Source organism: Domibacillus enclensis (genome assembly GCF_900156125.1).
Lineage (GTDB): Bacteria > Bacillota > Bacilli > Bacillales > Domibacillaceae > Domibacillus > Domibacillus enclensis.
On the sequence record NZ_FTLX01000001.1, the window covers coordinates 228,652 to 286,322 of the forward strand.

Sequence of the window (57,671 nt, forward strand, 5' to 3'; positions counted from 1 at the left end):
GGCTTTTTCAAGCGAAAAAAATCAATGTCACGTATGCAGAAAGCGGGCAGGCGTTTGATGCACTCACTCAGCTTGACCGGTTTGATGCCGCTTTTTTAGATGTTCGTCTGCCGGACCGAAATGGCCTTGAGCTGTTAAAAAAGCTGAAGAAGGAAGCACCCTTCTGCAAAACCGTTGTGATGACGGGCTACAGCACGGTGAAAATGGCGATAGAAGCTATTCAGCTTGGGGCAGAGGATTTTCTTGAAAAGCCATTTGAAGATATTATGGCGATTGAAGCGCTAGTGGACCAGCTGACGACGAATGACCAGCTTGACGCATACAGGGAGGAAGCACAAAGATCCGGGGTCTTTCTCGGAACAAGCTCGGCTGTGCACGAATTATACCGTCTCGCTTTTAAACTCGCTGATAAAAATATAACGATTTTAATAGAAGGCGAAACAGGCACAGGAAAAGAAGTGCTCGCACGTTTTCTCCATCAAGCTGGCAACCGATCCAAAGGGCCGTTTATCGGGCTAAACTGCGGGGCTATTTCCGAATCATTGCTCGAAAGTGAATTGTTCGGTCATGCAAAAGGCTCCTTTACAGGCGCGGCAGAAAACCGTGCAGGCTTTTTTGAAGTCGCAACGGACGGCACATTATTTCTGGATGAAATCGCAGAAGCCTCTCACGCAACACAGGTGAAGCTGCTGCGTGTACTTGAAACAGGTGAGTATTTTAAAATTGGCGACCCTGCACCCCGGCAAACAGGCGCACGGATTATTGCGGCAAGCCACGCGAGCTTAGAAAAAGCGGTTTCAGAAGGAACGTTTCGGTCCGATCTGCTGTACCGTCTTGATGTTGTTAAGCTAGTGATCCCGCCGCTTCGTGAACGCCAGCAGGACATCACCCATTTTATTGATCTGTACAGCCGGAAAAATGGAATGTCGTTACCCTTTTCACCTGATGCGATGAATGTACTGAAAACGTATCACTGGCCGGGCAATATACGTGAGCTTGTCAACACGCTGCAGCGATTGTTCGTTTTGTACGCAGATGAACCCGTCATTACACCTCACATGCTGCCGGAGAAAATGAACCGGACCGCCGCACCGCTGAAAAAGGCTTCACCTCAGACCCGTACGTTTGAATCGGACTGGCGCCTTTTTTCTTCCTACATACTGGATTCATATACGAACGATGAAGCCATTCACTTGGATGAGCTGGTGCAAACAATGAAGCGAATGGAAAAGCGGACTGCCGAAGCGTTTATTCACAAGACGCTAAAGGAAACAGCCGGCAACCGGGAACAAGCTGCTCAAAAGCTTGGCATATCCAAGCGCAAAATTCGTTACTATTTAAATGAAACGTAAAAAAGCTTCCATCTGAAGGAAGCTTTTTTTACGAAGACAATTCAAGTTCCTGCCGTTCTTTCTCTGTAAAGACACGCGACCTGGTTAAAAATCGCTTTCCTTCTGGTCCTTCTAAAGAGAACATGCCGCCTCGCCCATCGACTACGTCGATGATCAGCTGCGTGTGCTTCCAGTATTCGTATTGGGCATCGCTAATGTAAAAGTTCGCGCCCCCGATTTCACCGAGCAGCTTGTCTGAATCCCCTGTAAAAAACTCCCCATCCGGGTAGCACATTGGTGCACTGCCGTCACAGCAGCCGCCCGACTGATGAAACATAAGCGGACCGTGCTTTTCCTTCAGGCTTTCGATTAAATCGAGTGCGGCTTGAGTTGCAGTCACTCGCTCCACCATCCCTCTCTCCTCCTTATGAAACGAGCGCTGCCACAATGTGCGGCAGCGCCTTCCGATTGGTTAAAAGAATCCTAGTGCATCCTCTGAATAGCTGACGAGCAGGTTTTTCGTCTGCTGGTAGTGGTTCAGCATCATGAGATGATTTTCGCGGCCGATGCCGGACATTTTGTAGCCGCCGAACGCTGCATGTGCCGGATACTGATGATAGCAGTTTGTCCACACACGCCCCGCTTGAATATTACGCCCGAACCGGTATGCGCGGTTTTGATGGCGTGACCAGACGCCGGCACCCAATCCGTAAAGTGTATCATTGGCGATTTCCAGCGCTTCCGCTTCATCCTTAAACGTTGTAACCGATACAACCGGACCGAAAATCTCTTCCTGGAAAATCCGCATTTTGTTATGGCCCTTGAAAACGGTCGGCTTTATGTAATAGCCATTCTCAAAGCCCTCGACTGTATTTTTCTCTCCACCAGCCAGGCATTCTGCGCCTTCCTGCTTTCCGATATCAAGATAAGACAGAATTTTTTCCATTTGTTCGTTGGACGCCTGGGCACCCATCATGGAATCGGTATCCAGCGGGTTGCCGGTTTTAATGGCGTTCACTCGCTCAATAACACGCTCCATAAATTTATCGTAAATGTTTTCATGAATGAGTGCGCGTGATGGGCATGTACAAACTTCCCCTTGATTCAGCGCAAACATGACAAATCCTTCAACCGCTTTGTTTAAAAACGCATCGTCTTCTTCCATAATATCGTCAAAGAAAATATTCGGCGATTTGCCTCCGAGCTCCAGTGTTACTGGAATCAAGTTCTGCGAAGCGTATTGCATAATCAAACGGCCGGTCGTTGTTTCGCCGGTAAAGGCGATTTTGGCGATACGCTTATTGGACGCAAGCGGCTTTCCTGCTTCAAGACCGAAGCCATTGACGATGTTGACGACACCAGGCGGCAGCAGATCTTCAATCAGTTCCATTAAAACCAAAATCGAGGCTGGTGTCTGCTCTGCCGGCTTTAGCACCACACAGTTTCCAGCCGCAAGTGCCGGGGCAAGCTTCCATACACCCATTAAGATCGGGAAATTCCACGGAATGATCTGGCCGACAACACCGAGCGGCTCGTGGAAATGGTAAGCGACCGTGTCATCATCAATTTGTGAAAGCGAACCTTCCTGCGCCCGGATCGCACCGGCAAAATAACGGAAATGGTCAATGGCAAGCGGCAAGTCGGCATTGAGTGTTTCCCGAACCGCTTTTCCGTTGTCCCACGTTTCTGCAACAGCCAGCAATTCCAGGTTTTCTTCCAGCCGGTCTGCAATTTTATTTAAAATATTGGCGCGTTCCGCAACCGATGTTTTTCCCCACGCGTCTTTGGCTGCGTGGGCCGCATCAAGCGCCAGCTCAATATCTTCCGCCTGTGAACGGGCAACCTCACAAAATACCTCGCCTGTCACCGGTGTAACATTTTCAAAATATTGGCCGCCTAATGGTGCGGTCCATTTTCCATTAATATAATTATCGTATTTTTTCTTGAATGTAACCTTTGACCCCTCTTGCCCTGGATTTGCGTAAATCATAGACCCTTTCCCCCTTTAGATGTTGGAAATCAGCTAATTTAAAACGCTTACATTTCCAAAATAACGTCTTCCGAACTGAATGTCAACTCATTTGTCTTACAGTGTCAGCACAATCCGTCCATTAATTTTTCCTTTTTCCATTTTATCGAATACTTCATTGATGCTGTCTAATGGTGCTGTTTCAACCTGTGCTTTTACTTTGCCGCGCGCCGCAAAATCAAGAGCTTCCTTCATATCGAGGCGTGTACCGACAATTGATCCTTTCACGGATACACCGTTGAGCACTGTATTAAAAATCGGAATCGGCAGCTCATCATTCGGAAGCCCAACGACCACCAGCGTGCCACCCCGCTTCACAGAACGATACGCCTGCTCAAAAGCTTTTTTCGTCACCGCTACACTGATTGCTGCCTGCACGCCTCCTATCTTTTCATGGATCGCTTCGGCAGGGTCTTCATTCATTCCATTGACCGTTTCATCTGCGCCAAGACTTTTCGCCAGCTCCAGTTTTTCATCGGCAATGTCAACAGCAACGACATTAAAGCCCATTGCTTTCGCATACTGAAGAGCAATATGCCCAAGACCGCCGATGCCGTAAATGGCAACCCAGTCTCCCGGCTTTGCCCCTGAGACTTTCAGCGCTTTATACGTTGTCACACCAGCGCATAAAATAGGTGCCACTTCCACCGGATCCAGTCCGTCCGGAATTTTCGCCACATAATCAGCCGGTGCCACGCAGTATTCAGCATAACCTCCGTCAACTGAATACCCGCCATTTTCCTGATGCGGACAAAGCGTTTCCTGACCCTGCAGGCAGTATTCGCATTCGCCGCAAGCAGAAAATAACCACGGAACCCCCACCCGGTCCCCTTGCTTAAGTGACGTAACGCCTTCACCGATTTCCTCGATAATGCCCACCCCTTCATGCCCTGGAATGAGCGGCAGCTTCGGTTTTACAGGCCAGTCACCGTGTGCAGCATGCAAATCCGTATGACAAACACCACATGCTTCTATTTTCACCAGCACTTCCCCACGCCCGGCCGTTGGCTTCGGTACATCCTTTACTTCCAATTGCTGATTAAATTCATTCACAACTGCTGCTTTCATTTTGTCATTCCCCCTTGGATTTAGTCGTTCATTTAGTATAATGCAACTACTGTGCCAACATTGAAAACGGATACATCCAGGACCTTCGTAGATACACGAGCCGATTTCCCGGTTTATTCAGCCGAAAAATCGGCTCAATCAAACAAAAAAACGGCTTTCTTCTAACGAGAAAGCCGCCGGTTGATTCGATATTCACCGAAGTGAAACAGCATGATGCAAAAAAAGAGCCAGGCTGCGCCGATGGAAAAGCCGGCCAGCACGTCACTCGGGTAATGGACGCCGAGGTAAATTCGGGTGAGACCGACTAAGAGAATCATCGTGCCTGCGCAAATAGCGGCGATCGTTTTTTTCCACTTTCCTTTTAATAGACGAAAAAGCATAAAGGAAAGTGCTCCGTAAAAAATAAAAGACCCCATCGAGTGGCCGCTTGGAAAGCTGTAGCCGCCTTGTTCAATCAGCGGCAGGATGTCCGGGCGCTGGCGCTTAAACAGTTCTTTTAAAAACCCGTTAAATGCACCTCCAAGTCCGTTCACTAGAACGAAAAAAACCGCCCATCCGTAGCGCTTCCGGATGACCAGATACGCGCCAATGAGAATAGTCGCCGCTGTTAAAAACGTGACAGAGGCAAGATCTGTTATAAACACCATCCGAGCGGTGCGTCCCTCATTTACCCATGACTGCACCTCCTGAATGATCGCTGCGTCAAACGCGGCTACTTCGTTTTCCTGCAGGGCATCTACTACTTCAAAAAATCCCCATGTAAAAAAAATAAGAAATGTGATAAGCAAGCCATAATACGTGTAAGCACGCCAGTTTTTTCTGTTCAATCACATTCTTCCTTTCGTTTCTTTCCTTTTATGTACCCTGCTTGAGCAAAAAAAATCCAGGAAGAACTCCTAGATTAAAACACGTGAGCGGCAAGGTAAGATTCCACTTCTTCACGCAGCTTATCGTAAGCAGCCTGCTCGTCGAACACGCGCTGGTCATGAACCGTAAACTTGCCTGGCTCGGACAAATCCAGCTTGATCGTGCCTTCGAACAGGTAGGTGCCGTTCCCGATCAAGTCGATGGAGTACCGGCCTGCTTCATGCTGATGAACTTCGCAGCGGACCTTACCGCCGTTATTGAACACGTCAACCGGTGTCTCAAAATCGTTTAAGCCGAGCTGGCAGGTCGTTAAGGTGGAGGCGGACATCGCCGTTCCACAGGCGTTTGTAAACCCGACTCCCCGTTCGAACGTTCGAACATAAAGAACGCCTTTTTCAATAGGATGAACAAAGCTGACATTCACGCCATCTGGTGTAATATTGTTTTCTCCGTTTAACAATTCCGCAATGCGCTTTTGTTCATTCGACGCGATCAGCTCACGGCTGCCAACTGCAATTAAATGCGGATTCGGAACAGCCACCGCCGAAAAAGGAATGAGCTCCGACAGTTCCGGCACGACTTCATTAAACAAACGATTTTTGCCGATTGTCATCGGCAGGTCGGCAAGATCAAACAAAACCGGAGAAATTTCCACACGGTACGCCGGCACCCCGTCATACATTTCGCCGTCCTTTTTCACAGAAAGATCGGCTTTATTCGTTTCGACGATAATCTCATTTTTCCCAAGCTTGTCTAATACGTAACGTCCGTGCAGGCGAAGACCATTTCCACACATCGACGCTTCGGACCCGTCACTGTTGAAAATGCGCATTTTGGCATCTGCATGACGGCTTTCCATTACGAAAACAATCCCGTCTGCCCCAATACCTGTTTCACGGTTGCATAAAGCTAAAGCGAGCTCACGGCGATTGTCCTCTGAAAACGTATAGCCGTGTGCCCACTCGTCAATTAAAATAAAATCATTGCCTGATCCATGGCCTTTAATAAATTGAATCTCCAAACCTCAATCCCTCTTTCACTGCAAATTTGTTTTTTTCAGTATAGCAGATTTACCTGCGGCACGGCGACTTTCAAATCGCTGCAAGAAAAAAACCACCCGCCGGTGCGGGTGGTCAGTGAATCATTGTATTCATAAGGAATAGCAGCGCGATAATGTACATGGAAACAGGTACTTCACGAAATCGTCCCCGGGTCATTTTCAACAGCGGATACAAAATAAAGCCGGCCGCGATGCCGTCTGCGATGCTTGATGTGAGTGGAATAATTACGATAATCGCAAGAGCAGGCACTGCCTCTGTCCAGTCAGCAAACGACAGCTGGCGAATATTCATCGTCATAAGCATGCCGATCATGATCAGGATTGGTGCAATAGCAGAGCCCGGCACCATATTTAAATAAGGCGCCGCGATAAAAGCGACCGGAAACAGGAGACCGGCCACAAGCGGAACGAGTCCTGTCCGTCCACCGGAAGCGATCGGCGCCGCACTTTCAACAGCCGATACATTTGCGCTGGAGCCGGCAAGGCCGCTTGCCATGACCGCCGCAGCGTTTGCTTGAATCGTACGCTTGAATTTATGCGGCTGCTCTGCCAGATTCAAATGGCCGTTTACAAGACCGATGTTTTCAAACAGCAGCACCATCGTCAAAGAAAACACCGCTGGAATAAACACGAGCGGAGATACCCCTTCAACAGACCATGCGCCGAAAACAGAGGCATAGCTTGATAAGCCAACTCCGGCTGATCCCCCCGGCAATGTGCCGAAGAGCCAGGCAATGCCCGTTCCGCCGGCAATCACCCAGATAAATGCACCCGGCACCTTTCGCCAAAATAAGAAAGCGGCAAACAGAAGTGTGACAAGCGCTGTCAGCGTAAAGCCCGCTTTTTGAACGCCGATCACGACAAGAAACAAACCGAGTCCAATCGTGATCGCTTCTTTTAACGAAGCCGGCACAATATCATTCAGCTTTCCGGCGAGCGGCGTTAACGTGACCACTAAAAACAACAGACCGGCAACTACGGTTACACCGAGCGCCTGCTGCCACGTCATGCCCATTTCGTTTACAAAGGTATACGTGAACATAGCATTAATGCCCATGCCCGGCACAATAATAATCGGTGCATTCGCCCAAAGTGCCATAATCAAACATCCGACAGCAGCCGAAACGATCGTGGCAGCAGCGGCTGCTTCAAACGGCATACCCGCTTCTGACAAGATGAGTCCGTTTACGGCAATGATGTAGATGACCGTTAAAAAGCCGGCCACCCCCGCAGACAATTCCTTCGCAAAGGTGGTTCCATGTTCGCGAAGCTTAAAAATTCCTCCATTCATATTAAAAACCTGCTTACTGTGAAGCGCCCTCTCCCTACCCGCTATATCGCCTTTTTAAAGGTCAGACGACTAGCCACGTGTCAGATTATATCACGAATCAAATGAACGGAGCAAGTTCGCCATTTCAATCGCCGAAACAGCGGATTCCCAGCCTTTGTTGCCTGCTTTTGTGCCGGCACGTTCAATCGCCTGCTCAATCGTATCTGTCGTCAGCAAGCCAAAAATGACCGGAACACCCGACTGCATACCGGCTTGCGCGATTCCTTTTGCTGCTTCGTTGCACACGTAGTCAAAGTGCGCTGTAGCGCCGCGGATAACCGCACCGAGCGTAATCACAGCGTCATAATTGCCGCTGTCCGCCATCTTTTTGGCCACGATTGGCAGCTCGAACGCACCCGGCACCCAGGCAATATCGATGTTATTCGCATCAATGCCGTGGCGGATAAAACCATCTTCCGCTCCGGATACGAGCTTACCTGTAATAAATTCATTAAAGCGCCCTGCAACGATGCCTACTTTTAATCCTGTTCCAATTAAATGTCCTTCAAATGTTTTTCCCATTATTCATTCTCCTCTTTTACATGTAGTAGGTGGCCAAGCTTTGAAATCTTCGTTTTTAAGTAGCTGCGGTTGTCGGCGTTTGCCGGCATTTCAATCGGAACACGTTCGACAATATCGAGTCCGTATCCGTTTAATCCGGCAATTTTCCGCGGGTTGTTTGTTAAAAGCCTCATTTTCGTAATGCCGAGATCGCGCAAAATCTGGGCGCCAATGCCGTAATCACGAAGATCATCCTTAAAGCCCAATTTTAAATTTGCTTCAACGGTGTCGTAGCCCTGCTCCTGCAGCTCGTACGCTTTTAGTTTATTAATAAGACCGATGCCGCGGCCTTCCTGGCGCATGTAAAGCAATACGCCACGGCCTTCTTCTTCAATCTGTCCGAGCGCCGCATGAAGCTGCGGGCCGCAGTCACATCGATGCGAGCCAAAAATGTCACCCGTCAGGCATTCTGAATGAACACGGACGAGAACCGGTTCATCACCGGAAATGTCTCCTTTGACAAGCGCCACATGGTCTTTCCCTGTTAAATCTTCCTCGTAGCCAACGGCCCGGAACTGGCCAAAGTCGGTCGGGAGCTGAATATCGGCCTCGCGCCGGATTAACGTTTCCTGCTTGCGGCGATACGCAACAAGCTGTTCGATCGTCACCATTTTTAACTTAAATTTTTTCGCCATCACATCAAGCTCAGGCAGCCGGGCCATTGTGCCGTCATCATTCATTACCTCACAAATGACGCCGGCCGGCTTATGTCCAGCGAGCTTTGCGAGGTCAACTGCCGCTTCTGTATGACCTGTTCTGCGCAATACGCCGCCTGTTTTCGCAATCAGCGGAAAGATGTGACCCGGCCGTTTAAAGTCGGCGGAGCCAGACGTATCATCAACCATTGCCCGGATCGTATCAGCACGCTCAAATGCACTGATTCCTGTGGTGGTGTTCTTATGATCCACACTGACAGTAAATGCGGTGCCATGGCTGTCTGTATTATGCTCCACCATCGAGTGAAACTGAAGGCGGTGTGCAATCTGCTCTTCAATCGGCACACAAATAAGACCTCGGCCTTCCTTCGCCATGAAATTGATCATCGCCCCGTCCGCAAGCTCGGCAATGCCGACCAGGTCCCCTTCGTTTTCGCGGTCTTCATCATCAACAACGATAATGACTTTCCCCTGCTTTAAATCATCGATGGCTTCTTCAATCGTTGAAAACATCTCGAGTCCTCCTTACAAATAGCCGTTTTCTTTTAATATATCCATTGTGACGCCACCGCTGCGCTTCGGCGCTTCTTTTTTCCCCAGCATATTGCCTACATATTTCGCGAGCATATCACATTCGATATTGACCGGGTCTCCGATGCCCTTTGACGCCAGAACCGTTTCATCGCGTGTATGCGGAATGAGAGAAACCGTCACGTCATCCTCTGTCACCCCGAAAAGCGTCAGCGAAGTACCATCAAGAGCGATCGAACCTTTGTATAAAAAATAACGGCCGAGCCCTTCCGGATAGGAAATAGTCACGTAAAGAGCATTTTCCTCCTGCTTCTTTGACACGATATGACCGACTCCGTCCACGTGTCCTGATACGAAATGGCCGCCAAACCGGCCGTTCGCCGCCATCGCCCGCTCCAGGTTCACACGGGTACCGGGTGACAGGGCTGCAAGCGCCGTTGTTTTAAATGTTTCCGGCATCACATCTGCTGTGAAATGGGTGTTTGTATAGGCTGTTGCCGTCAAGCACACGCCGTTAACAGATATACTGTCGCCCGCTTGCACATCCTCGAGCACCTTGTTCGCGCTGATAGTCAGCTGAAGGGATTTTCCGCCTCGCACGATTCGTTCCACTTTGCCGATTTCTTCTATTATTCCTGTGAACATTCCATCACCTTTTTTCCATGACAATTTTTACATCCGGTCCAATCGTATCGATGGAAACAAACGTAAGATCAAGCGCTTCGTCCATAGAAGAACCGCCAAGCCCGCCAAACGAGGACGGAGCTGATTTTCCGCCGATCAGCTTCGGCGCCATATACATGACAAGCCGGTTAAATGCCCCGATATCCAAAAAGGATGCATTCATCTCGGCTCCTGCTTCCACTAAAAGCGTCATAATGTTCATTTTCCCCAATTCGTCGAGAACGGCATCAATGGACATATAAGGAATTCTGATCACCGTTACGCCTTCTTCTTCGAGAGCGCGCTGTTTTTTTGTTTGCGCATCGGAAGCGCAAAAAATAATCGTTTTGGCTTCTTTGTTTTGAATAATGTTGTAATCAACCGGCACCCTTAAATGAGTATCCAGCACAATTCGAATCGGGTGTTTTCCTCCCTGGGGCAGTCGGGAGGTTAAGAGCGGGTTATCGAGCAGCACGGTGCCAATGCCGGTCAAGATCGCATCGTGCCGGCTTCTGAGCAAATGCACATCTTCTCTGGCAGCATCGCTTGTAATCCAGCGGCTGTGTCCGGTGTGGGCTGCCGTTTTGCCGTCAGCAGTCACAGCTGTTTTGATTGTCACATACGGACGGTTTTTTTGAATAAAATGGAAAAAGGGTGTTAACAGCTCCATTGCTTTTTTTTCACAAATTCCTGTTTTCACTTCGATGCCAGCCGCTCGGAGCTTTTCAATTCCCTTTCCTCCAACAAGCGGGTTCGGGTCGATTGCCGCCACAAACACGCGGCGCAGTCCTTTTTCAACAATTAAATCTGCACAGGGCGGTGTTTTGCCGAAATGGGCACACGGCTCAAGTGTGACATACATGTCTGCACCCTCCGCCTCGCTTCCCGCTTGACGCAGCGCATGAACCTCTGCATGTTCTTCGCCCGCTTTTAAGTGAGCACCCATGCCGAGAATACGGCCATTTTTTACAACAACAGCGCCCACCGGCGGATTAGGTGTTGTCTGGTACGCAGCACTTTCCGCAAGAGAAAGTGCCAGATTCATATAATAGTCTTCATTCATAGAAGGGAACCCCCTTTTTCAAAAAAGCAATTTCATACAAAAAAGCCTCGCATTGATTGTCAATACGGGGCTTTTAATCATCAAGAAATAAACGTTTTCGACGTGAAAAAATTTTCAGAAAACGCGGATTGTCCTTTCCTCCCATCCAGACTGTAACTGTCGGCTCCGGAATTGCACCAGATCCACCGCACGTATGCGGGTCACGGACTAAGAGCGAATCGCTCATCACCGCCGGTCGGGAGTTTCACCCTGCCCCGGAAAGGTTTATTCGAATGTTGCTCTTATTATGACGCTACTTCAAATCCGTTGTCAAGCAAGGGATTTTTATTTGAAACCATTCTGTGAACAGAGACACTCTGTCTGCCCATTTTGCATATACTAAACAAAACAAAAGCCCAACAAAATCACCATTTCAACTGTCTTAAAATAAGCGCTAAAAAAATGTCGAAAATATTTTTGTTTTGCGTTTAAAAACTATTTGCAAACGGGTAAAAATCTTATATTATGAAAATAACGACATGTGAATGCAAGTTGTAGTGGGAAGGCAAATGGTGCGCCACCGGTTTCTTCAATCGGTTCTAATGGGTTCGATTCCCATCCCGGAATTTTTTTATGGACAGGCTGCTGTTGTGACGGTCTCGTTTGATTGATAAAAAATTTCGAGGGTGAATCGGGACACTGATGAACCGCTATGCCCTCAAGTGATTAAAGGAGGGAATTACCATGTTGAAGAAGCGCGATGTTCATGAAAGTCATGCTTTGTTTGAGTTAATGACGCACCCGGAAGTCTTCCCTTTTGTGCGCCACAAAGCCCAGTCTTATGAGGAGTTTGTTTTCGTGACGAAGCAAAACATCGAATCCGAAGAGCGCGGCGAATTAATTTCACGGACGATCCTTGACGAATGGGGCAGCCCGATCGGCACAATCAACCTGTATGACATTGAAAACGGCGCCGGTTTTCTCGGCACATGGCTTGGCAAGCCTTACCACGGCAAAGGCTACAACGCACCGGCTAAGGAAGAATTTTTTAAAGAACTATTTTACGAAATGGGCATCGAGTCGATTTATATGTCGATTCGCAAGGTGAACATCCGCTCGCGTAAAGCTGCAGAAAAACTGCCTTATGCAGTCCCGGCCAATGAAACCCGCCCGGATGTATATGCCAAATTAAATCAAAATGAAGCTGTGTTTGATCTATATGAAGTGCCGAAAGACCTCTTCACGCTTTACTTAATGCGCAAAGACCAGGAAAACGAACAGGCAATGGAAGCGTAACACCCATTCCGGAGAATCCCTCGCGTGCATAACCTTACCTTCAAATGAAGAAGCGAACAATCCGTTCATCTTTATGACCAAAAACCCATTGAAAAGAGCTGCCTTCCGTATCGGAAGGCAGCTCTTTTCCATTTATTCTCCTGAAAAAGGAACATTCAATCCACTCAGAACAACCATCGGGCTTCCGCCGCCGGGATGGGTTGTCCCGCCCGCATAATACACATTGCTTAGATCGGGATGGCCATTTCTCGGCCTTAAAAAAGAATCCTTCAGATTGTGGGATGAAATGCCATAAAGTGCGCCTTTATACGCTGAAAACTGCCGGGCAATGTCCTGTGGCGCAATCACTTTTTCAAAGTCAGGAGCTCCGATATTAACCCCTTTTTGAAGAAGACGCTCATAAATTTGTTCTTTGTATCGCTCAGGATTCACTTCTGCTGCCGGTGCGTTCACAAGAACAAACAGATTGCTCCCACTCGTTACAGCTGGATCGGTGGCTGCGCTGTGGCTGATGTAAATCGTCGGGTCCTCCGGCATTCGATTTTCCTGAAAGATCTGGCGGAATTCTCCTTCATAGTCGCTCGTAAACATGACCTGGTGATGCGGCAGGTCCATTATCCGTTCCCTTTTCCCGATCATCATGACAAATGCCGAAATAGACGGGTGAAAGCGGTCGAGCTTTCGATTCTGATACGTTGGCCGGTCCCCTTCATCGATTAAGCTGCGGGTCGCTGTCACAAAGTCACCGTTAATGACAACAAAGTCCGCCTCGACCGTTTCCCCTGACTGCAGCTCCACGCCTACCGCTTTTTGATTCCGGACGATCAGCCGCTTCACACGCGTATTTAACTGCAGGGACCCGCCTTTTTTCTCAAAAACAGATTGAAACGCATGGGCAATTTTCACATTGCCGCCTTTTACATAATACACGCCGTCATTCATTTCTAAATGGCCGATTAATGAAAAGGTCGCCGGCGCCTTGAATGGCGATGAGCCGATGTAGGTTGCATACCGGTTAAACACCTGCAGCACCCGCTCGTCGCTGAAAAATCGGCGGTGAAAATGATCCATCGACTCAAGCGGGCGGACCTGTGCCATAGCCCCGGCCAAGGACGGCGACAAGTAATCCTTCCAGGAGCGGAACGTCCGGTGAAAAAAGTGGCTCTCAGCTAACGTGTACAGCCTGCGGACTTCTTCCGTATATCGATCATATGTATGAGGGCCGAACCGGTCAAGCTCGCGGATCATGCTTTTCTCATCCGCTGTTTGCCAGAGCTCGCTGCCGTCCGCAAATACATTGCGCGTGTGACGTGTCAGTTTTTGGAACGTAAAATATTCATCCGGGTTTTCGCCTGCTTGCTTGATCACCTGCTGAAACACGTGCGGCATGGTCATCGTATTCGGACCAAAATCAAAATGAAACCCCTCACTATCCACGCTCATCATTTTCCCGCCCGCATGCGGATTTTCGTCAAAAACCGTTACGTCCACTCCCTTTGACTGCATCGTGATCGCAGCCGAAAGACCGCCGAGCCCTGCACCTATGACAATTGCTTTTTTCACATGGCGTCCTCCTTTACTATTGCCGCTATTATACATTAGAATGGATGTATCTTGTACGATAAAGGAGTTTTTGTGCCAATGGAAACGAGAAGAAATATGTTTTTTTCCTACAAAAAAGATCCAGCTAAATTAAATGATATTAACCAGTTAATGACCATTGCGAAAGAGCAGGGCTTTACCATTGTCGACCGCTCGGCAGATGCCAATATTATTGTGGCAGTCGGCGGTGACGGTGCGTTTTTGCAGGCGGTCCGCAAATCAGGCTTTCGCGACGACTGTTTGTATGTCGGGGTGACGGATGAAGTGGAAGCAAGCTTGTATTGCGACTTCCATATTCACGATACGGCAGCCATGAGTGAAGCGATTCAAACGGCCGGCGTCGAGGTTCGCCGCTATCCGGTTATTGACGTTCATCTAGACGGTCATACTCATTTCCAGTGCTTGAATGAATTGTCTGTTCGTTCGTCAATTATTAAAACGTTCGTTATTGATGTTCATATTGATGACCTTCATTTTGAAACGTTCCGGGGCGATGGCATTGTCGTTTCCACGCCGACTGGCAGCACCGCTTACAACCGGTCGCTGAACGGTGCCGTCGTTGATCCGCGCATTCCCTGCATGCAGGTCAGCGAAATTGCTTCTTTGAACAACAACCAGTTTCGTACGCTCGGCTCCTCATTTATACTCGGCGACACCCGCAAGCTGACGTTGAGCATCGTTCAGGACGGCAATGACTACCCGATAATCGGGCTCGACAACGAAGCGTTAAGCGTACAAAACACGCGAAACATCGAAGTGGAAATGTCCGGGAAAATCATTAAAACCGTGAAGCTGAAAAACAATTCCTTCTGGCATAAAGTGCAGCGGACATTTTTGTAATATAATAAACGGACCCTTTTGACGGGTCCGTTTTTTTATTGAGCAGCCTTCTTTTTTCAGGCTCATTTTATGGCGCAATTATGGTGAATACGGCGCAATTAAGCAGGATTTGCGCCGTATTCCTGGGAAATGCGCCATAAACCCAGGAAATTGCGCGTTCGTGCTTATCTAAGTCGGTTAACGGCTTGCCAGCTGCTTGCCGCATTCCAGCCAGTTTCTTTCCTCCGCAGTCAAAACAATCTCTGCCCCGTCCCGGCAGGACATGAGCTCTTGTTCGTTCTGAGCCCCGATGATCGCGCTCGTTGGATATGCCTGGTTCAGCACGTACGCCAGTGCAACCTGTATTTGGCTCACGCCTTTTTCCTTGGCCAGCTGTTCAGCACGGGCATATCGCTGCCAATTCGCGTCGCTGTAAAAAACACGGACAAGGTCCTCGTTGCTCCGGTCTTCCGGTGTAAACCGGCCGGTGAAAAAGCCACGCGCCTGTGAGGACCAGGAGAGAACAGGCATTTGATTGGCTTCGTACCAGGCCGCATCCGTCTCGTCTACGGAGACGCACCCCGGCCAAAACGGTTCGTTCGGCTTTGCCAGGCTTAAATTCGGACTGCTGAAGGTAAAGCCGGTTAAGCCGGTTGCTGCTGCGTACTCATTCGCTTCTTGAATGCGGTCCGTTCCCCAGTTTGAAACGCCGATCGCTTTTATTCGTCCAGCTGCTATATGCTCATTTAATGCCTCAATGATCACCTTGACCGGTACATTCGTATCGTCACGATGCAGCGCATACAAGTCGATGTAATCGGTCCCAAGACGCTCCAGGCTCGTCAATAAATCCTCTTGAATATCGTACGGATTGACCCGCGGACCGTCGCCCTTCGGATGGGCTCCTTTCGTTAAGATCACAACTGATTCACGGTTATTCCGTTCCTTTAGCCACTGGCCAATCGCGACTTCGCTTTCTCCACCGCAATAGTTGTGCGCGGTGTCAATCGTATTGCCGCCAATGCTCATAAAGCGGTCGAGTACGTCGCACACCTTATCGTATACTGCCGGCTTAAAATAATCAGAGCCTTGAATAAGCGCAGAAACGGGCTTTGATAACCCTTTGATCGCAATGGTTTTCATTATGCTTCCTCCAATTCAATTCGTTGTTTGTTCCGTGCAGAAGCCAGGCACGCGTCGAGCACCCGCATGTTCAATTCGGCATCCTCACCGTTAAACGGGAGTGGATCTCCTGTTCGAATCGATCGTCCGATCACATCTGCCTGCAGTGCATATTGATTCAACAGCGGCACTTCCACTTCCTTCCGCCCGTTTTCCGTTGTCACAAAGAAATGGTCCTGTTCATTTTCATTTGTCACGAATGCGGATGGAACGTCGATCCGTCCTGTAGTTCCAATAATTCTCAGCTCATTTTCAAAAAATGCCCACATGCCGCATTGAAACGTAAGTGCTACGCCGTTCGAGAATTCCAGCACACCGGACGCCATCATGTCTACGTCGTCATGATCCGGTGAAAAAAGAGCTTGAACCGTCGCAGCAGCCGGCTCTTCTCCAAGCAGCAAGCGTGCAGCACTGATCGGGTACACCCCTACATCATATAAAGAACCGCCGCCCCAGTCCTTTCGATACCGTACATTGCCTGTATCCTTTGCATTATTAAACGTAAAGGTGCCATGCAGGCTTCTTACTTCGCCAATTTCTCCTGACTGGATTACCTGCTTCATCATTTCGTAGCGGGGGTGATAGCGGTACATAAACGCCTCCGCAAACACGACACCTGCTTGACGGCACGCTTCATTCATTTCGGCTGTTTCCTCCGCATTTAAGGCAGCCGGCTTTTCGCACAAAACATGCTTGCCCGCTTCTGCCGCACGGATCGTCCATTCCTTGTGTAAATGGTTTGGCAGCGGGATGTAAACGGCATCAATTTCCGGGTCAGCCAGCAGCTCCTCGTAGCTTCCATACGCTTTTTCAATATTCATCTCAGCAGCCGTTTTCGTTGCTTTTTCAATCCCTCTGCTTGCAATCGCTTTCACTTCTCCTGTTTCAGATTGCTGGATGCCAGGGATCACAGCTCTTTTCGCAATGCCTGCACAGCCCAGCACGCCCCATCGAATGATTGACATATTCTCTCTCCTTTTCAACTCTTAGTATGATATTGTAATTATATAAAAAAGAGTTTCACCAGTATATAGAAGCTTATTGTTCCTTTTCTATAACAAAATTGCGATAGGGGTTCTGTCATGCGCAAACAACACTTACTGCCAATGTTCCATCAATTCCGCTGCCTCATTCTGCCGGAGTCTGTCGGTTTGTACGAAAAAGAACGAGATCATTATGTAGACCGAAAAGCCGGTACGTGGAGTACATTCAGCATCCACATTGTTATAGACGGCCATGGATTTGTTGAGCTTCAAGGAGACAAGCACCGGTTAAGCCGAGGAGATGCGTTTTTGTACTTTCCGATGCAGGAACAAATGTATTACAGCAGCAAGGAAGAGCCGTGGAGTGTTTTGTGGGTGCATTTTTACGGAGAGGGCTTAAACACCCTTTTATCGAGCCGAGGCTTTCACCGCTTGTCACTCTGGCATATTCAGGATTTGTCACCGTTGCTTCATACACATGAACAGCTGCTTCAAGAAGCAGAAGCCCACCATTATTTGCAGCAGCAGCAGCTGTCTACACTGACGTATGCTTTTTTAACTGCCTTTATGATTCAGGCAGAGCCGTGGAGCACCGAAAAACCGACAGATCAGGATAACCGGATCCAATCGCTTCTGCCACTCATGCAGCAGCAGTCCTGCGAACCATTCGAACTTGACTATTGGGCCGAAAAAGCCGGCGTCAGCTCCTATTATTTTTGTCGTTTGTTTAAACAAGCCGTCCAGATGACCCCGATGGCGTTTATCACATTATGCCGCCTGCAGCAATGCAAGCAATGGCTGCTTGATCACGAGGAAATGAAGGTGCAGGACATTGCTGAAAAAGCGGGTTATTCGAGTACGAGCTATTTTAATAAACTGTTTCTAAAACAGGAAGGCATCACTCCTACCAGGTACCGCGAACTGCACGGTACGGCTTTGCGGAAGCGGTAATGAGCTGATCTTTTTCTTTTTTTCATTTTTCTGACTTTCTCACTTCTCATTTTGATCATAGTTTAGTATAATTATAAACTGAGAATGATTATTACCATATAAGTGGGCATAACCATTCGCACACGAACCATTTCGAAACGAGATCACTCATTATAGGAGGAGATTTTTAAAATGGAATCCAACAACAATCACGAACAAAAAAGCCATACTGCTGCCGGTGAAGGCCAGTGTCCTGTTACAGGCGCAGGCAGCGGGCATAAAGACAGCGCGATCACAACGTCCAAGCAGCCCGGCGGTACGACGAATAAAGACTGGTGGCCAAATATGCTGAACCTCGGCATCTTGCGCCAGCACGACCGGAAGTCCAATCCGTTTGGCGAAGACTTCAGCTATAAAGAAGAATTCTCGAAGCTTGATTACAATGCCTTAAAACAGGACCTTCATCATCTAATGACCGACAGCCAGGACTGGTGGCCGGCAGATTATGGACATTATGGTCCTTTCTTCATTCGAATGTCGTGGCACGCCGCCGGCACATACCGGACGATTGACGGCCGTGGTGGCGGTGCGTTCGGTTCCCAGCGTTTTGCTCCGCTGAACAGCTGGCCGGACAACGTCAACCTGGATAAAGCCCGCCGGCTGCTTTGGCCCATCAAGCAGAAATACGGAAACAAAATTTCATGGGCCGATTTGCTTGTTTTAACAGGTAACGTGGCGCTTGAATCAATGGGGCTGAAAACGTTCGGCTTCGGTGCAGGACGCGAGGACATCTGGCATCCGGAAGAAGACGTCTATTGGGGAAATGAAAAGGAATGGCTGGCGGACAACCGGTATTCAGGTGACCGTGAGCTTGAAAACCCTCTTGCAGCGGTTCAGATGGGGCTTATCTATGTGAATCCGGAAGGCCCGAACGGCAAGCCAGATCCACTGGGAAGTGCGAGAGACATTCGGGAAACATTTGCCCGTATGGGAATGAATGATGAAGAAACCGTCGCATTAATTGCCGGCGGCCACACATTCGGTAAAGCGCACGGAGCAGGAGATCCTTCTCTTGTCGGTGACGACCCGGAAGCAGCCGATATCGAAACGCAGGGGCTCGGCTGGCTGAGCAAGCACGGCAAAGGTCACGGCCGCGATACGATTTCAAGCGGTGTCGACGGTGCATGGACGGCGAACCCAACCAAATGGGATAACGGCTTTTTTGAGCAACTATTAGGCTACGAGTGGGAGCTGACAAAAAGCCCGGCTGGAGCTTATCAATGGCAGGCTGTTGATCTTCCAGAGGATCATATGGCGCCAGACGCTGAAGATGCTTCCATCAAAGTAAAAACGATGATGACAACGGCAGATATGGCTTTGCGTGCAGATCCGGCATACGAAAAAATTTCCCGCCGCTACTTCGAAAATCCGGACGAGTTTGCGGATGCCTTCGCGCGCGCGTGGTTTAAGCTTCTACACCGTGATATGGGGCCAAAAGTTCGCTATTTGGGACCTGAAGTGCCGCAGGGAGAGCTTGTGTGGCAAGACCCTGTTCCGGCAGTTGATTACACGTTATCTGATGACGAAGTGGCAGATTTGAAAGAAAAAATTCTAAGCTCCGGCCTCACAGTGAGTCAGCTGGTGAAAACCGCCTGGGCTTCTGCGAGCACATACCGTGGCTCAGATATGCGCGGCGGCGCCAATGGAGCACGCATCCGCCTGGCACCTCAAAAGAACTGGGAAGCAAACGAACCAGCGGAACTGGCGAACGTGCTTGATGTATATGAGCGCATTCAAGGTCAGCTCGAGAAGCACGTCAGCCTGGCGGATTTGATTGTCCTTGGCGGAAGTGCGGCAGTTGAAAAAGCAGCGAAAGACGCCGGCTTTGATGTGACTGTTCCGTTTACACCTGGTCGCGGCGACGCAACGGCAGAACAAACAGACGCTGAAAGCTTTAATGTATTGGAGCCGGTCTCAGACGGCTTCCGCAACTACCAAAAAGCGGAATACTCAACCAGCCCGGAAGAAATGCTCGTTGATAAAGCCCAGCTGCTTGGATTAACAGCGCCTGAGATGACCGTTTTAATCGGCGGCATGCGCGTCCTTGGAGCTAACCACAGCGGAACAAAACAAGGCGTTTTCACTGAACGTGTTGGCCAGTTGACAAATGATTTCTTCGTCAACCTGCTGGATATGGGCATCGAGTGGAAGCCAGCCGGCTTCAACCAATATGAAGGCCGCAGCCGGAAAACAGGTGAAGTGGTGCGGACAGCTTCTCGTTTCGACCTCGTTTTCGGTTCCAATTCCATTCTCCGTGCACTTTCAGAGGTGTATGCTCAGGATGACAACAAAGAAAAATTTGTGCGTGACTTCGCCGCTGCCTGGGTGAAGGTGATGAACGCCGATCGTTTTGATGTAAAACAATAAGCTGAATCCCTGGTTTAAGGGCTTGAACAGCGGAAAAAGCCGAACGCAGTCGTTCGGCTTTTCTTTTTTTGACCCGTATAAGCATTCATTATTTGTTGGCAATCGAAGATAAATTCTCGTATTCTGATTTTTTTCCGCTGGTCTGATTCTGGCGTGCTTCCTTCATTCCTTTTTGAATCGATTGATTGAGGAGACTTTGAATACCCATCACAAACGCCATTTCCACCTTCGGGCTCAGCTTTCCTCCTGATTCTACGAGATCATTTAATTCTTCCAGCTTGTCAATCATAATGTCCCGTATGAATTCCACATCTTCTTTCAATGAATTCCCCTGCCTTTCTCTTAAAAATGAGTTTCTAATCATCCATTTTATGCACTTCGCTGGCAATTATGCTGGTTTCTGTTGAACACTTTACTGCTGTCAGGCATTTAAGTTTGTTTCCGCTGGTTATACTGGTACGATAAAGAGGATATTTCACCAAGAAAGGATAATCTGAATGACCAATATAAAGATTCCCGTTTCCGTTTTGAATTTAGCCCCTATTCGCAAAGGGCAGACGCCGTCCGAAGCCATCGAGGCAATGATCGACCTGGCGCAGGCAACAGAAAAAATGGGCTACAGCCGCTACTGGATCGCCGAGCACCATAACACATCTACGCTCGTCAGCTCGGCGACATCGATCTTAATCAAGCATACATTGGAGCATACTGAACGGATCCGTGTCGGGTCTGGCGGAATTATGCTGCCGAACCATTCTCCGCTCGTTGTCGCCGAACAGTTCGGCACAATGGCGACCATCTACCCGGACCGTCTTGACCTCGGCCTTGGCCGCGCGCCGGGCACTGATATGAAAACGGCTGGCGCTCTCAGACGTTCGCAGCATGATACAGTGTACACATTCCCGGATGACGTGAACACGCTGCTGACGTATTTCGGACCGAAAGAGCAGCAAGGCGCGGTCAAAGCTTATCCAGGCGTTGACACGAATATTCCCATTTATATACTCGGCTCTTCAACAGACTCAGCGTATTTAGCAGCGGAGCTTGGCCTGCCTTACGTGTTCGCCTCGCATTTTGCACCGCGGCTGATGAGCGAAGCGATCACCATTTACCGGAATCACTTTAAGCCGTCACAATATTTAGATGCTCCTTACATGATCGTCTGCTTAAACGTCATCGCGGCAGAAACGGATGAGGAAGCGCAATTTGAATCGACAACGATGCAGCAATTTTTCTTGAATGTCGTGCGCGGCTCACAAACACCGCTCAGCCCGCCAGTTGAAAATATGGATGAACTATGGAGTGAGGGAGAAAAAATGATGTCGTCCTCTATGACAAGCGTGACACTGATGGGAAGCAAGCAAACCGTCAAGGAACAGCTGATCCGCTTCCAGGAAGCATACAATGTTGACGAAATCATGGCCGTATCATATATGTACGATCAGGAAAAACAAAAACGGTCGTATGACATTTTTAAGGAAATCGTAGATGGAAAATAACGATCAAAAAAGCAAGCCTGCTGTTGTAAACAGGTTTGCTTTTTTTGTTTTAATGAAAATCACGTTCCACAAAATGTCCGGTACGGCTTGAGCGTTTTCGGCGGCAAAGACGTGTATGCTTCCTGTTCCGGTGAATAAGCAAACGGGTCAGCAAGCACAGCCAGAAGTTGCTCCATCACTTGCATATCCCCCCGCTCCACTGCCGCCTCCAGCGCTTCCTCCACTCGGTGATTTCGCGGAATAACCGATGGATTTGTTTGTTTCATTAATGCAGTGGATGCTTCTACTGACTGGTTTTTGACCCTTCTTACCAGCCAGCGCTCATGCCACTTTTGAAAAGCAGACACGGAAAAAAGCGCCAGTTCTTTCAGCTCCCCGATCGTAAGAGCCCGGAATGTATTCGTGTAGTCCGCTTTATGCTCCTTCATCAACTCTAGCAACTCTTGAAGAAGCTCTTCGTCGCCTTTTTCTTCTCCGGCAAGACCCAGCTTCGCCCGCATGCCGCGCTGCCAGGTTTCTTCATAAAGCGGACCAAATTCGGATAACACAGCTTGCGCCAACGGCACTGATTTTTCTTGATCGTCATGTATGAGCGGCAGAAGCGTTTCCGCAAACCGGGCAAGGTTCCAGCTGGCCATGACGGGCTGGTTTTCATACCGGTAACGGCCCTGGGCATCAATTGAGCTGAATACCGCCCCCGGATCATACGTGTCCATAAAAGCACACGGGCCGTAATCAATTGTTTCACCGCTGATCGTCATATTATCTGTGTTCATGACACCGTGAATAAAACCGACCAGCTGCCATTTGGCGACCAAAGCAGCCTGGTTGCGCATAACTTCGCGCAGGAAGGACAAATAGGGTTTCTCCTCGGCTTTAAGATGAGGAAAGTGGCGATTAATCGCATAATCCGCCAGTGCTTGAACGGATTCCACACCACCCGCCCCGATTGCGTATTGAAACGTGCCCACGCGCAAGTGACTGGCCGCCGTTCTTGTTAACACCGCTCCTGGCAACGCCGTTTCCCGATATACGTCTTCTCCGGTTGCCACTACAGCGAGGCTGCGGGAGGTCGGAATCCCCAGTGCATGCATCGCTTCACTGATGATGTACTCACGAAGCATCGGTCCCAGCGCTGCCCGGCCGTCACCGCCACGGGAATACGGTGTCCGTCCAGAACCCTTTAGCCCGATGTCCACTCGTTTCCCGTCTGAGGTCACATGTTCTCCCAGCAAAACAGCACGGCCGTCGCCAAGCATCGCCAAATGGCCGAATTGATGGCCGGCATATGCCTGAGCAAGCGGAAAAGTGCCAGCAAGACGGGCACTGAACGAAAGTACGGCCGCTCCCTCCTCCCCTTTCAGTGCTTGTTTTTCCAATCCGAGCTCATCAGCCAGTTTTTCGTTTAAGGCAATAATCCGTGGAGAATCGACAGGATTCGGCTGCATTTCTGTGAAAAAAAGGTCCGGCAGGCGTGCGTAGCTGTTGTCAAAATGCCAGCCTGCTTCAGTAGATGGTTGGTTGTTTGTCATCGAATCCCCTTTTCTGTTAAATGATTAGCTTCTTCCGGTCATTATACTCCTTTTTCTATTGAATGTGTTGTATGTATGTCTCCCCTGATTTCCGTTAATGATAGGAACAGCTTTGAAAGGAGGAGAAGACATTGCTGCGATTACAAACCGAACTCGAAGGAAAAAGTGCTTGTTACGGTCATGTACGAGACACTTTTACATCGCTTGGCTATGACCTTGGTGGAAATTGGGACTATGACAAGGGCTGCTTTGACGCCATATTATGGAAGCAAGAAGGCGTCACGATTTATATACGGCTTCCCTTCCAGGTGATGAAAGGAGAGCTCGATCAGTACGATGCTATGATCCAATTTCAATCACCCTTTGTGATCAAGCACGTGATCAACATCGGGCTTGAAGCAGATGAGCATTCGCTGCTCACGGCATCTGGGCTTAATCAATTCCAGGACCCGGTCGATCCGGATGATAAAATTGAAAACAAAAATAAATGGGAGCTTGCTGGAGAAAAAGCGGTGCAAAAAGTGATTCAGTCTGTACACGGCGCTTTAATCGCAAGCTAAAAAAAGCCCCGCCAGCTTTGCACTGGCGGGGCTTTCCTTTTTTATCCTGCTTTATGAATCTTAATGACCTTGCCCTCTTTGCGCCATTCTTTAAACTCCGCAGCTGCCGTGAACAAAGCATCGGTTGAGGAATTTAGCGCCGTTTCACATGAGTCCTGCAGTACGCCGATAATAAAGCCGACGCCGACTACCTGCATCGCAATTTCATTCGGGATGCCGAACAAGCTCGCTGCAAGCGGAATGAGCAGCAATGAGCCGCCTGCCACCCCGGATGCACCGCAAGCGGCAACCGCTGACAGGACACTCAAAATGATCGCAGTCCATACATCCACTTCAATACCGAGCGTATGAACGGCCGCAAGCGTCAACACGGAGATCGTAACCGCCGCACCGGCCATGTTGATCGTTGCCCCTAAAGGAATGGACACCGAATAGCTGTCCTTATCCAGCCCCAGGTTTTCGCACAGCTTCATATTCACCGGAATATTAGCCGCTGAGCTCCGTGTGAAAAACGCCGTTAAGCCGCTTTCTCTTAAGCATTTAAACACGAGCGGGTAAGGATTTTGACGGATCATTACGTATACAATCAGCGGATTAACGACGAGCGCTACGAGCGCCATACAGCCAAGAAGAAGCGCCAGCAGCTGTCCGTATCCGAGCAGGGATTCAAGGCCGTTTGTTGTAATTGATTCAATGACCAGTCCCATGATGCCAAGCGGCGCCAGTTTGATCACCCAGGCGACCATTTTTGACACAGCGTCAGACAAGTTCGAAACAAGTGTTTTTGTCGTATCAGCCGCTCCCTTCAGCGCCAGGCCAAGCACAATCGCCCACGCTAAAATGCCGATATAATTCGCGTTCACAAGTGCATTAAATGGATTATCGACGACATTCAGCAGCAGCGTTTTTAATACTTCTGTTACACCGCTTGGCGGCGCAACGCCTTCCGCACTGTCTGTGAGCGATAAACTGACAGGAAAAACAAAGCTCATCACGACGGCTATTAAACCGGCTAAAAACGTCCCGAGCAAATAAAGCACCACGATCGTTTTCATATTCGTTTTCTGACCGCTTTTATGTGACACAATCGCCGACAGCACCAGTACAAATACAAGAACAGGCGCTACAGCCTTTAGGGCACCAACAAACAGCGTTCCTAAAATCGAAAGCGGTGCCGCTATATCCGGAATTGTAACAGCCAGCAGAACGCCGATTACAAGCCCGATCAGAATCTGCTTGACCAAACTCACCCGGTCAATTTTCAGCAGTATATTTTTCATGATACATCCCCCATTACCTCAAAATAAAAATGTCTTTGTCGTATTCCACCTGAAAAAGACACCTGTCCATCTAATAAATAGTATTTTAAATAGTTTCGAGGTATATTACAATACTGATTCGATTATTTAAATATGTTGTAATAATTAGAACATTCTAACTAAATAACCTCAAAAATAGATGACAATCATTTTTATCTTCGGATGCCGAGCAGACAATAGAAAATCTTTTGACGTTTAAATGTACGCGTGACATGCACACAAAAATAAAAAAGGCGGTTAGCTTTCACCGCCTCCTCCACTCTTTTCTTCCTCCTGTTTGCCCGCTTCTTCCGCCGCTTTTAAAAGGGTTTCCTCCATTTTGGCTTTATATAAAGGACTTGATAATGTTTCATCCACTACCTTTTGCAAATGTTTTCGGAACTCCTGGCTTTTCATCGCTTCCTGCAGCGTTTTTTGCATTTTTGGGTCCTTCAGCACATCTATGAGCAGCGCTTGATAATCCGGATCCTCCATTAAGCTTTTTAACAGCTTTTCGTGCTCTTTTTGCATACTTTTTGCATAGCTTTCCGCAAATTTCGGGTCTTCAAATGCCTTTTTCCAAAATTCCTTTCCCTTCTCAGATGTCAGCGCCGTTTGAATCGTTTCGGTGACAGCCTGTTCATCCATCACAATCGCCTGCTTGATTTCCGGGTCCTTTATCGCTTCCTCCAGCGCCTTTTTGCCGTCATCGGTTTTCAATATATCGGTGACCATCTTCTTCGTTTCCTCATAATCCGCCTGGGCAGACGGTGTATCTCCGGACGCGCAGCCGGAAATGAGCACACTCATACAGGACAACGACAGCAGTGTCAATAAGGTGTTTTTCTTCACAATCATTCAGCTCCTTTCCTCCTTTACTTTGTTCCTTTTAGTTTGAATGAGAAAGGAGATTTTATACGGAGAAAATGCTGGACTTTGGCTAAAAAGAAAAAACCCGTTTGATTGTGCGAAAAGGTTCAGAACAACCAAACGGGAGGATGATATTTTTACACATCAGCCAAGCGAGAAACGTCACGCACAATCATGACTTCTTCGTTTATCGGTAAAGTCATTTGCTGATTATGCACACTGAACTCTCCCCCCCAATGTGCTGTGACGTTTCCTTAAATCAGGAAATAGACGAAAAATAAATCAAACTCCTTTATATCAGCAGCCATTTATTTCGCTTTTCTTGTTAACCCGTCAATATGTCATATCTGTTTCAGTTATTTCTTTTTACCTTAGCTTCCTGCAACAGCCTCAAATTCACCTGTTTCCGCATTGGCAATAAAACCATAAATAGACAACGTTTTTGGAATTAATGGGTGACTTTTAATCAAATCGATATTTTCCGTTATCATTTTATTCACATCTTGTTTTCCAGATAGCCAGCTTGATAGATTACTGCCGGCCGCATCAATATATTCAATTGTTTCGATCGTTTCTTTTGCAATACCTGCTTTCCGGATTTTAGAAAGAATCTCCTCTCCATTAATTGCATGTTCTTTGCTATCCTTCTCTCCGATAATATAAATTTCTTCTATATCTTCGGAGTAAACGGCCAAAATAATGTCTCTAATTGTACAACCATAGGGCTGTGAAATGATCGTTCCAAAACTTGTTGTGATGATTAATTGTTCCGCTTTTTTATTTGTTATGACAGGTAATAACGGATGTGATTTTACACTTAACCCTGTTAGAACTAAAGCCTTTTTCTCGTTTGTTTTCTGCATAAAAACCCCTCCTATTGAATCAATTGAGCCATTTCATAATAAACAGGTATGCCGACAATAAGGTTGAATGGGAATGTCACTCCAAGAGCCAGCCCCAAGTAAACAGACGGATTCGCCTCCGGTACAGATGCTTTTAATGCTGCCGGAGCCGCAATATAGGAGGCACTTCCGGCTAAGACACCCATTAATGTCATACCGCCCAAAGACAGTCCTGCCAGGTGCCCCGTTACCACGCCTAAACTTCCAAATAAAACAGGCGTGATTAATCCAAAAAGAAGCAATTTGAAACCGTGCTTCCTTACTTCCGGCAACCGCTGGCCTGTCGTGATTCCCATACTCAGTAAGAACAAAATCAGCACGCTGCTATATAAATCCATAAACAGCGGTTTCACCATTGGCACAGCACGTTCTCCAAGAATCAAACCGATGAATAAACTGCCCAGCAGCAGCAAGATACTTTTTCCAAACAAGCTTTCTCTTAGCACTTCTTTATCAATGAGGCTTGCTGGCTTATAGACAAACCCTACGCTTCGCATCGAAAGAGCTGATTGATCTTTTTTATTCTCGATGATCTTTAATAATAGTAATGAAACTAAGATTGCGGGGCTTTCCATAATAACGACGAGAGCATTCATAAATCCCTCGTAGGATACACCGTTTTTTTCGATGAAGGAGATGGCCGCTCCATAGGTGACAATGCTGACAGACCCGTACGTGGCCGCTAAGCCAATCGAATTTTGAAGGTCCATTTTCATAAGACGCGTAATAAAAATGGTGATAAACGGAATGACAATTCCTAAAAAGAGTGCACCCATGATTGGCTGCATAACGGATTCAATTGAATAATGAGACAGCTCAATCCCGCCTTTTATCCCAATGGCGATTAAAAGGTAAATACTCAGCGCTTCGCTTAAGGCGCTTGGAAATTTTAAATCTGATTTCACTAAAGCGGCCACAATTCCTAACACAAAAAATAACACAACCGGCGACAACAAATTTTGTAAAATGATTTCTGACATAATCCTTCCTCCTGATATCCTTCATTTTCCACAAAAAAACCGGCAATTTCAGAATAACTGGCACTCACCCGCCATTCATTCTGAAAACTGCCGGTTTATCTTCAACTGACCGTATGGCTTTTGAAGATCTCCCTTTTTCATCTATTGTCTTTTTATTCAAAATCTTTTTCGATATCTCTATCTAATTTAAACACCATCACCCGTTCCCCGCTCTGCGTGCTTATATCTGTGTGAAAGCTTTTCACTTTTTCACCCGTTATGGTAAAGATGATTTCTTTTAAGCCATTCATTCCTGATTCAATCAAATTAGACCGCATCCTTTTGATGGACAGCATGCCCTCTTTTGTTTCACAAAGGACATATTCAGCAGGCGTTAGAATCCCGCGTAACGTGACAATAATCATATCACGCAATATATCTGCTTTTACGGACACGGAACCACGTCCAAGGAAATCTTTTTCCCATTGAGTTAACGCTTTGCTTATTTCTGCTTCAATAGATCCTTTAGATTTGTTCATGACCATTCCTCCTTAACAAAAAAATCGGTATATTCCCCAGCTAGTTTCCTAGTTAAGAAATATACCGATTTATCTTATTTCTTTTCTTCTTATGATGTATAGGTTACTTTTTCATACAGTCAATATAGAAATAATTAACAGCACGCTAAAGCGTTTATTCAATCAGAAGTGAGAATAAAAATCTCTCGGTTATTTAGATTAATACTACTGTAACTTTCAGCAAGGAGTATGTCAACATAAAAAATAAATCAAAAAAGATCTGGCACTGAATTTTTCATGCCGCTCTTTCATAGTGTGATCAAAAGTGTGTTCAGATCATCACTATGAAGGTTGTCATGATTGAGCAGGTGAAACGGAGCGGTTTATCTCCCTTATTTCCTCACTGCCTTTTTAGCCTGCCTTTTTTATTTGTTCTTGTTTTGTAACCCTGCTTTTCATCTAAATGCTTAATGGGCGAAAACTGTTCATGCTGATTCTTTATAGTCAAGTCAAATACATGAGAATAAATCATTGTCGTTTGAATGTCACGATGTCCCAGAATCTTCTGGAGTACCCTCATTGAGCCTCCACGTTCAAGAAACAATTTAGACGCTGTATGTCTGAATAAATGAGATTTGCGGAGGGCGGAGCAAGGGGTTGGCTTAAAAAAGACCAGCTCAGCATAGAAGCTGATCTGGCCTTTTGTCATAAAGTAAGCTGTGCTGCTATTTCGGCTGTTACGTATTTTGCACTTGTTTCGTTGTCCAAGATTCCACATTCCAAATGTCCGTCGCAATCTCCTGATAAAACTCAGGCTCATGGGAAATCAAGAGGATGCTTCCTTTGTACTCTTTAAGCGCCCGCTTTAATTCATTTTTTGCATCAACATCCAAATGGTTGGTCGGTTCATCAAAAACGAGAACATTGCTTTCCCGGTTCATCAGTTTACAAAGCCGCACTTTTGCTTTTTCGCCGCCGCTCAGTACGGATATTTTACTTTCAATGTGTTTTCTCGTTAGTCCGCACCTTGCTAATGCCGCCCGAACTTCGCCTTGTGTTAAACTCGGAAATTCATTCAGCACTTCTTCAATGCACGTGTTTTGGTTTTCTTTTTTTACTTCTTGCTCAAAATAACCGATATACTGGTAGTCTCCCCGCTCTACGCTTCCGGAAAGAGGGTTGATTTCACCGAGAATGCTTTTTAACAAAGTGGTTTTTCCGATTCCGTTTGCTCCAACCAAAGCAATTTTTTGGCCGCGTTCCATCGAAAGGTCCAGCGTCTTGGAAAGAGGATTATCGTAGCCGATCACTAATTTTTCCGTTTGGAAAATCAGCTTCCCGGATGTTCTGGCTTCTTTAAAACGGAAATCAGGCTTTGGCCGATCTCCTGATACTTCAATAATATCCATTTTATCCAGCTTTTTTTGCCGGGACATCGCCAGGCTGCTTGTTGAAGCACGTGCTTTGTTTCTAGCCACAAAATCTTTTAAATTAGCGATTTCCTGCTGCTGCTTTTTAGCGGCTGCTTCTACTTGCAGTTTTTTTGCTTCATATACTTTTAAAAAGTTATAGTAGTCTCCAACATAGCGGGTTAATTCTTTGTTTTCCAAATGATAAATAATGTTTACAACGCTATTTAAAAAAGGAATATCATGAGAGATCAGAAGAAATGCATTCTCATAGTTCAGCAAATAGCGTTTTAACCATTCAATATGCACTTCATCCAAATAGTTGGTTGGCTCATCGAGGAGTAAAATATCCGGTTTTTCAAGAAGAAGCTTAGCAAGAAGAACTTTCGTCCGCTGCCCTCCGCTTAAATCATACACATCCTTTTCAAGCCCTATCCCGTCTAAGCCGAGCCCTCTGGCTACTTCTTCTACTTTTGCATCAATCGTGTAAAAATCATTGGTTGTCAATGTATCTTGAAGGGCCCCGACTTCATCGAGCATTTTTTCCATTTTTTCCGGACTTACATCGGCCATTTGGCCGTAAATGGCATTAATGGCTGTTTCTATATCAAATAAGTATTGAAAAGCCGTTTTCAGCACATCACGAATCGTTTTTCCTTTTTCTAAAACGGCGTGCTGGTCAAGATAACCGACCCGCTGATTTTTGGACCATTCTACTTTTCCATCATCCGGCTGAATTTGTCCTGTAATAATATTCATAAACGTCGACTTGCCTTCGCCATTAGCGCCGACTAATCCAATATGTTCCCCTTTTAACAAACGAAAAGATACGTTTTGAAAAATAATGCGGTCACCAAAATCATGACTTAAATCTGTTGCTGTTAGGATACTCAATTATCGTTTCCTCATTCCGCTTCGAAATTTCCAATAAATTTTGATTATATCATACTGATCTGCTTTAAAGCAAGAATCTGCATCCAAGAAATTGGATTGTCAACACCACTATTATGTTACATTTGGGATGAAAACTGCTTTCTGTTAGACTTTTTGGCATATCCTCAGCCAACCAGGGAACAATAACTGTTACCCCTTTCACTTCCAGCAGCTATTATAGCTGTTTCTCTAATCCATAACACTGAATACAAAGATGATTATTGGAGAATATACTCTTTGTTAACCTAGTCAGGGAAGAATTTTCATGCCGAAATTTTTCATCTATGTGGCAGCGTTTATGACCACGTTTCTCCTCGTCGCTTGTATGAATAATCGTGATAATACTCAGCAAGATAATCTAGCTCAGAATGTTACTTACGATGAACAAGATCAATCAGACACAGCCACTCCCGATATTGGAGAAGAGGCGGCTAATCACATCACAGATTTAGAAGAAGTAAAGAGTGCAACAGTACTTATGACCGGCCAAACTGCTTACACAGCCATTAACCTAACTAATAAAACCAAATTTTATCTGGTATTTCTTAATGACAAACCCTGTCTAAAGCCAAGGTTTTTTTAATAATGCGGAATGAGCTTTTACCTGACTTTCCGCATGTCAAAAAACAGTAAATAATATTTTTCGTTTTTTTTCAATCAAAACTAAAAAAAACTGATATTTTGTCATTTTGTGGTTCTGCAGAGGGATTAATAAGTATGTTCAAATCGGCTTACTCGGAAATGTAATCGGACGGTAACCAGCTGCTTCGCTGCTTTTTTTAAAAAATTTATGGCTGGATGTGCTGCTTCATTTCCATAATTGGGCTGACAAGGATCGCTGTGCTGAAGCCTGCCCATTCTATGACGTGATGCATTTGTGGCAGGGGCGGTTCTGCGATACAGCGCTCGCTGCCGATTGCCATGGTCAATAGCCCTTCCATTGTCTTTATAATGGTTTTGACAGAAGGTGTTCTGGTTTTCTTTTTATCCGGGGTGATCCAGTCGCTGTCCTGTTGTTCAAGCGAGCGGCGAACTTGGTATTCCAAGTAAGACAGAAGCAGGAGAACCAGATAAAAAATGTACCCCAATGCCTTTACCCGGCGGCTGCTTTTCAAATAGACATTGTGAAACAGGATCGGATCTTTTAATAGCCGGAAACGGGTTTCCACACGACTTTGCTTCTTATATAAAAGTAGGCGGTCTTCTGCACACATGTCCAGTTCCGGGCTGGAGATCAGCACAAAGCAGGAAGCCATATGCAGCTCGCGTTCGGCGAAAGCGGGATGGACAGCCAGGCCGCTGAAGGAAAGTGTATAAATGGTTCTTTCTTCAGGGCTCTCTTCTTTTTTCGGGCGCCCGCGCCCGGGATGCTGCTTCGTAGTGGCCGACACAATCTTTCCGTGCACAGAGAAGCCTTTTTCTTGAATGGACCGGATGCTTTCCTGCATGGCCGTTTGCGCATCGGCTTCACAGCTGAAGGGCACTTTTTCTTTTTTCGCCAGTTCTTTTGCCAGTTTTTCTTGAATCTTGGCCCATTTCTTCCCCAGTGTTTGTTCTTTCTTAGCGGCCAGTTCCTTGGACCAGACGACAAGGAGTAGATAAGATGTACGTTGCTTTTCACAAGGAATACCGACTGTTTCGTACAGGTGATATTCTTTGCCAGATGGACTTTTAAATGGTCTCCATTCTTCTTTTTGAACGGCTTGTTCTTTGGCTGATTTGGTCAGGCTGAACGTATCAGGCAATCTGGAAAGAAACAGAATGCTTTCTTTCTCCATTGTAGCCAAGTTCTCCTTGGTCACCAGGCTGCTGTCGAGAATAAATGGTGCTGTCCGGCCTTTTTCTTCGAAAAAAGCCTTCATGGATTGGACGGCTTCGATGCTCCATTTCTGGTCGGATACGTTGCCGGAAAAGACATGGCCGAAGAGCGGAAGCCCGTTCTGCTGAACACCCAGCCCGATTTTGATTTGTTTCAGGTCCGGCCGGTGATCTTTACTGTGGCCATATGTAATGTCAAAAGCATCGTCATCCTGTCCATCGTACACGCCTTGAACGGATTTGGACGTGGTATCCGCGTGAATGGCCTGGATTGTGCAGCCCTGCTGGGTCAGAAGCTGATAGGAAATATCCATGCATAGCTGTTCTAAATCGACATCAGCCAGTTTATCCAAAGCGCGTCCATACGCATCATCGTTAAGCTTTGCGGGTGTGATGTTTGTGCCGCGAAACAATAGCTCCCAGTCCTGGACCTTCCAGTAGTCCTCCATGTGGGAGAGGGGCATATGTCCATGGGTAGCCATGATGGCGGCAGTCAGTGTTTCAATCAGAAAGCCGGGGGATACTTTGGTATTGTCCTCACGCCATGTCACCGCACGGTCAATCGCTTCTTGGATGTTCGCCATTCTTGCCATAGCGAAGCTAAAGGGCAGGACGCCGACGTGGATTGGTTTAATCGTATTTGGTTGCACGAGGAAACACCCTTTCTCAAATGATAGATTACTAGTTCATTCGCGGAAGGGAATGTACTTTCCTTCATTAATTTTCAATTGTTAAAATGTGACATGCGGAAAGTCAGTTATAATGTCCCCTTCATCCCATGACTGAACTTCATCAACAGTTACAATTTCACTGACCCACTTTCTCATTCATTTTTCCTCCCCCATTGAAATGTCAATTTTATTGGACGTGGAACCTTTTGTGCGCTGACTGCTTTCTCTCTTCACTGACATTGATGTATACAAGGCTTGTGGATGGGTTAGAGTGACCTAAAATTTGTTGAATATCCACTAAATCAGCTCCGTTATTTACCATCGTGCTTGCTAGTGTGTGTCTAAATACATGAGGAGTTAATTTTTTAGTTAACCCCGATAACTTTTCGATTTTGTCGACCTCACGCTGGATGCTGCAATTTTTCATTTGTCTAATTGGCTTATTTTGTGTCGCAAACAAGTAATCACAATCATCTGCCCGGCTTTTCAAATATTTGTTCAGATGAAAAAGAGACTTGTATGATAAAAATGTCACTCTTTCCTTATCACCTTTGCCAATGACAGTGATAGTCATGTTAGGTTTGTTTAAATCCTTTATTCTCATATTCGAGACTTCGCTTAATCTTGCTCCCGTCGAATACATGACTTCGATCAATGCTTTTTGGCGTAATGTTTTACATGATTCTCTTACCATTTCCAGCTCTTCGACACTTAGTGCTTTCGGTAAACGCTTTGGTAACTTTGGTGCTTTGATCTTTTTAGTCGGATCACGTAGCAGTATTTCTTCTTGCACCAAGAAACTGAAAAAGCTCTTTAAGACATAAAGTTTCTTTCCTAGTGTTGATGCCATTACTTCTTTTTCTTGTTTGATTTTCGATAAATAATTTCGAATGTCAGGAGTAGAGATTTGAACTGTTGATTTTTTCATTTGATCGGCAAATAAACTTAGTTCTGTTTGATAATCGTATAAAGTTAGGTCGCTATATCCTTCAAGTCTCTTGGAAGAGATGAAAATTTCAATATTGTCGTGCAAATCATCAGCTAAGTTATCATTAGACTTACGGTTTGTTTGATAATTACTGACTACTTCCTCTAACCTTACAGCCATCTTCTGCAAATCCACATCAGGACACAAAGTGCTAACCATTCCATTTAGTTCGCTAACTAATCTCGCTTTGTCATTTGTATAATTTAAACTCACCTTCTTTACCTCCTTATAGAATGGGTCAGCGATCTTTTCGCCATCCCATTAATTTATGTATTTATAAAGCTGATTGCATTTTAAACACTTTCAGCCACGTATCAATAATCAGGTTCATTATCATTCTCAGCCATTTTTACGTAATCAATATCAAAGCAGCTAAGTTGATCTAAAAGCTCCGGATAAGTGGTTTCAGGGTTATTAAGACCACAACCAACATTAACCTTAAAGATATGCTCGTCATGATCTGACTTGCCGGCCCAAACGATTTTAATTTCCTTTCCATTTGTTAAAGGGATGGCTTGGCAGTGTGTTGTGTCTCCAATTAACTCATCAATCCATCCTCGTAACAGGTCAGTTTTATCAATCCCTTCATCTTCGTAATCGGAGTTAATCCCCTCTAAATCTAACGCCCACTTTTTATAGCGCCAGTCACGCTGTAAATCCTCCTCATGTTGTTGAATCAGGTAATCGCTGAACTCCTTTTGCTGTCCTGTGGATGTGACATAATCATCAATCAGTTGATAAAGCCCCTCTATCTCAACATCTTTATCAAACATTTTCGCTTCAATGGAATCCTTATCCTCTACAACCGTCCACCCTTTAGCTCGACATTCTGCATAGTGGGCTTGGCGTTGCTCCTCAGTTGGATGTAGTACGATTTCGTTTTGGTTAGTAGTGCTATTCATTCTAATTCCTCCAATTATTTTGTATTTGTCCGGCGACTGACGAATTAACTTAAAAATGTGTGTGAAAATTAAATGTAACTCTTAATAATCACCTCCTTTCCGTTGACACAACAAGGTTTATGGTATAAAATAATCTCACAGGTTAATTATGAAATCGGACGGCTATCCGATGTTATTAGAATATTGAATTACTCAGCATATTGCGGATCGAGCATTTCTTGGTCTACTTGTGATAAGAGAAGTGCTTTTCCGTGTTTACCTAGTAGTAGTTGATACCTATCCATTAGCTTTTCACTCTTAAATTTTTCAATGAAACTTTCCAATGTTTCTTCTTCAGATAGAGTTGTGAGACAAATGAGTGAAAGATGGACTAGACTTTCATTTACATCTGTAATCAAATCAAAATTTATAATTTGAGCGCAAACTTGCTCAAGGTTCCGATTTTTCAGTGAAAAATATTCAGACTCAAGTTGGAATTCATGTTCTGGTATAAGGTACTCCTCTATTGTGCTATTCATAGGGACACCCGCAAATTTTAATTCAAATACGATTTCTTGATCTGTGATTACTAATGATGTCATTTTAATATTCTCCTCTTTTAGACTGATCTAGATATCGAGTCTTATTTTTCGTTTGTAAAAAAACAATATGTTGTGCAAACAAAGTTTTACAGTCAACTATTTTTTGCTAAGTCCTCAGATTTTTTCAAACTACTATATGCCTCTACTAACTCATCAGATATTACTAATGGATATAACCCAGCTTCATCATCGATCCAATCTGTCATCATTTTTCCTCTTTCTTATAATTATAGAATTGCCCCAACTTTTCACTCTCACAATTTCTTCATTACATTATCTAATAATTTTGTACGTTCTTCAGCGATCATTATTTCCGAGTCGCGTGAAGCAAATTCGATAAAGTTTGAATTTGAATGTGCTAAAGCCACTTTTCTTGCTGCCGTGTAGTTCATTGGGAATTTGATTTTTACCCCATTCAACTACCTTTTTCTTTTTTGCGTGACCAAATCCAAATTCCTCTAACACAGTTTGTTTGATATGATCATCTTCCATTAATACATCTAAATCCCAGTACTCAATCGATACACCCCTTTTCATTTGTATTTCTAATTCCTAAATCCATACTACCACCTAATATTAATTTACTCAACCATTTATTTTAATAAAATTAATAAAAATTATTATTTTGACTAAACTCACCCATTCGTTCTATAATATTATTAATAATATTAATCGAAAAGGGATGTTAACATGTACAATATTGGTGAAGTAATAAAAAAGTACAGAAAAGAAGCCAAACTTACAGCTACGGAGTTAGCAGAAAGAATCGGCGTAACTCAAGGAACGATCTCACAACTGGAAACCGGAAAAAGAAAACCATCAATTGATATGTTAGAGAGAATTGCTTCAGTTTTAGGTATTCCTGAAAAACTGCTTAAGGCATTCGTTGCTTTAGATAAAAGTGACATTAAAGAGTTAACGGTTAATATCAACTTAGGTGTAACCGAACTATCATGCAATTTTTCCACTAAAATTTCTGATAGTGTAAATCTTGAAAGTTTGACAAAAGAAGAACAATTCAAAATTCAAAATGAATATAACTTCCTCTCTCCGATTTTCATGAAAACTGTTTCAAGATATATAATTGATAATAAATTAGAGATTGAAAAACAATTCAAAGAAAATGTGATCAATACTTTAAAGATTAAAGATGTTGAAATTGATGAAAAGCACTAATTTATTTGATAACATCCATATGGTAAAGCAATGTCCCTTCCGGCATTGCTTTTTTTACTTTCTCTCTCCAACGAAGCCTCTTCTTCCATACCTCGTTCAGCTTCTTCATGTGTAAGTCGTGTAAGTTTACGGTCAAGGACACCATTAAAGAAACCGGCAAGATTCTTAATTTTCCGGCTCTTAGTTGCCATTACAGCAGTCTTTAAGGCATCATATCCAACGTTTTCAAGGGTTTGCTTATCAAATACCTCATGCTTAAACAGAAGCCTTGTCTGTCCCAAATAAACGCCATATAACTTACTGATTAACTTTTGATTGTCACCAATGGTCGAGTGAAGAAAATTTTTAAATTGACCGTAGAAATTTAACGACTCCGTATGATACGTATTATTTAATTGATTATTAGTTTTAGATGGCTTACTAGCTTTAAATGGGATGTCAAAACCATTTTCATCCAACCCTTGATTTATCGCCATTGAAACTTTATCAGTGTTCACTTGGGGGATGTCATTTTTAACATTTAGCCATTTATTAAACACCCATATATTTGATGACTGTGATCCATTCGATCGTTTAGTAGAATGAACAGCTAAAATGCCCAACCTGATTGATTTTCTCTTCATTCGATGAAAGGTGGACTCTGAGACGCTTTTAAATTGCTCTGAGATGGCTTTGAGCAACTTGTTGATTGAAATATTGCTTATTCCCTTAACTTTCACTGCAAAGCGTGTAAGAGCCTTAAAGCAGTATAATTCGCTGCGTGTGAAATCATTTTTATGAACAGCCAAAAAAGCTTCGATGTTATTATTGAACTCTTTGAGAGAGGAAAACTGTGATAGGTGTTTAAAATTGCTGATATGTCCTGATTGCATGATAATATACCTCCAATAGTATTATTTGAAGGCATACTCAAATAAACATACACATTGATATTTTTTGAAAATTGGTGTATGATTTACTTATCGACTAAGCATATATTGAGTATGCGACTGGGGTAAGGTGTTAGCGCACCTGCCCTTTTTTGTGTTCATTTCTTTTTTGTTAATGAGGTTCGAGTTTTTTTAACCTTTTTCTCATTTAAATGTTTGATTGGACTAAAGTTTTCATGTTGATCTTTAATCGTGTCATCCAGTACATGCGAATATATGAGAGTTGTTTGGATATCTGCATGCCCCAGTATCTTCTGAAGCACCCGTATTGACCCTCACGCTTTGATAAAGTGACAACTAGCACTGTGCCGAAAAATATGAGGATGAACACGCTTATCAATTCCTGCTCTTGCAGTAATCTCATGTAAATGCTTTCTGGCTGCATCTGCTCCTAGTGGATTTCCTGCATTAGTTAAGAAGATGAAATCCGATTCAAACTCTTCAGTTTCATCCATCAATTTCTCCAGTAAATTTAAAGTCTTCTTTGTGACTGGAACAATTCTATATACACTATTTTTTGTTTTATTAAAAGTGATAGAACCATGCTCAAAATCAATATCATGCCTCTTAAGCGCTAATACCTCCCCGATACGCCCGAATGAATCAAGAAGTACATGAATTAAGCAATATGCCCGAAAGTCTGCATACCAACTTTTATCAAGGGAATTCAGTATTTTAGTTATTTCCTGATCAGTTAATATGTCTACGTGTTTCTGTTGCTGTTTAATGTTCTTCAATGTTGAAAATGGATTCTTTTCAAGGTGCCCCTCATCAATCAAACACGAAAATGCAGCCTTTGCTAATCGTAAATAAGAGTTAGCCGACGTTACATTGACACCGATTTTCTTTTCTCTATTCCATCTAACATTTTTAAATTGTTGCTTTTCATGTAACTGCCACTCAATGAATCTTCGTGCATCTTCGATGGTTAAATTTTCCATGTATTTGTTTTTGGCAAAACAGCGTTCAAAATCATTAAACAGTTTATTGTAATTGGTGATTGTGTGTTTCGATAAGCCTTCCATTTTTTTGATACGAATAATTATGTCTCTGGCTTTCTCTACAGTTAACTTGTGTTGAATTTTTGTCTTTTTAGGCAACAAAAAATCCCCCTTTCTGTACTTGATTCAGTACAAAAAGAAGGATTAGGGGTCATTTGTGGTTATGGTCACGAATGAACGTATTCACCTGTTATCTAACATTGTAACCATCATCAATCATCCACAAACATAGCTAGAAAGCTTTATACGCCTGCTAAACGAGAAACGTCACGGGCGATCATCACTTCTTCGTTTGTCGGGATGACGATGACTTTTACCGGTGAGTGCGGGTAGCTGATGAACTGCTCTTCACCGCGCACGTTGTTCAATGCCGGGTCCCAGTAAACGCCCATGAATTCAAGGCCGTTCATAATACGGGCACGAGAAGCGATGTCGTTTTCGCCGATACCGGCTGTAAAGATGATCGCGTCTACGCCGGACATACGAGCGGCATAGGAGCCGATGTATTTGTGAATGCGGCTTGCGAATACTTCAAGGGCTGTAATCGCACGCTCGTTGCCTTCTTCGGCTGCTTTGGACAGGTCTCGAAGGTCACTTGACACACCGGATACACCCAGCATACCGCTTTTTTTGTTTAAAGTGTCGAGTACTTCGTCCGCTGTATGACCCGTTTTCTCCATAATAAATGGCATTAAAGCCGGGTCAATATTACCGGAACGTGTCCCCATGGCTACACCGGCAAGCGGCGTGAAGCCCATTGATGTATCGATCGATTTTCCGCCTTCGATAGCGGCAATGCTGGCGCCGTTTCCGAGGTGGCAGGAAATCAAGCGTAAATGCTCAATCGGACGTCCGAGAAGGGCTGCCGCACGCTCGGACACATATTTATGCGATGTGCCATGGAAGCCGTATTTACGGATGCCGTATTCTTTATAGTACTCGTACGGAAGGCTGTATAAAAATGATTTTTCCGGCATCGTCTGGTGGAAGGCTGTGTCAAATACCGCAACAGCCGGTACATTTGGCAGCACTGCCTGGAATGCTTTAATGCCTGTGACGTTCGCCGGGTTATGAAGCGGCGCCAGCTCTGACAACTCTTCAATTTGAGATAATGTTGCTTCGTCAATCATCGCGGAGTCATTGAATTTTTCTCCACCGTGCACGACGCGGTGGCCGATTCCATCAATTTCATCCAGTGAAGCGACGATTCCGTTCGAAACAAGCTTTGAAAGCAGCATTTGAACCGCAACGGCGTGGTCGGGAATGTCCGTTACTTCTGTGTCATTTGTGCCGTCCGGCTTTGTAATAGTAAATACGCCGTCTGTCAGGCCAATCCGCTCGACAAGACCTTTCGTCAGAACCGTTTCCTCCGGCATTTCAAACAGCTGAAATTTTAATGATGAACTCCCTGCGTTTATTGCAATTACTTTAGACATATTTTCCTCCTCGTGGTCGAACAATTTATCTCTATATATAGGAATAACGTGTTCCGGGCAAAATAGCAAGCATTCCTTCTCTCGTTAACCGTTTACACGAAATAATAATTATTTTCCGACAAATTGATTCCATGTCTCCTATCTGCTGCTTCATGTGGAAAAAATTCTTGCTTTGTTCTCTTTCATGACGCCTGTTCTTTCTGTTTTTATCTTATATTAAAATAATGTAGGTTTTTGTCGATAAAAGCAGTACACTATACCCATTAACATACCTTTACAGGTAAAGGAGTGGTTCTTTTGAAGCTGTTTAATCGTTCATCTCAACAAGTGGTTCCTCTCGTCCGCCCCGAAGACCGGACCCGGACAGAATTAACGGTGGCCCCCCATTCTGAATTGGCCAGACAAATTTCCATGATCGGGCTTACAGCCGGAGATTTAGCTATCGTTCATGCGATGAAACCCGTGATGGCGCCCAACCTCGATCAAATAGTCGATGTTTTTTATGCAAGCATTACTAAGCAGCCGGGACTGCTTCATATTATAGAATCACACAGCTCCGTTGAACGGCTGAAGAAAACGCTTCACCGCCATATCGGCGAACTGTTCGACGGCCGGGTTAACGATGAATTCATCGAAAAACGGTACCGGATCGCCCACGTGCACGTACGTGTCGGGCTTGAAACGAAATGGTACATGTCCGCTTTTCAAAATCTGCTTAATTCCATGACGGAATTAATTGTTGTGCAGCCGTGGTCAAACGAAGAAAAGGTTTCAGCCATTCAAGCGATCACCAAATTGTTAAACGTGGAACAGCAAATTGTGCTGGAGGCGTATGAAGAGCGCAACAATACGATTCGAGCCGAAGAAGCTGAACGAAAACAAGAGCTCAGCCAGCGGGTTTACGCGATTTCACAGGAACTTGCCGCTGTATCAGAAGAAACAAGTGCCTCTGTCAAGGAGCTGGTTCAGCAGTCTCACACTATCAGTCAGATTACGAGTGAAGGAAAACTGCAGGCCGACCAGTCTGAGCTGCATTCCATTGAAGGTCAAAAGCAGCTGAAGGAGCAAAGTGCTAAGCTGTCCGATATTCAGTCATCTGTTTTTCACATTCAGCAGTATTCCACAGAGCTGACCGAAATATCCCAGCGGATCGTCGAGGTTATCGCGATTGTCAGCAATATTGCCGGTCAAACGAATTTGCTTGCCTTAAATGCATCCATCGAAGCCGCCAGAGCAGGCGAGCACGGGAAAGGATTTGCGGTTGTCGCTGAAGAAATTCGCAAGCTTTCTGACCAGACAAAGCAGTCAACAGCGAATATTTCTGTTCACATTATGAAAACGAATGAGCTGATCAACCTGATGAGCGGAATGGTCGAAAACGTCAACAGCCTTGTTGATAACGGCATTGTAGAAATGGATAAAACCGGCGAGGGCTTTTCACAGCTGATTTCTTTGATCAGCAGAACAAAACAGCAAAACGTCTTGATTGATGAAAAAATGGAGCAGTTTATGACGGGCATTCAAGAAATTGATAAGGCTTCAAGTGAAGTTTCACACTCTGCTATAACGTTAAACGATGTAACTGAATCCATATAATGAGGTGAAAATCGTTCCTTGGAGCGGTTCTTTTTATGCTAAAATACGAAATAGATCATTCCGTTAGGAGGAGCCCCTTATGCCGATGGAAAAGCGGTATCTTTTATTTCTTGCAGGTTTTGGAGGCCTCTATTACGGCTGGCTGTTTGTTTTTCAAAACAATGATTGGCTGAAAACGCTCGGAGGGAATGTGCTGACGCTGCTCGGTTTGGCTGTAGCGCTGTACTGGATCGTAAAAACCGTTCTGTCCCCTTCTGTCAATCAGCCCATTTTCTGGAAGCTTATTTTAAGCGGATTGTCATTTTATTTTGCTGCGGAGTGGCTGTGGCTTTTATACGAAACGATCTGGCAGATGGACGTTCCGATTTTCGGGTTTTTAGATTTCTTTTTCCTGGCCCATGCGCTTTTTTACATTGCCGCTTTCCTTCATAAATTCAAACAGGAATACAAAACCGCCCGCACTGTCCGGATGGTGTTTGATATGCTGATCACGATGACCATTGCGGTCAGCTTCAGCTGGCATTTTATTATCGGGGCCATCCTGGCAGATGTCGATGCAGCACCTGTGGACCTGCTTGTTACCCTGAGCTACCCGGTAACGGATTTAGGCTTGCTTTTAGCTGGCTGTACGCTGTTTTTCGGTTTGAACCGGTCAAACGCCAAAAAAGAAATGCTGCTGATTCTGCTCGGGCTTTTGGCTCAAATTACTGCAAACTCCATTTATTTATCTCTTATTTTAAATAACGGGTATGAATCCGGAAATATAACCGATCCATTGTACGTGTTATCCGCTTTGCTCATTGCATTGGCAGGCCGCCTTTACGGGGACGCGCCGGCAGTATCTGCGCCAGCACAAAAAAGGATTCGGGTGTTTCGTCTGCTCATTCCGTATGCAGGCGTCACCATCCTGTTTATCTTTATGCTGTTTTACGCGAGCTTTAACGCGCTGACGGTCGGCGCAACCATTTCCATTATCCTGCTTATGATCCGCCAGGCGTGGACCATTTATGAAAATCAAACATTATACGACCAGCTTTTAGAACGCACAGCCGATTTATCCATCAACGAACAGCGGTACCGTTCGCTGTTCGATCATTACCCTGAGGCGGCGTACTCGGTGGATGTAACAGGCCGCTTTCAATCGATGAATCAGGCCGCTGCGGATTTGCTTGGCTTCGAGCATACGTCGGATGCGATCGGGATGGCAAGTACGACCTTCCTTTCAGCAAAAGATAAAAAACAAGTGGTGGTTCACACCCCTTCTCTGCTAAAGGGCGAGGCGTGCGAGTTCGAAATTAGCCTTGAAAGCAAAGGACAGCGGCGGATTATCCACATCACCAGCATTCCGATTATTGTGGATGGGCAGGTAATCGGGATTTACGGCATCGGCAAGGACATAACAGAACAAAAAAGCAAGCAAAAGCAAATCAAGCATATGGCTTATCATGACGCGCTGACGAATTTGCCGAACCGTCTGGCGTTTGAGAAAAAAATGATGAAACTGATCCAGGAAAATCACCAGCCCTTTGCGGTGCTTTATATGGATTTGGACGGATTTAAACAAATAAACGATACACTCGGCCACCAGGCAGGAGACGAACTGCTCATTTCGGTGGGCAATCGGCTTTCATCGTCGATCCGTTCTGGTGATATGGCATCCAGACAGGGCGGCGATGAGTTTGCTTTATTGATCAGTGGCTTCTCCTCACTCACGGAAGTGGAAGAAATCGCCAAAAGACTTCTTCATTCCATCAGGGAGCCGCACACTGTAGCAGGACAAGCCCTTTCCTTTACACCGAGCATCGGCATTTCCGTTTATCCAAAAGACGGCCAATCACCTGATCACCTATTGAAAAAAGCAGACACCGCCATGTATCATGTAAAGCAGAATGGAAAAGGAAGCTATCAATTTTATGAGGATAAAGGAGCACTAGACACATGAATATACTTTGGGATTTAGATGGAACGATTTTTGACACGTACCCGGCTATTGTAAACAGCTTTGCGGCTGTTCACGAAGCAGCGCACGGCAAGCCGGTTGACCGGGAAGAAGCTCTTCGCTGGCTGAAGAAAAATTCAAAGCTTGCTTTTGCCCACTACGGCATTTCAGACGACTTCCGTCCGATGTTCGCCGAGCTTGATCATAAAGAAGCAGAGGTCAGCTGCTTTCCGTTTGACGGCGTGAAGGACGTACTCGCTGCTGCCAATGTGAATGTCATTGTCACCCACCGCAAAAAAGCGTCCACGATTGAGCTACTGACGAAATTCGGACTGATCGACTATTTCGATGAAATCATCAGCCCGGAGGATGACGGATTTCCGCGCAAGCCGGATGCAGGCGCCTACAAATACCTGCACGAAAAGTACAACCTCGATTGGGCCGTTGGCGACCGCTCTCTTGACCTGATTCCCGCGCGCGAAGCCGGCATGAAAACGGTCGCTTTTCAAAACCCGGATATCGAAGCGGATGTGTACTTTGATTCCTATGATCATACCTTTTACCAAAAAGTAAGATAAGTCCTTTGTGAAAAATCGAGCCTGATGCTGGCTCGATTTTTTAAATTTATTGGAAGAATATAATTTTGTTATTAAAAAAAGCATTTATTATATATATTTTCCATGTACAATAGAAAGAACTACGACAAAAGGAGTAACGACCTCATGAAATGGACCATTCGCAAAAAATTAATTCTGTCTTTTTTAGCCATCCTGCTCATTCCATCCGGACTGATCGGCTACTTAACGTATCAAAGCGCTCAAACAGAGATGGAAAAGCAGCTGCTTTCTTCAGCAAACGAAAGCATCCATACACTTGACCGCTTAATTACAGATAAAATGAACGCCAAAATACATGACGCTGACATATATGCCAGTCTGGTAACAGCCAGCAGCGTGGAAGGCGAAGAAAGCCCCGACCTGAGAAGACGGCTTGACCAGTACGCAAAGCTTCATCCGGAAGTCATCAGCATTTACGTCGGCACACAGGACGGCGTAATGATTCAGGAACCGCGTCAGGAGCTTGCACCCGACTATGACCCGCGCGACCGTCCCTGGTATCAGGAAGCGATTGATTCCGGTGGTGAAACAATCATTACAGAGCCTTATATTTCGTCATCCGGTTCAAACGTTGTTACCGTCGCCCAACAAACAGCCGATCAAAATGGTGTCATTGGCATTAACGTAAAGATGGAAACATTCACAGATATGGCTTCGATGATTAAAATCGGTCAGGAAGGCTATGCGATTCTTCTTGACAGCGAGCGGAAGTTTATCGTGCATCCGACAGGTGAATTTGGACAGCCTGCTGAAGACCCTTTATATGATTCCATGTACAGTACAGATTCCGGTACATTTGATTATACGTTTGAACAGGACAGCAAAATCATGGCGTTCTCGACAAATGAGACAACCGGCTGGAAGATTGGCGGCACAATGTATACGCAGGAAATGACCGATGCCACTCAGCCGATTTTAATGAAAACGATCACGACCGTTCTCTTGTCGCTTCTCGCAGGAATCGCCTTAATGTGGCTAATCATCCGGTCGATTACCCGCCCGCTTCTTTCGTTAAAGAAAAGTGCGGACGTTTTGAGCAATGGCGATTTAACGCAGCCGATTGAATCGAATCGACGGGATGAAATTGGTGACCTCAGCCGCGCTTTCGGACAAATGGCACATAACTTGCGAGAGCTCATTGTACAGGTGGATCAAAACACCGAGCAAGTAGCCGCAGCTTCCGAAGAACTAACGGCCTCTTCTGATGAGACGACTGCAGCCACCGGCCACGTCGCGGATTCCATTCAAACAGTCGCCTCGGGTGCTGACCAGCAGACGAGCGCGCTTTCTTCTGTTCTGTATGATATGGAGCAGCTGCAGACAGGGGCCGGCACGATTGTAGAACGGATTGAGCACGTATCTAAAACAGCTGACGAAACGGTTTTATTCGCATCAGAAGGTGAAGAAGCCGTTCGGAAAACGGTCAATCAAATGAATGAGATCCAAGCGCACGTTCAGTCGTCAGACGCGATGATTCAATCGTTAAACAGCCGGTCCGCGGAAATCAACTCGATTATTGATGTGATCAGCGCCATTGCCAACCAGACAAATCTTCTTGCTCTGAATGCGGCCATTGAAGCAGCACGTGCCGGTGAGCATGGCAAAGGCTTTTCCGTCGTCGCCAGTGAAGTGCGGAAGCTCGCCGAGCAGTCTCAATCCTCAGCCAGTCAGATTGCCGGCTTAATTGAAGCCATTCAAAAAGACACGCAGCAGTCCGTCAGCTTGATGGGTCAGGCGTCACAAAGTGTCCAGGTGGGGATCTCCTTGTCGGATGACACCTCTGACAAGTTCAACGGCATCTTAAACGGCATGCAGCAAATTGCTCCGCAAATGCAGGACGTTTCTTCCATCGCCGAGCAAGTAAGTGCAAGCGTCGACAAGCTCTCTGCGGCGCTGGATTCCGTTTCAGCTATTGCAAAAGATAACGCAGCGTCTTCCGAACAGGTCGCAGCAGCAACAGAACAGCAGCTCGCTTCCCTTGAAGAAGTAAATATCGCAGCGAAATCACTTTCCCAGATGGCCGAAGAATTACAGCAGGTCGTCCGGAAATTTTCAGTTTAAATCAGTCTTTTATGGCTTCGGCGCAATTAAGCCGAATACGGCGCAATTCCGAGCGAATTGCGCCGTATCTTTTGGAATTGCGCCCTCATCCAATTTATTGCGCCGACCGCTACGAGTTGACACATTCTCCTACCTTTAATAGGGTAAAAGGGACCCTGAAAGGATGTGTCTTTGTTGAAAACAGTGCTTAGATTGTTATATGGTGTCGGTTTTTTATTTGCGGGCATCGCTCATTTCAAGCGTTCAAAAGGGTTTGAAGCGATTGTTCCCGCTGTTCTTCCCTTTAAAAAAGCGATTGTCGCCATCTCCGGCGTCATTGAGATCGTGTACGGTGTACTGCTCCTGTTAAACCGGGGCACGACGTTTGTGACAAAAACGCTCCCTGGCTTTTTAACAGCTGTTTTCCCGGCCAATGTATACATGGCGGTGAAAAACATTCCGCTCGGCGATAAAAAATTGCCGGTATGGGCTTTATGGGGACGCCTGCCTCTTCAGTGGCTGCTGATTAAAGGAGCTAAAAAAATAGATTCTTAACGGGTACGTCCGGCACTGAAAAGCTGCCGGGCTTTTTTTTGTCCATGAATTTGTCATATTTCCTTTCGTTTATTGTGATTTTTTTCACATTAATACCTTTCTTTTTCCTGTACTCTTTATCGTAACAGTAACAAAGGGAGGGACTTTTCATGAAGGAAAAATTAGTCTTAATCGGAAATGGCATGGCCGGCATACGCTGCCTGGAGGAAATCATCGCCATCGAGCCCGAACGGTTCGATATCACGGTATTTGGGGATGAACCTCATGTGAATTACAACCGGATTATGCTGTCCAAAGTGCTTCAAGGCAACACGCAGATGGACGAAATTGTATTGAATCGCCGCAGCTGGTATGAAACGAACGGCATCCACCTCCACACTGGTGATGCGGTCGCCGCTATTGATTCGACTGGCAAAACGGTCACAAGTGTGTCTGGAAAAACGGTTCCTTATGACCATCTGATCATCGCAACCGGCTCAAACCCGTTTATTCTGCCACTTCCCGGCGCTGATCAGCAAGGCGTCATCGGCTTCCGCAACATTCAAGACTGTGAAACGATGATGACGTATGCGAAGAAGAAAAAACGGGCGGTTGTCATTGGCGGCGGGCTCCTCGGGCTGGAAGCGGCTCGAGGACTGCTGAATTTGAACATGGACGTCTATGTTGTGCACGTTCTCGACTCGCTGATGGAGGCGCAGCTGGATGCACAAGCGTCGGCCATGTTAAAAGAAGAACTGGAAGCGCAGGGCATGACCTTTCTAATGAATAAGCAAACAATCCAGTTAAATGGTGATGGTCATGTAACCGGCCTGACATTCAAGGATGGATCAGAGCTCGCAGCGGACCTTGTGGTGATGGCTGTCGGTATTCGCCCGAACATCAAGCTGGCGCAGGAAATCGGCCTTCAAACAAATCGGGCGATCATCGTCAATGACTACATGGAAACGAGTTTGCCGGATATTTATGCTGTCGGCGAATGCGCGGAGCACCGGGGTGTCGCCTATGGTCTTGTGGCCCCCCTTTACGAACAAGGAAAAACACTCGCCAAGCGTCTTGTGTCGGGCAGCCGGAGTGAAGTAACTCCTTACACTGGCTCGGTCGTATTCACCCAGCTGAAGGTTTCCGGTGTGGATGTGTTTTCTGCCGGCGATTTCCATGAAACAGAAGAAACCAAATCCATCCGTGTGCACGATGAATTCGACCGGGTGTATAAAAAAGTCGTCATTGAAGAAAACCGGGTTCGCGGTGCCGTTCTATTCGGCGACACATCGGATGCCCCCCGCCTCCTTGATTTGATGAGAAAACGCACCGATATTTCCTCTTTGAGCAAGGTGGAAATTCTGCCGGCAGAAAACAGTACGCCAGGTGAGCATCCTGTCGTCACGATGGCGGCCGATGAAATTGTCTGCGGCTGCAACGGCGTGACAAAGGGCCGGATTGTTCAAGCAATTGTTGAGGAAAACGCGGTCACACTTGATGGCGTCAAAGAAACGACGAATGCCTGCCGTTCCTGCGGCGGCTGCAAACCGATGATTGAAGCGCTTCTTGAGCATACGCTCGGTGAAGACTTTCAAGTAAAAACCGCGGATACACTGTGCAACTGTACCGATTTGAGTCATGAGCAGGTTGCGACGGAGATAAGAGAAAAAGGCCTTCAAACCACGAAGGAAGTCATGAACGTGCTCGGCTGGAAAAACGAAGAAGGCTGCTCGAAATGCCGCCCGGCGCTAAACTATTACCTCGGCATGATTCATCCGCTTGAGCATGAAGATGAGCCAGCGTCTCGCTTCGTAAATGAGCGCCTTCATGCCAATATTAATAAAGATGGCACCTTCTCGGTTGTGCCTCGCATGTACGGCGGTGTGACAGATGTCCAGCAGCTGCGCAAAATTGCCGATGTGGCGGAAAAGTACAACGTGCCGCTCCTAAAAGTAACCGGAGGCCAGCGGATCGACTTGTTCGGTGTGAAAAAAGAAGATTTGCCGCATGTGTGGAAGGAGCTTGACATGCCATCGGGCTACGCGTACGGCAAAACGCTTCGAACGGTTAAAACGTGCGTAGGTGAACGGTTTTGCCGGTTTGGCACGCAAGATTCCGTCGGCTTCGGCATCCGGATGGAGAAAAAGCTCGAAGGCATGAGCTCTCCGCACAAAGTAAAACTCGGCGTGTCGGCTTGTCCGCGCAACTGTGCCGAGTCGCTAATTAAGGATGTCGGACTTGTTGGACTTGAAGGCGGCTGGGACATTTACGTGGGTGGCAATGGTGGTGTTGATCTCCGTCAAGGCGAACTGCTCGGCCGCGTTGGAAATGATGATGAAGCCGAACAGCTCATTCTCGCTTTTTTACAGCTGTACCGTGAAAACGCCCGCTATCTTGAACGGACATCGGCATGGATTGAACGGGTCGGGCTCGAATCTGTGAAGGAGCAGGTTTTTGCCCGTCAGCCGGAGCTTGCCGCACGTCTGGAAATCACGCTTTCCACTTTCCAGGAGCCGTGGAAGGCCATTGTGGAAAATGACGAAGTAAAAAATCAGCTGTTTCAGCCAGGAGGAGTGCAGTAAGATGAGTGAAAAAGCATTGGTAGGCTCTATTGACGAATTTCCCGTCCAGCTTGGAAAAGAAGTCACAGCCGGAGGCCGAACACTGGCGGTGTTCCGGCTGACAGATGGCACATTTCGGGCGGTGACGAATGCCTGCCCTCATAAACAGGGTCCGCTCGCTGCCGGCATGGTCAGCGGTCATCACGTTTTCTGTCCGCTTCACGACCGGAAAATCAACCTGGACACCGGCGCAGTCGAAGCACCGGATACCGGCTGCACGGACACGTTTGATGTAGTTATTCAAGAAAACCAGGTGTATGTGATTGTATAGGAATACAGAAAGCCGAGCGATAGGACATCGCTCGGCTTTTGTTTTTGTTCGGCGCAATTATGGCGAATACGGCGCAATTCGTTGCGAATTGCGCCGTATTTCATTTAATTGCGCCTTAATCCACGTAATTGCGCCAACCCAGCCAACTCAAGAGGCAGATTAGTTTCTCGCTTTTTGCACTTTCAGCTGCTTGCCTTTTACAGTCGTTGTTTTCATCGCGCGCAGCACGGCCGCACCTTTTCCATTTAAAATTTCCACGTACGTGACGTTGTCTTGAATGGTGATAATGCCGATATCGGCTGCTTCAATGCCCGGCAGGTTGGAGATTGTGCCGACAAAATCAACAGCGCGCAGCTTTTTCTTTTTGCCGCCGTTAAAGTACAGCTTCATAATGTCTTTGTTCAGCTGCTCGCCTTTATCTTTTTTCGGCTCCGGCCGGACAGACATTTTTGCGTCAAATAAAGCTTTTGCTGCTTTTACTTTTGATGGCGACGGCGCATTGATCTGCTGGAGTTCAAAGCCGACAAATTCCTCAATCTCGTTCACGAACTTTTTCTCAAACGGAGACATAAGCGCAATCGCTTTTCCGGATTGCCCGGCACGTCCTGTCCGTCCTGTGCGGTGAACGTAGCTTTCTTTTTCAAGCGGCACGTCAAAATGGATGACGAGCGGAATGTCTTCCACATCAATGCCGCGCGCCGCCACGTCCGTTGCGCACAAATAACGGAAATCGCCGCGCTTGAACTTATTCATCACGTCAAAGCGGTCTTCCTGCACCATACCGCCGTGAAGCATGCCTGATGAAATACCTGCTCCGTCCAGTGCGTCGAATAATGTTTCCACCCGTTCCTGTGTGCGGCAAAATAAAATGGCGCTTTCCGGACTTTCAACTGTTAACACCTGCCGGGTCACATCCATTTTCTGTTCCTCTGCCACTGCAATCACTTCATGTGTGATCGCAGGAGCCGCGGCTTCCTTCGTGACGTCTATTCGTTTCGGGTCGTTCATATACGTATCCGCCAGGTGGACGATATCCGCCGGGAATGTGGCGGAAAACAGCATCGTCACACGCTCGGAAGGCAAACGCTCGATAATGGCGGATACTTGCTCAATAAACCCCATGTTTAACATTTCGTCCGCTTCATCAATGACGAGATACTGGATTTTCTGTACATCGAGCGTTTCTTTTTCGATATGATCCAGAACACGCCCCGGCGTACCGACGACAATATGTGTTTTTTGCTTGAGTTCCAGCTTTTGGCGGGCAAATGGCGACTTCCCGTAAATGGCGGTCGCTTTCGTCCGTTTAAAGCGGCCAATGTTGGTGATATCTTCTTTGACTTGAGCAGCCAGTTCTCGTGTTGGAGTCAGGACAAGCGCTTGAGGCTTATTTTCCTCCCAGTCTGTCAGCTCCACAAGCGGGATCGCGAACGATGCCGTTTTACCGCTGCCTGTTTGCGACTTGACAATTAAATCCTTCCTTAACAGCGCATCTGGAATAACCGCCTGCTGAACGGCGGTTGGCTTTTTATACGATAGTTCGGTGAGTGCCCGTTGAATTTCTGCACTGATCGAAAATTGACTAAATAATTGATTCATAACTGAACGACCTTCTTTTTGTTATAGAGTGTTAACCGTTTCTCATTATACGGTAGTTTGTTCAAAAGCGCTGATATATTTCACATCTTTCACATAAAAAAAGCCGTTCCCTGTAAAAGGAACAGCTCCAATTAAACGCCCGGAAACCAGCCTGGCGTCTGAATAATCGCATTCCAGAGCGGGTCCGGCACAACCAGCTTGTCCTGCGCGCTTTGATCAATTTTCACCGCGATGGTTTCTTCGCGGCCGCTTTCTACTTTTTGCACCCAATCCGGCTCAATAATAAGCCCACGGCCGATCGCCAACAGATCAACACCTGTTTCAAGTGCTTTCATCGCGTCGTCTGCTGTGTAAATCGAGCCGACACCAATAACAGGCACATCCTCGCCTGCACGCTCTTTAATGATTTCAAGACGTGTGCGGGAGTCCTCTACTCCACGGCGCGGCTCTGACCAGAACTCGCCTAATGAAACGTGCAAATAGTCGAGGTTTTTTTGTTTGAGTGCATCAATTAGCGACAGTGTATCTGCCATCGTAATGCCTGGTGTTTCCGGCTCTTCCGGAGAAAACCGGTAGCCGACCGCAAATGGACGCTCCGCTTTTGACGCCGCTTTTTTCACGGCATCCACAACAGCCATCGGAAACGCCAGGCGCTCGCCCCACTGGTCGGTCCGGCGATTGGAATGCGGGGAGAAAAATTGCTGAATCAAATAGCCATTCGCTCCATGAATTTCCACGCCGTCATACCCTGCTTCAATCGCACGGCGAGTGGTTTCACCAAAAGCATGAATGATTTCCTCTACTTCATCAGCAGAAAGCGCGCGCGGCACCGGGCTTCCTTCCGCTTCGGCCGGCACGCTGCTGGCACTGACCACATCGCCATCGACTAAGTGCGGCGGCACCATCCGTCCACCATGAAAAATTTGCAAAATGGCTTTTGCTCCTTTTTCCTGAATCGCGGATGCCAGACGTGAAAGGCTTGGAATCATTTCATCCCGGTCTCCGGCAAACTCGCCGGGGAACCCTTTCCCATTCGGTGTAACGTACGTGCAAGCTGTAATAACGGCTGCCACGCCTTCTGAACGGCGGGCATAATAAGAAACCTCTGCATCTGTCACCGTTCCATCCTCATGGGAAGAAAAGTTCGTCATAGGCGCCATGATTAAACGGTTTTTGAGCTCAACGCCGCTTTTAAGCGACGATTTTTCAAATAACGCTGAATAGGTTGATTTCATTGTCAGACTCCTTGTCCGTCTCCATTGATTTTACGCAACAGAGATATCCTTATGAATATTGCTTCTTTAATTCTTCAAGCTGCGCAGACAATTGCGCAAACCACTCTTCATCCTTCGTCAGCAGTGCCATGTCAATCAGCTGCTCAAGCGCTGCTTCGGCCGGCTCCTGCTTCGGCACGGACTGCAACGACTTTGTCAGAACACGAATCATGCGCCCTGCAAGCTCCTCATTCACTGAATCCACGATGTACACTTTCGTAATGTCTTCCGGGTTCTCTATTTTTACGACATATCCGTAGATTCTCTGTTTATCCCACGTTTCGCCTTGGACCCATTCACCGACATGAAATTGTGCTTTCTTCCCCATTTTTCTCACTTCCTGTTTGGACTGGTTACTTGTTTGCTTTAATTTTTTGCAAAACATCAGCAACCGTAAATTGATTTAAAAACGCTGTGTAGGCGCCTTCTGCTTCTTTAAAAATGTAATCCATTACACCTTGTGTATTTGAAGCCACTGGACAAATATGTTCCGGATCACCCGTCTGCCAGTTTGGCTGCAGCGCGCCTTTTGAAATGGCGTCATATACATGGCCAAGGGCAATTTGGTCGGGCATCATACCGAGCATATATCCCCCGCGAGTGCCTTCTTTCGTTTTCACGTAACCTTCTTTGCGGAGCGCACTCATCACTTTGCGTATGCGGGCCGGATTGGTTGCCACATTATGGGCAATGGCTTCACTTGAAGCCCGGTGTCCCGGCAAATACGCCAAAAAAACAAGACCATGAACCGCGATGGTGAAATCACTATTCAATCGTGCGTTCCCCTTCCTGAAAACGTACTGTAATTTTATTTTGTACAGTTTAAAAAGTCAATGGAAGTGATTTTACATGACAATTGACGCATTGTCAATAACCCTTTCGTGTCAATTGTCACCCATAAAAACAGACTGCCGATTAAACCGGCAGTCTGCATTTAAGAAGATAATACGTTTTGTTTCACGGCACGCCGCTGCCACACAATCGTAATGACGAGCGTCAGCGCCAGAAGCACAAGCCCCAGCATGAATGGATAATAAATATTTACATCGTACAGCAGCCCGGCACAGGTTGGGCCAAGCACGTTGCCGATCGACATGTACATATTGTTCATGCCCATCGCAAACCCTTGTTCATTTCCAGCCATTTTTGACACAAGTGTGTTTAACACCGGACGCAAAATCGACGTTGCACAGAAAATAAGAAGTGAAATGCCGAAAAACAGCCAGTAATTTTTAGCGAACAGTGAAACGAAAAAGCCAAAAGCGGCTATCGCGATAAATACGTTCAACACTTTTCCTTCTCCGTATTTCGTCACAATCCGGTCCACAATAAACAGCTGCACGATGACGCTGACGATTCCGGTTGAGGTAATCATAAACGCAATGTCCTGTGGAGAAGCGCCGAATTCGTTATCGACGAACAAGCCAAGCACCGACTCATACGCCATTAAGCCAAAGCTCATCACAAGTGTAATCACGAGTGGGATAAAATACGGCATTTTCACAGAACGAGCCAGCTTCTTCACCATCGACTCTTCCGGTGGACGATCGGCCATCACCGGCTGCACAGGGCGGTCCGGCTCCTTCAGCATGGCCACGGAGAAAATAACCGCAAACACGGACACAATGGCGGACACTAAAAAGGGTGTCTTCAAGCCGAAATCCGCTAGAAATCCGCCGATGCCAGGACCAACCACAATCCCGAACGACATAGCCGCTGAGATCATACTGTTTCCTTTTGCCCGCTGCTCAAACGTCGTAATATCCGCCACATAAGCAAAAATCGCCGGAATGAGAAGTGCGGCGCCAATGCCGCCAATTACACGTGACACATAAAGCATCCAGATGGAATCAAAGAAATAAAAGACAAAGCTTGAAACGGTCAGACCGAACAAGCCGTAAATGATCATTTTCCGGCGGCCATAATCATCCGCCCATTTTCCTGCCACCGGTGAAAACACCAGCTGGGCTCCTGCAAAAATCGCAATCATTAAACCGGCAGCCATTCCGCCCTGGTTAATTGACTCTAAATAAGCCGGCAAAATCGGAATGATAATCCCAAAGCTGCCAATGGCTATAAACATGTTAATCATTAAAATGATTAACTTTTTTCGCTGATCACCGGTCATGTAATATCCTCCTTTTGTATACGCTTGATTATTTTAGCAAATTGTTTCGGAAACGGAAATGATTTTATTCTGCAATTGACTCTTTTTTTAAAAGGGCTTATAATCCGAATCAGTACGAATAAAACTATTATTGTTTTCCTAGTTTTTTGCCCGAAGGAGATTATACCATGAAAGAACGCATTATGAATGCTTTTATTGAGGAAATTATTGAAAAAGGCATGAAATTCACGATGGATGACTTATCGAGGCGGCTTGGCATCAGCAAAAGAACGCTGTACGAGCACTTTCCATCTAAAGTGGCCATTTTAGATGCCATTATTGAATCCACGCTCACGTCTCTTGACGAGCGGACATCTGCCATTTTAACAAATCCAGAAATCGATCTGCTTGAGAAAATAAAACAAACGATCACAGTCGTGCCTACTTTTACCGAGTTTTATGACTCCCGTATATTAGACCAGATGAAGCGCACATATCCAGAACAGTGGGAAAAAATGAATGCGGCGCTCAGTCAATGGGACGATTTGAGACTGCTCATTGAGCAAGGCATTGAAGAAGGATTAATTGCCGAAACGAATGTTCAGCTTGTTATGAAGCTTATTATAGGCGCCACCAACACAACTTTGGACCGCCGCTTTTTCCAGGATAATCGAATTACAGTCGATGAAGCCTTTCATTCTATCGTAAACTTGATTTTATATGGACTTGTAAAAAGAGAGTAGTATTAGCGGAAGCTGATGCTGTTTTTCTTTGTCCTCACAAAACCAATAAAACAAAAATAGTTTTCTTATTTTAAAGGAGTGTTTTCCCGCATGAATGTTTCACTTAACAGCCAGTCTGTCGTCCGGCTGTTTATCCGTTACTTAATCCCCTCCATGATTGGCATGATGCTCATGGCGGCGAATGTGGTGATTGACGGCATTATGGTCGGCAGCCGTCTCGGTGCAGAGGCGCTGGCGGGTGTAGGCATTGCATCGCCTGTTTATACGATCTTTTTTGCTATCTCTCTTTGGATCGGCATCGGCGCTGCCACCCGTTATTCAATTGCTATGGGTGCGGCAGAAACGAAACAGGCGCGTGCGATCTTTACCCAGGCACTTGTGCTCGTTTTTTCCATCACGATTTTTATTGCCGTGGCCGCTTATTCGTTTCGCGAGCCGCTCGTGTACGCACTCGGCGCTAATAAAGAGACGTATCCGTATGCATCGGAATATATGACCGTCATGCTGTTATTTGGTTTTGTTTTCACCATTGAAAGTGTTTTTAGTGTATTTGTCCGAAACGACGGCGGGCCGAACCTTGCCATGACCGCTCTAGTGACAATGGCGCTGGCGAATATTATCTTGAATTATGTGTTTTTGTTCAAGCTAAACTGGGGCGTTTCCGGTGCGGCATTGGCGACTGTCATCTCATGCGGACTGGCCATCTTGGTTTTGTCTGCGCATTTTTTCAGCCGGTTCAGCAATTTAAAGCTCGTCCGGTTTGCGTTTGAAAAAAAGCTGATCTGGATCATCATCGCCGTCGGATTCCCAAGCTTTATCGCTGAAATTGGCATGTCTGTCTTTACCGTTTCCCATAATGTTCTGCTGGAAAAAATGGCGGGCACGGACGGTGTTGCCGCATTTTCGATTTTAAATTATGTGCACAGCGTCATGCTCATGCTGTTTTTCGGTATGGGCTCCGCCATTCAGCCACTCATCAGCTATTATCATGGCGCATTGAATGAAATCCGGAAAAAAGAAACGCTTCGACTCGCTCTTTTTGTTGCCGCTGGAGCCGGTTTCTTGTTTTTTATTATCGGCCAGGCAGCTGCGGGCCCGATCGTTTCTGTATTTGGCGACTTTTCTCCATCGGTAACCGCTCTGGCCATTGACGCCATCGGGCTGTTTTTCATCGGCTATTTGTTCATGGGCATTAACTTCATTATGATGACGTATTATCAATCGATTGGACGCGTGCGCATGGCCGTCTGGATCACGCTGGCCCGTCAAATTGTCATTATGCTTCTGCTCCTGGCCGTGCTGCCTTCTTTATTCGGTCTCGCTGGTGTTTGGCTGACCATTCCGGTTTCTGAGCTCATTGTGCTGTTGACCATTATCCAATACGAGCGAAAAGGACGCTTCAAGCGCGTGAACCAAAACCAAAAGCAGCTGAACGCTTAAAAAAAGAAGCAAGCCCGCTGATGGGCTGCTTCTTTTTTGTGTTACTTTTTGTATTCATTTTCCCAGAAATCCGCATTTTTAATGCCGAGTGCTTTCGGGTCAAACACCGGGTCTTTCCCTTGTTTTTTCTGTGTCTCGTAATCTTTCAACGCGAGAAGGGCCGGTTTGGCGAGCATCACGATTGCAATAACGTTCAGCCAGACCATGATGCCAAGTCCCGCATCCCCAAATGCCCAGGCAAGCGCCGATTCGTTTGTCGCACCGTAAAACGTTGTAATCAGCAAAACGAGGCGCAGCGCATTAATCGCGAGCGGGCTTGTTTTCCCTCTCATTAAATACGAAATATTCGTTTCAGCGATATAGTAGTAAGCCATAATCGTTGTGAAAGCGAAGAAGAACAAGGCAACTGCGACAAAACCCGCACCGAAGCCTGGAAGCACACTGTCAATGGCTGCCTGTGTAAAGCCAGGTCCCACTTCAACGCCTGCTAGATTTTCAACTACATATGGTCCTTCATCCGGACCTGTCGTT

General features: G+C 46.2%; 55 protein-coding genes and 1 riboswitch (2 of these 56 only partly in view). Of the genes, 19 read left to right on the top strand and 36 right to left on the bottom strand.

Annotated features, from left to right (window positions below; genetic code table 11):
* Positions 1–1,352, top strand: the 3' portion of a protein-coding gene (locus BW952_RS01150) for a sigma-54-dependent transcriptional regulator (RefSeq protein WP_045849567.1). Its footprint begins 55 nt before the window's first position; only the last 1,352 of its 1,407 coding nucleotides appear in the window; the start codon falls outside the window, past its left edge; the stop codon is at positions 1,350–1,352.
* A gap of 28 nt (positions 1,353–1,380) precedes the next feature.
* On the opposite strand, the gene BW952_RS01155 is transcribed toward BW952_RS01150, so the two are convergent.
* The 10 genes from BW952_RS01155 to ribD all read right to left on the bottom strand — a co-directional run bounded on the left by BW952_RS01155 (position 1,381) and on the right by ribD (position 11,159).
* Positions 1,381–1,743, bottom strand: coding sequence for a DUF779 domain-containing protein (locus BW952_RS01155; protein WP_045849566.1), 363 nt, complete (start codon positions 1,741–1,743; stop codon positions 1,381–1,383).
* 60 nt (positions 1,744–1,803) lie between these two features.
* On the bottom strand, positions 1,804–3,321 hold the full coding sequence (gene adh, locus BW952_RS01160; protein WP_045849565.1) for an aldehyde dehydrogenase: 1,518 nt from the start codon (positions 3,319–3,321) through the stop codon (positions 1,804–1,806).
* Positions 3,322–3,417: 96 nt separating this feature from the next.
* Positions 3,418–4,428, bottom strand: coding sequence for an alcohol dehydrogenase AdhP (adhP, locus tag BW952_RS01165; protein ID WP_045849564.1), 1,011 nt, complete (start codon positions 4,426–4,428; stop codon positions 3,418–3,420).
* Between the two features lie 161 nt (positions 4,429–4,589).
* Complete coding sequence (locus BW952_RS01170; protein WP_045849563.1) at positions 4,590–5,255, bottom strand: phosphatase PAP2 family protein; 666 nt, start codon at positions 5,253–5,255, stop codon at positions 4,590–4,592.
* 74 nt (positions 5,256–5,329) lie between these two features.
* Complete coding sequence (dapF, locus tag BW952_RS01175) at positions 5,330–6,316, bottom strand: diaminopimelate epimerase (protein ID WP_045849562.1); 987 nt, start codon at positions 6,314–6,316, stop codon at positions 5,330–5,332.
* Between the two features lie 112 nt (positions 6,317–6,428).
* Positions 6,429–7,646: an NCS2 family permease gene (locus BW952_RS01180; RefSeq protein ID WP_045849561.1), complete on the bottom strand. Its 1,218-nt coding sequence runs from the start codon at positions 7,644–7,646 to the stop codon at positions 6,429–6,431.
* Positions 7,647–7,736: 90 nt separating this feature from the next.
* Entirely contained in the window at positions 7,737–8,207 is a 471-nt protein-coding gene (gene ribH / locus BW952_RS01185; protein WP_045849560.1) for a 6,7-dimethyl-8-ribityllumazine synthase, read from the bottom strand.
* Positions 8,207–9,415 (bottom strand): bifunctional 3,4-dihydroxy-2-butanone-4-phosphate synthase/GTP cyclohydrolase II, encoded by a 1,209-nt coding sequence (locus BW952_RS01190; protein WP_045849559.1) that lies wholly within the window; start codon positions 9,413–9,415, stop codon positions 8,207–8,209. The genes ribH and BW952_RS01190 overlap by 1 nt, the downstream gene beginning before the upstream one ends.
* 12 nt (positions 9,416–9,427) lie before the next feature.
* Entirely contained in the window at positions 9,428–10,078 is a 651-nt protein-coding gene (gene ribE / locus BW952_RS01195) for a riboflavin synthase (RefSeq protein WP_045849558.1), read from the bottom strand.
* Between the two features lie 4 nt (positions 10,079–10,082).
* A complete protein-coding gene (gene ribD / locus BW952_RS01200; RefSeq protein ID WP_045849557.1) occupies positions 10,083–11,159 on the bottom strand; it encodes a bifunctional diaminohydroxyphosphoribosylaminopyrimidine deaminase/5-amino-6-(5-phosphoribosylamino)uracil reductase RibD in 1,077 nt (358 codons plus the stop codon).
* A 129-nt stretch (positions 11,160–11,288) separates the two neighbouring features.
* Positions 11,289–11,425, bottom strand: a riboswitch (FMN riboswitch).
* A 258-nt stretch (positions 11,426–11,683) separates the two neighbouring features.
* Here ribD and BW952_RS19750 point away from each other — a divergent pair.
* Both BW952_RS19750 and BW952_RS01205 read left to right on the top strand, forming a co-directional pair.
* Positions 11,684–11,809 carry a hypothetical protein gene (locus tag BW952_RS19750; protein WP_276206289.1) on the top strand — a complete coding sequence of 42 codons (126 nt, stop codon included), beginning with the start codon at positions 11,684–11,686 and terminating at the stop codon, positions 11,807–11,809.
* Positions 11,810–11,882: 73 nt separating this feature from the next.
* Complete coding sequence (locus BW952_RS01205; protein WP_045849556.1) at positions 11,883–12,434, top strand: GNAT family N-acetyltransferase; 552 nt, start codon at positions 11,883–11,885, stop codon at positions 12,432–12,434.
* A gap of 132 nt (positions 12,435–12,566) precedes the next feature.
* Here the strand turns inward: BW952_RS01205 and BW952_RS01210 are convergent, their stop codons facing one another.
* Entirely contained in the window at positions 12,567–13,997 is a 1,431-nt protein-coding gene (locus BW952_RS01210; RefSeq protein WP_045849555.1) for a phytoene desaturase family protein, read from the bottom strand.
* A gap of 78 nt (positions 13,998–14,075) precedes the next feature.
* On the opposite strand from BW952_RS01210, the gene BW952_RS01215 reads away from it, so the two are divergent.
* Positions 14,076–14,876, top strand: a complete 801-nt coding sequence (locus tag BW952_RS01215; protein WP_045849554.1) for an NAD kinase — start codon at positions 14,076–14,078, stop codon at positions 14,874–14,876.
* A 177-nt stretch (positions 14,877–15,053) separates the two neighbouring features.
* On the opposite strand, the gene BW952_RS01220 is transcribed toward BW952_RS01215, so the two are convergent.
* Both BW952_RS01220 and BW952_RS01225 read right to left on the bottom strand, forming a co-directional pair.
* Complete coding sequence (locus BW952_RS01220) at positions 15,054–15,998, bottom strand: aldo/keto reductase (RefSeq protein ID WP_045849553.1); 945 nt, start codon at positions 15,996–15,998, stop codon at positions 15,054–15,056.
* On the bottom strand, positions 15,998–17,002 hold the full coding sequence (locus BW952_RS01225) for a Gfo/Idh/MocA family protein (protein ID WP_045849552.1): 1,005 nt from the start codon (positions 17,000–17,002) through the stop codon (positions 15,998–16,000). The genes BW952_RS01220 and BW952_RS01225 overlap by 1 nt, the downstream gene beginning before the upstream one ends.
* A 117-nt stretch (positions 17,003–17,119) precedes the next feature.
* Between BW952_RS01225 and BW952_RS01230 the strand changes: the two genes are divergently transcribed.
* Together BW952_RS01230 and katG are read left to right on the top strand one after the other, a co-directional pair.
* Positions 17,120–17,971 carry a helix-turn-helix transcriptional regulator gene (locus BW952_RS01230; RefSeq protein WP_045849551.1) on the top strand — a complete coding sequence of 284 codons (852 nt, stop codon included), beginning with the start codon at positions 17,120–17,122 and terminating at the stop codon, positions 17,969–17,971.
* A 171-nt stretch (positions 17,972–18,142) separates the two neighbouring features.
* A complete protein-coding gene (gene katG / locus BW952_RS01235) occupies positions 18,143–20,377 on the top strand; it encodes a catalase/peroxidase HPI (RefSeq protein ID WP_045849550.1) in 2,235 nt (744 codons plus the stop codon).
* A gap of 88 nt (positions 20,378–20,465) precedes the next feature.
* On the opposite strand, the gene BW952_RS01240 is transcribed toward katG, so the two are convergent.
* Entirely contained in the window at positions 20,466–20,699 is a 234-nt protein-coding gene (locus BW952_RS01240; protein ID WP_045849549.1) for a hypothetical protein, read from the bottom strand.
* A 175-nt stretch (positions 20,700–20,874) separates the two neighbouring features.
* Between BW952_RS01240 and BW952_RS01245 the strand changes: the two genes are divergently transcribed.
* Entirely contained in the window at positions 20,875–21,876 is a 1,002-nt protein-coding gene (locus tag BW952_RS01245; protein WP_045849548.1) for an LLM class flavin-dependent oxidoreductase, read from the top strand.
* A gap of 59 nt (positions 21,877–21,935) precedes the next feature.
* Here BW952_RS01245 and BW952_RS01250 read toward each other — a convergent pair whose 3' ends face one another.
* Entirely contained in the window at positions 21,936–23,408 is a 1,473-nt protein-coding gene (locus BW952_RS01250) for a protein adenylyltransferase SelO (RefSeq protein WP_045849547.1), read from the bottom strand.
* 131 nt (positions 23,409–23,539) lie between these two features.
* On the opposite strand from BW952_RS01250, the gene BW952_RS01255 reads away from it, so the two are divergent.
* The gene (locus BW952_RS01255) at positions 23,540–23,968 is read left to right on the top strand and encodes a YugN family protein (protein WP_045849546.1); all 429 of its coding nucleotides are present in this window, start codon (positions 23,540–23,542) and stop codon (positions 23,966–23,968) included.
* A 41-nt stretch (positions 23,969–24,009) separates the two neighbouring features.
* On the opposite strand, the gene sstT is transcribed toward BW952_RS01255, so the two are convergent.
* The 7 genes from sstT to BW952_RS01290 all read right to left on the bottom strand — a co-directional run bounded on the left by sstT (position 24,010) and on the right by BW952_RS01290 (position 30,818).
* Positions 24,010–25,248: a serine/threonine transporter SstT gene (sstT, locus tag BW952_RS01260; RefSeq protein ID WP_045849545.1), complete on the bottom strand. Its 1,239-nt coding sequence runs from the start codon at positions 25,246–25,248 to the stop codon at positions 24,010–24,012.
* A 276-nt stretch (positions 25,249–25,524) separates the two neighbouring features.
* Complete coding sequence (gene gerD, locus BW952_RS01265) at positions 25,525–26,124, bottom strand: spore germination lipoprotein GerD (protein ID WP_045849544.1); 600 nt, start codon at positions 26,122–26,124, stop codon at positions 25,525–25,527.
* A gap of 383 nt (positions 26,125–26,507) precedes the next feature.
* A complete protein-coding gene (locus BW952_RS01270; protein ID WP_045849543.1) occupies positions 26,508–26,999 on the bottom strand; it encodes a carbonic anhydrase in 492 nt (163 codons plus the stop codon).
* Between the two features lie 11 nt (positions 27,000–27,010).
* Complete coding sequence (locus BW952_RS01275) at positions 27,011–28,018, bottom strand: sodium-dependent bicarbonate transport family permease (RefSeq protein ID WP_045849542.1); 1,008 nt, start codon at positions 28,016–28,018, stop codon at positions 27,011–27,013.
* Positions 28,019–28,170: 152 nt separating this feature from the next.
* On the bottom strand, positions 28,171–28,536 hold the full coding sequence (locus BW952_RS01280) for a Na-translocating system protein MpsC family protein (RefSeq protein WP_045849541.1): 366 nt from the start codon (positions 28,534–28,536) through the stop codon (positions 28,171–28,173).
* 379 nt (positions 28,537–28,915) lie between these two features.
* Positions 28,916–29,335: a site-specific integrase gene (locus BW952_RS19855; RefSeq protein ID WP_082084541.1), complete on the bottom strand. Its 420-nt coding sequence runs from the start codon at positions 29,333–29,335 to the stop codon at positions 28,916–28,918.
* Positions 29,253–30,818: an ABC-F family ATP-binding cassette domain-containing protein gene (locus BW952_RS01290; protein ID WP_045849539.1), complete on the bottom strand. Its 1,566-nt coding sequence runs from the start codon at positions 30,816–30,818 to the stop codon at positions 29,253–29,255. The genes BW952_RS19855 and BW952_RS01290 overlap by 83 nt, the downstream gene beginning before the upstream one ends.
* Positions 30,819–31,122: 304 nt before the next feature.
* Here BW952_RS01290 and BW952_RS01295 point away from each other — a divergent pair, with 304 nt between their 5' ends.
* Complete coding sequence (locus BW952_RS01295; protein WP_045849538.1) at positions 31,123–31,440, top strand: YhcN/YlaJ family sporulation lipoprotein; 318 nt, start codon at positions 31,123–31,125, stop codon at positions 31,438–31,440.
* Positions 31,441–31,645: 205 nt separating this feature from the next.
* On the opposite strand, the gene BW952_RS01300 is transcribed toward BW952_RS01295, so the two are convergent.
* The 5 genes from BW952_RS01300 to BW952_RS01320 form a co-directional block, all read right to left on the bottom strand.
* Entirely contained in the window at positions 31,646–33,325 is a 1,680-nt protein-coding gene (locus BW952_RS01300; protein ID WP_045849537.1) for an IS1634 family transposase, read from the bottom strand.
* Positions 33,326–33,533: 208 nt separating this feature from the next.
* The gene (gene xerA, locus BW952_RS01305) at positions 33,534–34,547 is read right to left on the bottom strand and encodes a site-specific tyrosine recombinase/integron integrase (RefSeq protein ID WP_197075788.1); all 1,014 of its coding nucleotides are present in this window, start codon (positions 34,545–34,547) and stop codon (positions 33,534–33,536) included.
* Positions 34,548–34,648: 101 nt separating this feature from the next.
* Positions 34,649–35,236, bottom strand: coding sequence for a hypothetical protein (locus BW952_RS01310; RefSeq protein WP_045849536.1), 588 nt, complete (start codon positions 35,234–35,236; stop codon positions 34,649–34,651).
* A gap of 188 nt (positions 35,237–35,424) precedes the next feature.
* A complete protein-coding gene (locus tag BW952_RS01315) occupies positions 35,425–35,817 on the bottom strand; it encodes a hypothetical protein (protein WP_045849535.1) in 393 nt (130 codons plus the stop codon).
* A 297-nt stretch (positions 35,818–36,114) separates the two neighbouring features.
* A complete protein-coding gene (locus BW952_RS01320) occupies positions 36,115–36,354 on the bottom strand; it encodes a hypothetical protein (protein ID WP_045849534.1) in 240 nt (79 codons plus the stop codon).
* 153 nt (positions 36,355–36,507) lie between these two features.
* Between BW952_RS01320 and BW952_RS01325 the strand changes: the two genes are divergently transcribed.
* The gene (locus BW952_RS01325) at positions 36,508–36,993 is read left to right on the top strand and encodes a helix-turn-helix domain-containing protein (protein WP_045849533.1); all 486 of its coding nucleotides are present in this window, start codon (positions 36,508–36,510) and stop codon (positions 36,991–36,993) included.
* Here the strand turns inward: BW952_RS01325 and BW952_RS01330 are convergent.
* The 3 genes from BW952_RS01330 to BW952_RS01340 all read right to left on the bottom strand — a co-directional run bounded on the left by BW952_RS01330 (position 36,990) and on the right by BW952_RS01340 (position 40,359).
* Positions 36,990–37,865 (bottom strand): hypothetical protein, encoded by an 876-nt coding sequence (locus tag BW952_RS01330; protein ID WP_052698362.1) that lies wholly within the window; start codon positions 37,863–37,865, stop codon positions 36,990–36,992. The two genes, BW952_RS01325 and BW952_RS01330, sit on opposite strands and share 4 nt — an antisense overlap.
* 332 nt (positions 37,866–38,197) lie before the next feature.
* Positions 38,198–39,022, bottom strand: coding sequence for a tyrosine-type recombinase/integrase (locus tag BW952_RS01335; protein ID WP_045849532.1), 825 nt, complete (start codon positions 39,020–39,022; stop codon positions 38,198–38,200).
* A 143-nt stretch (positions 39,023–39,165) separates the two neighbouring features.
* Positions 39,166–40,359: an acetate kinase gene (locus BW952_RS01340; RefSeq protein WP_045849531.1), complete on the bottom strand. Its 1,194-nt coding sequence runs from the start codon at positions 40,357–40,359 to the stop codon at positions 39,166–39,168.
* 297 nt (positions 40,360–40,656) lie between these two features.
* On the opposite strand from BW952_RS01340, the gene BW952_RS01345 reads away from it, so the two are divergent.
* From BW952_RS01345 to nirD, 7 genes are all read left to right on the top strand, one after another.
* Complete coding sequence (locus BW952_RS01345; protein ID WP_052698361.1) at positions 40,657–41,955, top strand: globin-coupled sensor protein; 1,299 nt, start codon at positions 40,657–40,659, stop codon at positions 41,953–41,955.
* Between the two features lie 79 nt (positions 41,956–42,034).
* Positions 42,035–43,897: a DUF4084 domain-containing protein gene (locus tag BW952_RS01350; RefSeq protein ID WP_052698360.1), complete on the top strand. Its 1,863-nt coding sequence runs from the start codon at positions 42,035–42,037 to the stop codon at positions 43,895–43,897.
* Positions 43,894–44,472, top strand: coding sequence for an HAD hydrolase-like protein (locus BW952_RS01355; protein ID WP_045849530.1), 579 nt, complete (start codon positions 43,894–43,896; stop codon positions 44,470–44,472). The genes BW952_RS01350 and BW952_RS01355 overlap by 4 nt, the downstream gene beginning before the upstream one ends.
* A 144-nt stretch (positions 44,473–44,616) precedes the next feature.
* Positions 44,617–46,572 (top strand): methyl-accepting chemotaxis protein, encoded by a 1,956-nt coding sequence (locus BW952_RS01360; protein ID WP_045849529.1) that lies wholly within the window; start codon positions 44,617–44,619, stop codon positions 46,570–46,572.
* Positions 46,573–46,746: 174 nt separating this feature from the next.
* Complete coding sequence (locus BW952_RS01365; RefSeq protein WP_045849528.1) at positions 46,747–47,106, top strand: DoxX family protein; 360 nt, start codon at positions 46,747–46,749, stop codon at positions 47,104–47,106.
* Positions 47,107–47,255: 149 nt separating this feature from the next.
* Positions 47,256–49,667 carry a nitrite reductase large subunit NirB gene (gene nirB / locus BW952_RS01370; RefSeq protein ID WP_045849527.1) on the top strand — a complete coding sequence of 804 codons (2,412 nt, stop codon included), beginning with the start codon at positions 47,256–47,258 and terminating at the stop codon, positions 49,665–49,667.
* Position 49,668: 1 nt separating this feature from the next.
* Positions 49,669–49,977, top strand: a complete 309-nt coding sequence (gene nirD / locus BW952_RS01375) for a nitrite reductase small subunit NirD (RefSeq protein WP_045849526.1) — start codon at positions 49,669–49,671, stop codon at positions 49,975–49,977.
* A gap of 159 nt (positions 49,978–50,136) precedes the next feature.
* On the opposite strand, the gene BW952_RS01380 is transcribed toward nirD, so the two are convergent.
* From BW952_RS01380 to BW952_RS01400, 5 genes are all read right to left on the bottom strand, one after another.
* A complete protein-coding gene (locus BW952_RS01380; protein ID WP_045849525.1) occupies positions 50,137–51,576 on the bottom strand; it encodes a DEAD/DEAH box helicase in 1,440 nt (479 codons plus the stop codon).
* A 131-nt stretch (positions 51,577–51,707) separates the two neighbouring features.
* Positions 51,708–52,811 (bottom strand): NADH-dependent flavin oxidoreductase, encoded by a 1,104-nt coding sequence (locus BW952_RS01385; RefSeq protein ID WP_045849524.1) that lies wholly within the window; start codon positions 52,809–52,811, stop codon positions 51,708–51,710.
* A 49-nt stretch (positions 52,812–52,860) separates the two neighbouring features.
* Complete coding sequence (locus tag BW952_RS01390) at positions 52,861–53,178, bottom strand: IDEAL domain-containing protein (RefSeq protein ID WP_052698359.1); 318 nt, start codon at positions 53,176–53,178, stop codon at positions 52,861–52,863.
* Between the two features lie 25 nt (positions 53,179–53,203).
* Positions 53,204–53,623, bottom strand: coding sequence for an RrF2 family transcriptional regulator (locus BW952_RS01395; RefSeq protein ID WP_045849523.1), 420 nt, complete (start codon positions 53,621–53,623; stop codon positions 53,204–53,206).
* Between the two features lie 161 nt (positions 53,624–53,784).
* On the bottom strand, positions 53,785–54,978 hold the full coding sequence (locus BW952_RS01400) for an MFS transporter (RefSeq protein ID WP_045849522.1): 1,194 nt from the start codon (positions 54,976–54,978) through the stop codon (positions 53,785–53,787).
* 167 nt (positions 54,979–55,145) lie between these two features.
* Here BW952_RS01400 and BW952_RS01405 point away from each other — a divergent pair, with 167 nt between their 5' ends.
* Positions 55,146–55,700 carry a TetR/AcrR family transcriptional regulator gene (locus BW952_RS01405; protein WP_045849521.1) on the top strand — a complete coding sequence of 185 codons (555 nt, stop codon included), beginning with the start codon at positions 55,146–55,148 and terminating at the stop codon, positions 55,698–55,700.
* 90 nt (positions 55,701–55,790) lie between these two features.
* On the top strand, positions 55,791–57,140 hold the full coding sequence (locus BW952_RS01410; protein ID WP_045849520.1) for an MATE family efflux transporter: 1,350 nt from the start codon (positions 55,791–55,793) through the stop codon (positions 57,138–57,140).
* 41 nt (positions 57,141–57,181) lie between these two features.
* On the opposite strand, the gene BW952_RS01415 is transcribed toward BW952_RS01410, so the two are convergent.
* Positions 57,182–57,671, bottom strand: the final stretch of a protein-coding gene (locus BW952_RS01415) for an alanine/glycine:cation symporter family protein (protein ID WP_094031932.1). The gene runs 968 nt beyond the window's last position; only the last 490 of its 1,458 coding nucleotides appear in the window; its start codon lies beyond the right edge, outside the window — the gene reads right to left on this strand; the stop codon is at positions 57,182–57,184.

Bases quoted from the DNA above. Each gene is read 5' to 3' on its own strand.
- BW952_RS01155 (WP_045849566.1), bottom strand. From the start codon at position 1,743: ATGGTGGAGCGAGTGACTGCAACTCAAGCCGCACTCGATTTAATCGAA.
- adh (WP_045849565.1), bottom strand. From the start codon at position 3,321: ATGATTTACGCAAATCCAGGGCAAGAGGGGTCAAAGGTTACATTCAAG.
- adhP (WP_045849564.1), bottom strand. From the start codon at position 4,428: ATGAAAGCAGCAGTTGTGAATGAATTTAATCAGCAATTGGAAGTAAAG.
- BW952_RS01180 (WP_045849561.1), bottom strand. From the start codon at position 7,646: ATGAATGGAGGAATTTTTAAGCTTCGCGAACATGGAACCACCTTTGCG.
- ribH (WP_045849560.1), bottom strand. From the start codon at position 8,207: ATGGGAAAAACATTTGAAGGACATTTAATTGGAACAGGATTAAAAGTA.
- BW952_RS01190 (WP_045849559.1), bottom strand. From the start codon at position 9,415: ATGTTTTCAACGATTGAAGAAGCCATCGATGATTTAAAGCAGGGGAAA.
- ribE (WP_045849558.1), bottom strand. From the start codon at position 10,078: ATGTTCACAGGAATAATAGAAGAAATCGGCAAAGTGGAACGAATCGTG.
- ribD (WP_045849557.1), bottom strand. From the start codon at position 11,159: ATGAATGAAGACTATTATATGAATCTGGCACTTTCTCTTGCGGAAAGT.
- BW952_RS19750 (WP_276206289.1), top strand. From the start codon at position 11,684: ATGCAAGTTGTAGTGGGAAGGCAAATGGTGCGCCACCGGTTTCTTCAA.
- BW952_RS01205 (WP_045849556.1), top strand. From the start codon at position 11,883: ATGTTGAAGAAGCGCGATGTTCATGAAAGTCATGCTTTGTTTGAGTTA.
- BW952_RS01215 (WP_045849554.1), top strand. From the start codon at position 14,076: ATGGAAACGAGAAGAAATATGTTTTTTTCCTACAAAAAAGATCCAGCT.
- BW952_RS01220 (WP_045849553.1), bottom strand. From the start codon at position 15,998: ATGAAAACCATTGCGATCAAAGGGTTATCAAAGCCCGTTTCTGCGCTT.
- BW952_RS01225 (WP_045849552.1), bottom strand. From the start codon at position 17,002: ATGTCAATCATTCGATGGGGCGTGCTGGGCTGTGCAGGCATTGCGAAA.
- BW952_RS01230 (WP_045849551.1), top strand. From the start codon at position 17,120: ATGCGCAAACAACACTTACTGCCAATGTTCCATCAATTCCGCTGCCTC.
- katG (WP_045849550.1), top strand. From the start codon at position 18,143: ATGGAATCCAACAACAATCACGAACAAAAAAGCCATACTGCTGCCGGT.
- BW952_RS01245 (WP_045849548.1), top strand. From the start codon at position 20,875: ATGACCAATATAAAGATTCCCGTTTCCGTTTTGAATTTAGCCCCTATT.
- BW952_RS01250 (WP_045849547.1), bottom strand. From the start codon at position 23,408: ATGACAAACAACCAACCATCTACTGAAGCAGGCTGGCATTTTGACAAC.
- sstT (WP_045849545.1), bottom strand. From the start codon at position 25,248: ATGAAAAATATACTGCTGAAAATTGACCGGGTGAGTTTGGTCAAGCAG.
- gerD (WP_045849544.1), bottom strand. From the start codon at position 26,124: ATGATTGTGAAGAAAAACACCTTATTGACACTGCTGTCGTTGTCCTGT.
- BW952_RS01270 (WP_045849543.1), bottom strand. From the start codon at position 26,999: ATGCAGAAAACAAACGAGAAAAAGGCTTTAGTTCTAACAGGGTTAAGT.
- BW952_RS01275 (WP_045849542.1), bottom strand. From the start codon at position 28,018: ATGTCAGAAATCATTTTACAAAATTTGTTGTCGCCGGTTGTGTTATTT.
- BW952_RS01280 (WP_045849541.1), bottom strand. From the start codon at position 28,536: ATGAACAAATCTAAAGGATCTATTGAAGCAGAAATAAGCAAAGCGTTA.
- BW952_RS19855 (WP_082084541.1), bottom strand. From the start codon at position 29,335: ATGAGCCTGAGTTTTATCAGGAGATTGCGACGGACATTTGGAATGTGG.
- BW952_RS01295 (WP_045849538.1), top strand. From the start codon at position 31,123: ATGCCGAAATTTTTCATCTATGTGGCAGCGTTTATGACCACGTTTCTC.
- BW952_RS01310 (WP_045849536.1), bottom strand. From the start codon at position 35,236: ATGAATAGCACTACTAACCAAAACGAAATCGTACTACATCCAACTGAG.
- BW952_RS01315 (WP_045849535.1), bottom strand. From the start codon at position 35,817: ATGACATCATTAGTAATCACAGATCAAGAAATCGTATTTGAATTAAAA.
- BW952_RS01320 (WP_045849534.1), bottom strand. From the start codon at position 36,354: ATGAAAAGGGGTGTATCGATTGAGTACTGGGATTTAGATGTATTAATG.
- BW952_RS01325 (WP_045849533.1), top strand. From the start codon at position 36,508: ATGTACAATATTGGTGAAGTAATAAAAAAGTACAGAAAAGAAGCCAAA.
- BW952_RS01330 (WP_052698362.1), bottom strand. From the start codon at position 37,865: ATGCAATCAGGACATATCAGCAATTTTAAACACCTATCACAGTTTTCC.
- BW952_RS01340 (WP_045849531.1), bottom strand. From the start codon at position 40,359: ATGTCTAAAGTAATTGCAATAAACGCAGGGAGTTCATCATTAAAATTT.
- BW952_RS01350 (WP_052698360.1), top strand. From the start codon at position 42,035: ATGCCGATGGAAAAGCGGTATCTTTTATTTCTTGCAGGTTTTGGAGGC.
- BW952_RS01355 (WP_045849530.1), top strand. From the start codon at position 43,894: ATGAATATACTTTGGGATTTAGATGGAACGATTTTTGACACGTACCCG.
- BW952_RS01360 (WP_045849529.1), top strand. From the start codon at position 44,617: ATGAAATGGACCATTCGCAAAAAATTAATTCTGTCTTTTTTAGCCATC.
- nirB (WP_045849527.1), top strand. From the start codon at position 47,256: ATGAAGGAAAAATTAGTCTTAATCGGAAATGGCATGGCCGGCATACGC.
- nirD (WP_045849526.1), top strand. From the start codon at position 49,669: ATGAGTGAAAAAGCATTGGTAGGCTCTATTGACGAATTTCCCGTCCAG.
- BW952_RS01380 (WP_045849525.1), bottom strand. From the start codon at position 51,576: ATGAATCAATTATTTAGTCAATTTTCGATCAGTGCAGAAATTCAACGG.
- BW952_RS01385 (WP_045849524.1), bottom strand. From the start codon at position 52,811: ATGAAATCAACCTATTCAGCGTTATTTGAAAAATCGTCGCTTAAAAGC.
- BW952_RS01390 (WP_052698359.1), bottom strand. From the start codon at position 53,178: ATGGGGAAGAAAGCACAATTTCATGTCGGTGAATGGGTCCAAGGCGAA.
- BW952_RS01400 (WP_045849522.1), bottom strand. From the start codon at position 54,978: ATGACCGGTGATCAGCGAAAAAAGTTAATCATTTTAATGATTAACATG.
- BW952_RS01405 (WP_045849521.1), top strand. From the start codon at position 55,146: ATGAAAGAACGCATTATGAATGCTTTTATTGAGGAAATTATTGAAAAA.
- BW952_RS01410 (WP_045849520.1), top strand. From the start codon at position 55,791: ATGAATGTTTCACTTAACAGCCAGTCTGTCGTCCGGCTGTTTATCCGT.